Origin of the sequence: Salegentibacter agarivorans, from assembly GCF_900113135.1 — a bacterium.
In the GTDB taxonomy this organism is placed as follows: Bacteria; Bacteroidota; Bacteroidia; order Flavobacteriales; family Flavobacteriaceae; genus Salegentibacter; species Salegentibacter agarivorans.
Genome location: NZ_FOOH01000022.1, coordinates 1 through 57,671 on the forward strand (window position 1 = coordinate 1; position 57,671 = coordinate 57,671).

Annotated in this window: 49 protein-coding genes and 1 tRNA gene (1 of these 50 running past the window's edge); 24 read left to right on the plus strand and 26 right to left on the minus strand. The window is 36.3% G+C overall.

Features of this window, described 5'->3' with window-relative positions; translation table 11 throughout:
* Window positions 1–84 precede the first annotated feature (84 nt).
* The 6 genes from istB to BM084_RS14445 all read right to left on the minus strand — a co-directional run bounded on the left by istB (window position 85) and on the right by BM084_RS14445 (window position 8,460).
* On the minus strand, window positions 85–822 hold the full coding sequence (gene istB, locus BM084_RS14420; protein WP_075327970.1) for an IS21-like element helper ATPase IstB: 738 nt from the start codon (window positions 820–822) through the stop codon (window positions 85–87).
* Window positions 823–845: 23 nt separating this feature from the next.
* Window positions 846–2,399 carry an IS21 family transposase gene (gene istA / locus BM084_RS14425; RefSeq protein WP_093303511.1) on the minus strand — a complete coding sequence of 518 codons (1,554 nt, stop codon included), beginning with the start codon at window positions 2,397–2,399 and terminating at the stop codon, window positions 846–848.
* A 227-nt stretch (window positions 2,400–2,626) separates the two neighbouring features.
* Window positions 2,627–3,538 (minus strand): hypothetical protein, encoded by a 912-nt coding sequence (locus BM084_RS14430; protein ID WP_093305663.1) that lies wholly within the window; start codon window positions 3,536–3,538, stop codon window positions 2,627–2,629.
* A 175-nt stretch (window positions 3,539–3,713) separates the two neighbouring features.
* Window positions 3,714–4,433 carry a hypothetical protein gene (locus tag BM084_RS14435; RefSeq protein WP_093305665.1) on the minus strand — a complete coding sequence of 240 codons (720 nt, stop codon included), beginning with the start codon at window positions 4,431–4,433 and terminating at the stop codon, window positions 3,714–3,716.
* A 168-nt stretch (window positions 4,434–4,601) separates the two neighbouring features.
* The gene (locus BM084_RS14440; RefSeq protein WP_093305668.1) at window positions 4,602–6,686 is read right to left on the minus strand and encodes an AAA family ATPase; all 2,085 of its coding nucleotides are present in this window, start codon (window positions 6,684–6,686) and stop codon (window positions 4,602–4,604) included.
* Window positions 6,687–7,719: 1,033 nt separating this feature from the next.
* Complete coding sequence (locus BM084_RS14445; RefSeq protein ID WP_093305670.1) at window positions 7,720–8,460, minus strand: SOS response-associated peptidase; 741 nt, start codon at window positions 8,458–8,460, stop codon at window positions 7,720–7,722.
* 42 nt (window positions 8,461–8,502) lie between these two features.
* On the opposite strand from BM084_RS14445, the gene BM084_RS14450 reads away from it, so the two are divergent.
* Window positions 8,503–8,919 carry a LexA family protein gene (locus BM084_RS14450; RefSeq protein ID WP_093305760.1) on the plus strand — a complete coding sequence of 139 codons (417 nt, stop codon included), beginning with the start codon at window positions 8,503–8,505 and terminating at the stop codon, window positions 8,917–8,919.
* A 1-nt stretch (window position 8,920) separates the two neighbouring features.
* Entirely contained in the window at window positions 8,921–10,180 is a 1,260-nt protein-coding gene (locus BM084_RS14455) for a Y-family DNA polymerase (protein ID WP_093305672.1), read from the plus strand.
* Between the two features lie 203 nt (window positions 10,181–10,383).
* Here BM084_RS14455 and BM084_RS14460 read toward each other — a convergent pair whose 3' ends face one another.
* Together BM084_RS14460 and BM084_RS14465 are read right to left on the minus strand one after the other, a co-directional pair.
* Window positions 10,384–11,295 carry an AraC family transcriptional regulator gene (locus BM084_RS14460; protein ID WP_093305674.1) on the minus strand — a complete coding sequence of 304 codons (912 nt, stop codon included), beginning with the start codon at window positions 11,293–11,295 and terminating at the stop codon, window positions 10,384–10,386.
* Between the two features lie 20 nt (window positions 11,296–11,315).
* A complete protein-coding gene (locus BM084_RS14465) occupies window positions 11,316–11,690 on the minus strand; it encodes a DUF7793 family protein (protein ID WP_093305676.1) in 375 nt (124 codons plus the stop codon).
* 239 nt (window positions 11,691–11,929) lie between these two features.
* Here BM084_RS14465 and BM084_RS14470 point away from each other — a divergent pair, with 239 nt between their 5' ends.
* From BM084_RS14470 to BM084_RS14485, 4 genes are all read left to right on the plus strand, one after another.
* Entirely contained in the window at window positions 11,930–12,808 is an 879-nt protein-coding gene (locus tag BM084_RS14470; protein ID WP_245764388.1) for an RteC domain-containing protein, read from the plus strand.
* Between the two features lie 252 nt (window positions 12,809–13,060).
* Window positions 13,061–13,342 carry a helix-turn-helix domain-containing protein gene (locus tag BM084_RS14475; RefSeq protein WP_093305681.1) on the plus strand — a complete coding sequence of 94 codons (282 nt, stop codon included), beginning with the start codon at window positions 13,061–13,063 and terminating at the stop codon, window positions 13,340–13,342.
* A 3-nt stretch (window positions 13,343–13,345) separates the two neighbouring features.
* The gene (locus tag BM084_RS14480) at window positions 13,346–14,098 is read left to right on the plus strand and encodes a hypothetical protein (RefSeq protein WP_093305683.1); all 753 of its coding nucleotides are present in this window, start codon (window positions 13,346–13,348) and stop codon (window positions 14,096–14,098) included.
* The gene (locus BM084_RS14485) at window positions 14,082–14,744 is read left to right on the plus strand and encodes a P-loop NTPase family protein (protein ID WP_093305685.1); all 663 of its coding nucleotides are present in this window, start codon (window positions 14,082–14,084) and stop codon (window positions 14,742–14,744) included. The genes BM084_RS14480 and BM084_RS14485 overlap by 17 nt, the downstream gene beginning before the upstream one ends.
* 214 nt (window positions 14,745–14,958) lie before the next feature.
* On the opposite strand, the gene BM084_RS19555 is transcribed toward BM084_RS14485, so the two are convergent.
* From BM084_RS19555 to BM084_RS14495, 3 genes are all read right to left on the minus strand, one after another.
* A complete protein-coding gene (locus BM084_RS19555; protein WP_262506682.1) occupies window positions 14,959–15,084 on the minus strand; it encodes a hypothetical protein in 126 nt (41 codons plus the stop codon).
* The gene (locus BM084_RS14490) at window positions 15,081–15,599 is read right to left on the minus strand and encodes a hypothetical protein (protein WP_143083670.1); all 519 of its coding nucleotides are present in this window, start codon (window positions 15,597–15,599) and stop codon (window positions 15,081–15,083) included. The genes BM084_RS19555 and BM084_RS14490 overlap by 4 nt, the downstream gene beginning before the upstream one ends.
* 131 nt (window positions 15,600–15,730) lie before the next feature.
* On the minus strand, window positions 15,731–15,958 hold the full coding sequence (locus tag BM084_RS14495; protein ID WP_218152251.1) for a helix-turn-helix domain-containing protein: 228 nt from the start codon (window positions 15,956–15,958) through the stop codon (window positions 15,731–15,733).
* Window positions 15,959–16,154: 196 nt separating this feature from the next.
* On the opposite strand from BM084_RS14495, the gene BM084_RS14500 reads away from it, so the two are divergent.
* From BM084_RS14500 to BM084_RS14510, 3 genes are all read left to right on the plus strand, one after another.
* A complete protein-coding gene (locus BM084_RS14500; protein ID WP_093305690.1) occupies window positions 16,155–16,937 on the plus strand; it encodes an RNA polymerase sigma factor in 783 nt (260 codons plus the stop codon).
* 2 nt (window positions 16,938–16,939) lie between these two features.
* The gene (locus BM084_RS14505) at window positions 16,940–18,040 is read left to right on the plus strand and encodes a hypothetical protein (protein ID WP_093305693.1); all 1,101 of its coding nucleotides are present in this window, start codon (window positions 16,940–16,942) and stop codon (window positions 18,038–18,040) included.
* A gap of 1,105 nt (window positions 18,041–19,145) precedes the next feature.
* Window positions 19,146–20,243, plus strand: a complete 1,098-nt coding sequence (locus BM084_RS14510; RefSeq protein ID WP_093305695.1) for an AAA family ATPase — start codon at window positions 19,146–19,148, stop codon at window positions 20,241–20,243.
* 866 nt (window positions 20,244–21,109) lie between these two features.
* Here the strand turns inward: BM084_RS14510 and BM084_RS14515 are convergent.
* The 7 genes from BM084_RS14515 to BM084_RS14545 form a co-directional block, all read right to left on the minus strand.
* Window positions 21,110–21,970 (minus strand): phosphodiester glycosidase family protein, encoded by an 861-nt coding sequence (locus BM084_RS14515; protein ID WP_093305697.1) that lies wholly within the window; start codon window positions 21,968–21,970, stop codon window positions 21,110–21,112.
* A gap of 27 nt (window positions 21,971–21,997) precedes the next feature.
* Window positions 21,998–23,170: an Sb-PDE family phosphodiesterase gene (locus tag BM084_RS14520; protein ID WP_093305698.1), complete on the minus strand. Its 1,173-nt coding sequence runs from the start codon at window positions 23,168–23,170 to the stop codon at window positions 21,998–22,000.
* A 19-nt stretch (window positions 23,171–23,189) separates the two neighbouring features.
* Window positions 23,190–24,278 (minus strand): SGNH/GDSL hydrolase family protein, encoded by a 1,089-nt coding sequence (locus BM084_RS14525; protein ID WP_093305700.1) that lies wholly within the window; start codon window positions 24,276–24,278, stop codon window positions 23,190–23,192.
* A gap of 159 nt (window positions 24,279–24,437) precedes the next feature.
* Window positions 24,438–26,168 (minus strand): RagB/SusD family nutrient uptake outer membrane protein, encoded by a 1,731-nt coding sequence (locus tag BM084_RS14530; protein WP_093305702.1) that lies wholly within the window; start codon window positions 26,166–26,168, stop codon window positions 24,438–24,440.
* 22 nt (window positions 26,169–26,190) lie between these two features.
* Window positions 26,191–29,727: a SusC/RagA family TonB-linked outer membrane protein gene (locus BM084_RS14535; RefSeq protein WP_245764389.1), complete on the minus strand. Its 3,537-nt coding sequence runs from the start codon at window positions 29,725–29,727 to the stop codon at window positions 26,191–26,193.
* Window positions 29,728–29,833: 106 nt separating this feature from the next.
* Complete coding sequence (locus BM084_RS14540) at window positions 29,834–30,763, minus strand: FecR family protein (RefSeq protein WP_093305704.1); 930 nt, start codon at window positions 30,761–30,763, stop codon at window positions 29,834–29,836.
* Between the two features lie 106 nt (window positions 30,764–30,869).
* A complete protein-coding gene (locus tag BM084_RS14545; protein WP_093305706.1) occupies window positions 30,870–31,424 on the minus strand; it encodes an RNA polymerase sigma factor in 555 nt (184 codons plus the stop codon).
* 1,264 nt (window positions 31,425–32,688) lie between these two features.
* On the opposite strand from BM084_RS14545, the gene BM084_RS14550 reads away from it, so the two are divergent.
* From BM084_RS14550 to BM084_RS14615, 14 genes are all read left to right on the plus strand, one after another.
* Window positions 32,689–33,213, plus strand: a complete 525-nt coding sequence (locus tag BM084_RS14550; protein WP_093305708.1) for a BfmA/BtgA family mobilization protein — start codon at window positions 32,689–32,691, stop codon at window positions 33,211–33,213.
* Window positions 33,214–34,239, plus strand: a complete 1,026-nt coding sequence (gene mobB / locus BM084_RS14555; protein WP_093305710.1) for a MobB family relaxase — start codon at window positions 33,214–33,216, stop codon at window positions 34,237–34,239.
* A gap of 112 nt (window positions 34,240–34,351) precedes the next feature.
* Window positions 34,352–35,032, plus strand: coding sequence for a hypothetical protein (locus BM084_RS14560; RefSeq protein ID WP_093305712.1), 681 nt, complete (start codon window positions 34,352–34,354; stop codon window positions 35,030–35,032).
* Between the two features lie 203 nt (window positions 35,033–35,235).
* On the plus strand, window positions 35,236–36,282 hold the full coding sequence (locus BM084_RS14565; protein ID WP_093305714.1) for a helix-turn-helix domain-containing protein: 1,047 nt from the start codon (window positions 35,236–35,238) through the stop codon (window positions 36,280–36,282).
* Complete coding sequence (locus tag BM084_RS14570; protein WP_093305717.1) at window positions 36,279–36,788, plus strand: PIN domain-containing protein; 510 nt, start codon at window positions 36,279–36,281, stop codon at window positions 36,786–36,788. Before BM084_RS14565 ends, BM084_RS14570 begins: the two co-directional genes overlap by 4 nt.
* Before the next feature lie 149 nt (window positions 36,789–36,937).
* Entirely contained in the window at window positions 36,938–37,168 is a 231-nt protein-coding gene (locus tag BM084_RS14575) for a hypothetical protein (protein ID WP_093305719.1), read from the plus strand.
* A 39-nt stretch (window positions 37,169–37,207) separates the two neighbouring features.
* Window positions 37,208–38,755, plus strand: a complete 1,548-nt coding sequence (locus BM084_RS14580) for a type I restriction-modification system subunit M (protein WP_093305722.1) — start codon at window positions 37,208–37,210, stop codon at window positions 38,753–38,755.
* Window positions 38,752–40,017, plus strand: a complete 1,266-nt coding sequence (locus BM084_RS14585; protein ID WP_093305724.1) for a restriction endonuclease subunit S — start codon at window positions 38,752–38,754, stop codon at window positions 40,015–40,017. Before BM084_RS14580 ends, BM084_RS14585 begins: the two co-directional genes overlap by 4 nt.
* Before the next feature lies 1 nt (window position 40,018).
* Window positions 40,019–41,179 carry an AAA family ATPase gene (locus tag BM084_RS14590; RefSeq protein ID WP_093305726.1) on the plus strand — a complete coding sequence of 387 codons (1,161 nt, stop codon included), beginning with the start codon at window positions 40,019–40,021 and terminating at the stop codon, window positions 41,177–41,179.
* Window positions 41,166–44,273 (plus strand): type I restriction endonuclease subunit R, encoded by a 3,108-nt coding sequence (locus BM084_RS14595; protein WP_093305728.1) that lies wholly within the window; start codon window positions 41,166–41,168, stop codon window positions 44,271–44,273. Before BM084_RS14590 ends, BM084_RS14595 begins: the two co-directional genes overlap by 14 nt.
* 87 nt (window positions 44,274–44,360) lie before the next feature.
* Entirely contained in the window at window positions 44,361–45,506 is a 1,146-nt protein-coding gene (locus BM084_RS14600) for an AbiH family protein (RefSeq protein ID WP_093305730.1), read from the plus strand.
* Window positions 45,507–46,412, plus strand: coding sequence for a DUF5655 domain-containing protein (locus BM084_RS14605; RefSeq protein ID WP_093305732.1), 906 nt, complete (start codon window positions 45,507–45,509; stop codon window positions 46,410–46,412).
* A gap of 16 nt (window positions 46,413–46,428) precedes the next feature.
* A complete protein-coding gene (locus BM084_RS14610) occupies window positions 46,429–47,646 on the plus strand; it encodes a phospholipase D-like domain-containing protein (RefSeq protein ID WP_093305734.1) in 1,218 nt (405 codons plus the stop codon).
* 176 nt (window positions 47,647–47,822) lie between these two features.
* Complete coding sequence (locus BM084_RS14615) at window positions 47,823–48,224, plus strand: hypothetical protein (protein ID WP_093305736.1); 402 nt, start codon at window positions 47,823–47,825, stop codon at window positions 48,222–48,224.
* A gap of 337 nt (window positions 48,225–48,561) precedes the next feature.
* Here the strand turns inward: BM084_RS14615 and BM084_RS14620 are convergent.
* From BM084_RS14620 to BM084_RS14650, 7 genes are all read right to left on the minus strand, one after another.
* Window positions 48,562–48,634 (minus strand) — tRNA-Met (locus BM084_RS14620).
* A gap of 53 nt (window positions 48,635–48,687) precedes the next feature.
* Complete coding sequence (locus BM084_RS14625; protein WP_093305738.1) at window positions 48,688–49,041, minus strand: SpoIIAA family protein; 354 nt, start codon at window positions 49,039–49,041, stop codon at window positions 48,688–48,690.
* Between the two features lie 81 nt (window positions 49,042–49,122).
* Window positions 49,123–49,305 carry a CPXCG motif-containing cysteine-rich protein gene (locus BM084_RS14630; RefSeq protein ID WP_093305740.1) on the minus strand — a complete coding sequence of 61 codons (183 nt, stop codon included), beginning with the start codon at window positions 49,303–49,305 and terminating at the stop codon, window positions 49,123–49,125.
* Between the two features lie 3 nt (window positions 49,306–49,308).
* Window positions 49,309–50,643 (minus strand): TolC family protein, encoded by a 1,335-nt coding sequence (locus BM084_RS14635; RefSeq protein WP_093305742.1) that lies wholly within the window; start codon window positions 50,641–50,643, stop codon window positions 49,309–49,311.
* A complete protein-coding gene (locus BM084_RS14640) occupies window positions 50,627–53,833 on the minus strand; it encodes an efflux RND transporter permease subunit (protein ID WP_093305744.1) in 3,207 nt (1,068 codons plus the stop codon). The genes BM084_RS14635 and BM084_RS14640 overlap by 17 nt, the downstream gene beginning before the upstream one ends.
* A complete protein-coding gene (locus BM084_RS14645; protein ID WP_093305746.1) occupies window positions 53,830–54,972 on the minus strand; it encodes an efflux RND transporter periplasmic adaptor subunit in 1,143 nt (380 codons plus the stop codon). The genes BM084_RS14640 and BM084_RS14645 overlap by 4 nt, the downstream gene beginning before the upstream one ends.
* Window positions 54,973–55,032: 60 nt before the next feature.
* Window positions 55,033–56,949: an ABC-F family ATP-binding cassette domain-containing protein gene (locus BM084_RS14650; protein ID WP_093305748.1), complete on the minus strand. Its 1,917-nt coding sequence runs from the start codon at window positions 56,947–56,949 to the stop codon at window positions 55,033–55,035.
* Between the two features lie 107 nt (window positions 56,950–57,056).
* Here BM084_RS14650 and BM084_RS14655 point away from each other — a divergent pair, with 107 nt between their 5' ends.
* Complete coding sequence (locus BM084_RS14655) at window positions 57,057–57,443, plus strand: DUF983 domain-containing protein (protein WP_093305750.1); 387 nt, start codon at window positions 57,057–57,059, stop codon at window positions 57,441–57,443.
* Here the strand turns inward: BM084_RS14655 and BM084_RS14660 are convergent.
* Window positions 57,440–57,671, minus strand: the 3' end of a protein-coding gene (locus BM084_RS14660) for an NAD(P)/FAD-dependent oxidoreductase (protein ID WP_093305752.1). 824 nt of this gene lie beyond the right edge of the window; 232 of the gene's 1,056 nt are visible here — the last part of the coding sequence; its start codon lies off the right edge, out of view; it ends in the stop codon at window positions 57,440–57,442. The two genes, BM084_RS14655 and BM084_RS14660, sit on opposite strands and share 4 nt — an antisense overlap.

Sequence of the window (57,671 nt, forward strand, 5' to 3'; positions counted from 1 at the left end):
TGGCTATTTCGGAGTGATGGTGCCACCTGTTTCGGTCAAACAGTGCCACTTTGAAAGATACTGCAATTATATAAAAAATTAATGTTACTCGTTCTTTAAAGCTCCTTTTCTTAGTGATTCTCCTTTGAGGTCGATCCGATGCGAGGAGTTCACGATCCTGTCTAGGATAGCGTCTGCAATAGTTCCTTCCCCAATAATATCATACCAGGCGGATACAGGTATTTGTGAAGATATAATTGTGGAAGCTTTGTTGTACCGGTCATCGATGATATCCATCAGTGTTTCCCTGGCGTGGTTATCAAAACTCTGCAGGCCAAAGTCATCGAGGATCAGTACATCCGCTTTAATGAGTTTCCCAAGTTCCTTAAGATAAGTGCCATCCACTTTACTCAGTTTTAATTTCTTAAAAAGGCGGGCAGTATTGGTGTAAATGGTTTTGTATTCCATCATACACCCCTGATGACCTAAAGCCTGGGCCAGGTAACTTTTGCCAACCCCGGACGCCCCGGTAAGGATAATATTTTCCTTTCTGGTGATAAAATCCAGTGTCCCCAGGCGGGTAAACATGTTCTTGTCCAGGTTTCGTTGCTGGGTGTAATTTACATCGGCCAGGTTCGCCTCTTGTTTAAAGCCGGCCTGTTTTAAGAGCCGCTCTATCTTCCGGTTCTGCCGGTCTTCCCATTGGTGATCGATCAGCAGAGCGAGGTATTCATCAGCAGTGATATTCTCTATACGATTGTCCTTTATGTGCTGCTGGTGCAACTGGGCCATAGCCCCCAGGCGCATTTGTTTAAGTTTTTCAATAGTCTGATTGTTATTCATATTCATTGGATTTAAATGGTTTATTATTTATATGCAGAAGCACCCCGTAAGTTATCGTGTTCCGGGATGTGTGGTTTATCTTCTTCGAGATCCTGGTAAAACAGGGAGCTTTTGTCCAGGTTGTTTTTCAGGATATTTTTAATGCGCAGGTAAGTAACCGCGTCTGCCTGCAAAGCTCTTTTACAGGCATCATCCAATCGCTGGGAGCCATAGGATTTATGGAGCTGGATGACCCCCATAGCTCGTTTATATCCTATTTCAGGATAGTCTACCGCGGTGATTATTTTCTCAATACAGCCCAGCACGTGCTTGCCATGTATGGCCGCTTTCTTTTTAAAAAATTCAGGACTCCAATCGCTATAGTATTTATGGGTACTGCTTAAATGATCTTTGTTGGTATTATAACTGCCTTTTGATGGGTTGCGCTGGTGCAGGGCGATCCGCTGATGATAATAATATACTTCTACAACGGAACTGGTATAATGGATGGTGGTTTCCTTTCCTATGTAACGATAGGGTGCGCTGTAATAACTTTTATCCGGGGAGAAGTATACATAGCCTATTTTCTGAACCTTTGCCCTTCGGTAGCCTTTCAGTTCATAGACTGTCTCTGGCAGGGGCTTTAGGTATTCCCGTTCCACAGATTGGAAGAGTTCCCTGCGACTGGCTTCCTTGCGGGAGAACAACAGGTCATTGTACCGCTCCAACAAGCGTTTTATCTCCCGGTTCAGATCTTCCAAAGAGAAGAAGCTCATTTCCCGAAGGGGATAATAGATTCGCTGGTAGGCAAGGTTTACGGCATTCTCCACCAAGGCTTTATCTTGCGGGGCATAGCCCCGGGCAGGATTTATCACACAGTCGTAATGCCGTGCGAAGTCTTTAAAACTCCTGTTGATGTCAGCCTCATACCTGCTGGCCCGGGTTACCGCTGATTTTAGGTTGTCGGAGACAATGGCTTTGGGAACGCCTCCATAAAAGTGCAGGGCATTACAGCAACAGGTAATCAGGTCCTCTCGTTTCTGGCTCCTGCAGGCTTCCACGTAAGTGTACTGGCTGTTGGGAAGGATGGCTACAAATACTTCTACCGGGATTAGTTCACCGGTTTCCTTATCAATAATTTGGAGCTTTTTGCCGGCATAATCAATAAAGACTTCATTCCCAGGATCGTGTTCAAGTTTCATCGAACCTTTAACCTTGGCATATTTGCGCCGGTAGTGTTCCATAAACTGGGTATAACCATAAGGATCTTTAGCCTGCGCTACATATTCCTGATAATGGTATAAAAAAGTAAACCCTGGATGATTCCGGGCCTTGTTGACCCCCTCAAAATATAACATCAGTTCCTCATAACGAGGGTTGTCAATAGTAGTGTGTGAAGGAAAAAGCTTTTCTAAGCCAGCATTATCAAGGGCCAATAATTCCTTAAGGGAAGAGCCGCTGGCCTTGAACAGCCGCATATAAGTATTTACCGTATTGCGGGAGATCCCAAGGGTGGCACCTATTTTACGGTTGCTAAATCCATCGAGATGTAAGGAAATAATTTGTTTTAAGTCCATTGGATCAAGTGTATTGGCCATATCGCTTGTTTTTAAGCGACAAGGTATTATTTACTTGATCTTTCAAAGTGGCACAAAACGAACCGAAACAACTGGCACAAATCGAACCGATATAGGTTCACCTATAACCTAAAAGTGGCACAATTTGAACCGAAATGCCTGGCACTAACCGACCGAAATCACTGGCACAAATCGATCCGAGATATCCAATTGGCGATGAACCGTCTTTGTTGGGCGTAGTTCTCTGGTTAAATCAATTTGCCATCTTTTACAATATACTCTACGTTATTGTGATAGAATTTTCCATCTTTATAATTTTGTTGTTGAAATATCCTCTCTCTTTCTTCCTTAAGATTGGCTATTTCGTTTTCTGGTAATTTCTTAAATGTATATTTATGCTTATCAAAATTATATTTCTCTAACTTTAAATATAATTGTAAGAATTCATATAAATGGAGGTCACTATTGTGCAAAGTATAGGAGCCTAAATTTGCATACTTATTCATATTTTTTGATAATTTCAGGAACTGAGAATTATCTATACTTGATAATATTTCAACTAATTTATAATCTAGATTGTTGGAAATTGGAAGTCTAAATAGATCTTCAATTTGCTTTGATAATTTTTTATGAAATTCATCAAGACTATGATGGAAAGTAAAAACTCCCTTTGAAAGATCTTCTTGTTTAATGATCTCTTTTGAATTGAAAATAATTATGCGAGATTGATAATATGTTCTTTCAAACTCCGGTTTGTACTTTTCAATTTTCTTTAAATCTTCTATTTTAATTTCCTTATCATCTTTATTTAAATCAATTATCATTTTTAAAGGAGCTATAATTGAACTCATCGTCAAATAAATTCCTTTAATATTAGATTTACAGGCTAAAAAAGCTTTTCTGGAAGCAATTTTATTAGGAATGAAATCTATTATTAAATAAATAAGATAACCTGAAATAATTGCTAAACTGAAATTTTCAAGTAGACGAAATAATTCTCCGGTTTCAGTATTTACTTGTGGTTTTTGTAATAAGTCTGCTATGAAATTAGGAATAAAATTTGGAGTTGATAAGGTAGAGTTTTTAATAACTATTAGTAAGCAACCTAATGATATTAAACTGAGTAAATTAAAAACTTTTGTAGAGGTCTTTATAGTCATTTAAATTTTTCTCTTAAGAATTACGCCCAACTTCTCAAAAAAAACTGTGCGGCGATTGCCAGCGTTGATTTTCCTGCGGAAAATCCGCTAAGCAAACAAGCACGATGTTTCGATTTGAGACAGGTTTGAGCATCTTTGTTTTTATATTGTTGTGCGCTGGCTTTTATCCCATTTATCAATACTTTTGTTTTAAATATTTCATAAATCTGGTAGCAGTTTCTTTGTCCATTCTCAACGAATATAACTCAGCTATTTTATTCAATCGGTCATCGTTAAATTCATATAAATTTCGGTAAATTTCTGAAGAAAGAGCTTCTAAAAATTTATTAGGACAATCCTTTATTCTCTTAAAAAATGCCGAAAGTTCATAGTGTCTCATATATTTAAGATCCGAAAACTCCGAAATACTTTTAATCTTGTTGTCGATATGTTTAGTTGAATGCTTTATAGAATTATTGACTTTGCGTAAATCATTAATCTCTTGATATGCATTCAGTTCTGAATATCTAATTTTTTTAGACCTTAAAAAATCGGTAACGGAATCCCATTTGTAGAATTCTTTGATTTCAATACCGTAAGCGGCACTAATTAGTTTCTTAAGGTTTATTTCAAAATCTTTGTATGCGTAAACAATATTCATTTCGGAAAGAGCCAACAGTTTATCTTCTAAGAAATAGGTGTCAAGGTGGTAATTCTGATGAGCATTTTCCTCTTGTTCTTGAAACTCTAAAAATTCCGTTATTTCCTTATTTAGTTCCGTTTTTAAATTTGTTATTAATTCATTAACGGCATCATTGAAGCTGTTTTCTTTAAGATTATGAACAAATAGTTCCAAGCCTATTTTGTCCATTTCTCTTTGGTTTTCAAAACTGTTTGGATTAAACTCTTCGTTCATATATTACTTTTTTTAGCTTGCGCACAACGGTCTCGGTTATCGCCAGTTGGCGGAGTAGGGGGCGCGGATTTGTCGGCTTATAGTATTGGTTTGTTGGTCACGTTAATTATTTTCTTTCTAACGGTGCCGGCTATTGGAATTTACCTCAGTTCTTTGTTGTGGCCAGTACTATTCTATATTTAAAATTTGATCTATTACCTTTTTCATTCCTTCAGGTTTATACCCCTCATTCTTCATCTTGGAGATAATAAGATTTCTAAATTGCTCGTATCTAATAATGTTTATTTTATTGGTAAAGCATTTTAAAATATTTCTACCATTGAATATTAATTTCCAAGAATCATCCTTAAGTGAAGTTTGAAATTTATTTGAAATTATCTTTTCCTTTTTTAAAAGTTCACGTTTACTTAAGATATTATTCTTTTTCAATTCAATTTCTGAGATCGTTTTTTCTATGGCCTTAAAATATTCTTCATTCAATGGATTTGTATCGTTTATTTTAATTGTTACTGAATGTTGTAATTCAGATGTTACAAATTGGTTTAGTTCATGTTGGATATGAAAATTCAGATTATTTTTTGCGCAATTTTTCAATTCGTCTAATATCTTACTGTGGGAATCATATTGTTCTTTATTATAGCCTAGATCCAGTAATACTTTTAAAATATATTCTTCATTTAGTAGATAGTTTTCAATATGATAGGCGTCCCATGAGAATTCTAGAGTTTCAAGATCTTCAATAACTTTACTGGAATCTTTATCAACTATTGAAATAAATCTTTTGGAAATTATTCCTTCGTCAGCTGCAGTTTTTAAAACATTCTGAAGATTCGAAACATTTGTTTTACTTCCAGCAGAAATTGAATTTGTACTATTCTCAAATTCTGGGAATAATATACTAGTCATTGTTTTATCAAACTCAGAATCTTCTCCTTCAAAAATTACGATTTTATTATTTTGATCATATTCTGAGAATTCACCTATTAAATCTATTAATGCTGCTTCTGCTTCATTTTCTAATGAAATTTTTCTTGCTTGATTATGGCCATCATTCAACGATTCAGACATGTGAAAAATACTGTAATCTTTGTTGCCAGCAACTTCGCGTAAAATTGCATCAGAGTGAGTAACTAGCCATATTTGATTACCTAATTCTTTTCCTATGGTTTCGTAATAAAATTCAGGTAATTTTTTAGCTAGTTTAGGATTTAGATGTAATTCTGGTTCATCAATAAGAATAACAGAATTTTTTGGTGCTTGATTTCTAAGCCTTAGATATCCAAATAGAACTTCTTTTTCTCCAGAACTTAAATCGGCAATATCATGCTTTTCACCAGTTTTAATTTTAACGGGGAATTCTAACGAACCGTTCGCATTAGGAATCATTCCATCAAAACTTTTTCCCGGGAAAAAGTTTGAAAATAATGAACTCAAAGAATTATTGAGATCTGATAGTGCGTGATCAGTGGCGCCACTTTCTTTAGCTATCAAAGCTTTCACATAACTCGATGCCATTTCTGTCTTTACATTATTATACTTATTTGTATAATTATATAAAGCATGATTTTGGTAATTATCATTGGAATTATCAAATCTTAAATTAAGATTTTGCAAATTTTCTTTTTGGTAATTCCTATGAGCACCGTGATAATCTATTATGCCCAACTCGTCTGGACTGAATGTATTAAATAGAATTTCTAAAACGATATTTGAAAGAACTTTCTGTGTATTATCTGAAAATATTAGAACCTCGCCATAAAATTCATTTGACTTAATTAACCTATCAAATTCTACCATGTATTTCTTGGCTTCTTGGTCAACTTTGTTGCCATACATTCTTTGATTTGATGCAGCTGAATTAGCAATATCATCTATAGGATCATAATTAGGATTTTTGGTATACAACCTCCATAATAGCCTTTTAAGTAAATACTCTCCATTCTTTTTTAAGAAGTTAATTTCGTACTCACTAAGCTCAATTGTAGCTTTAATATTTATAGGTTTATCTCTGTTCCTAAATAATTTTTCTAGATTAAATTGATTTCCAACTTTTATCTGAAATTCATTATAAAAATTGTTTACTTCATTTTGATTATAACTTCCATAATTAGATTTAAATAATCTGATACAATCAAAAATGCAAGATTTGCCAACTCCATTCTGCCCCGCAATTAGTACTAAATCTCCTAAGGATTCTAATTCTAAAAATTCAATTGCTTTAAAGTTGGTGATTCGTAATTTTTTGAATTTCATTTATTGTTTGAATTTTCATTAGTATTGGCCACAACTCGTTATATCTCACATGATTTATCTATTTAACAATAGATAGAACGGGATAAACCCAGGTTTCGCTAAATATAAAACAATAAAAAAAAGAAAAAAACGGAAAACCGTAAAGGATAGAGATCGAATAGGAGGGAAAAAATTGGAAATATACGTTACTACAGTGGTTTATCCGGCCAAAAATCTTTAGGAGAGCATTCATTGTTTAAGTGGTTAAGGATGTATTTTTGCTCTTCTTTTTTTGATTCAACTTGAGAAACGAAACTATTACTTAATTAGATTTACATCAGTATCTATTAATAGAAGTGTACCCGTTCAGCCCATTCCCACTACATTCCGAAAAAGCTTTATTCCGGGAAAAGCGCTTCTCTTTAAAGGTCTTGGACACCATCGAAGAAATTGCGACTTCCATTACGCTAACCCGATGAAAAATCGGAAAGCTCCACTCCAGTTCGAAATTTTTCAATGAAGTCCGCTTGGTTGAACTTTCCATCATAGTACTTCTTTCTTAAAAAAATGGTGGTCTTTCCTAATTCATATGCAAACGTCATCCTTAAGCCCCCTCACCTTTTTAAGATGCAAAGAACAGAATCCTTTCCTGGACAGCGGCATAAAGCCGGTTTGGCTTCGCCTTCTCTTTTTATACGCTTTACCAGGCTAGGATGTTTTAAATAAATGCATCAAAAAAGGTAATGTGAAGGCGCTATAGGAAGTAAATCTACAAGGAAGCGGAAGCCTCAGTTCAAAACCTTAAAAAGCTTAGATCGAGTCTGGAGTTCAAATTCAAAAAAAGGAAAATGCTCCGGATATAATAAGTAAATCAGTTAAAAATTAATTCTATGATTGGATTGTTGCCTTACCCAATTAATAATATTTGTGTAAATAGGGTACTTTAAAAATAGAATCAAGGCCATAAAAAATTATTGAGTATAGAAAACCCATCATAATATGAAACTAATCGGTTGGTTTTACTAGTGTTTTGGTATTATTAAACCCAGTAAAATCACTCATTAAAAAGATTAGGGTTTTCCTCTACTTTTTCCAATATTTCAGGAGTATTAGTATGTATACCTCGTTTATATAGATCCCTGGTTACCGGATGCGCTTTAAAAGGCTCTCGCATAAAACTCGTAGCCAGCACTTCCTCAATTCCTTTGTCGTTTAAATCGGGATCAAGCCATTCTCCTTCAAAATTACGATCTACGGCCAATGGCATTCTTTTCTTCTTATTATGGATTTCAGCAAAGAAATCATTCGCCTCCCTAGTAATTAAACTCACTGTCCAATAGCCCTTATCATAAGTATTATAGATTCCTGCAAAGCTAAAGAGTTTACGGTCTTCCAGATAACAATAATATGGCGTAGCCGGACCACTCATTTTTTCATAGTGAGGTTCAAAAAAACCATCTGCAAGTATTAAACAGCGACGTTCTCTGGAAGCTTCTTTATACATATTACTGGTTAAAAGTGTTTCTGCTTTCGCATTCAGCGTATTATATTTTTTTCGAAATTTCAAAATGTCGTCTGCCCACGGCGCAAGTAGCCCCCATTCCATCGGCAAAATAATATCCGGTTCGTCCATAGGAATACAAAACATATTAGGATGAGTAAATCCCGACAAATGATACCAGGGTTCATAAACTTCTGGGTATCGCATAACCGCACCGGCATGTTTCTCAATTGATTTTAATTTTTTGGACAGGCTGGTTTCGTAACACATAATTTTAAATTGGATTATATCCATTTATATGGAATTTTACCTAATTTTGTTTTTCAATGTTTGCTTATGAAAATTTACAAAAAATATTCTTTACATAATCTTATAATGCCGGTTTCTATCAATGGAATCTCTGCGGGCTTTCCTTCCCCGGCGGATGATCATTTAGAGGATATTATAGATCTTAACCATCAACTGATCAAAAATAAAGAAGCTACTTTCTTTGGCAGAGCTGAAGGTGATAGTATGATAGGTGCCGGGATTGGTAACGGCGACCTGTTGGTCATCGATAAAAGTCTAAGACCAAAAAATGAAAATATCGCGGTGTGCTTTTTAGATGGAGAGTTTACTGTAAAGCGTATTAAAATTGAAAAGGATATGATCTGGCTTGTAGCTGAAAATGAAAAATATAAACCAATTAAAGTCACTAGCGAAAATGATTTTGTGATCTGGGGTATCGTTACTCACTGCATAAAAGACCTGTAATATGTTTGCCCTGGTAGATTGCAATAATTTCTATGCGAGTTGTGAACGGGTATTTGATCCTTCTCTTCGAAATAAACCGGTGGTAGTACTTAGCAATAACGATGGTTGTGTTATTGCGCGAAGTAATGAAGCTAAAGCAATGGGCATTCCCATGGGTGCCCCTGCTTTTCAATTTGAAAAGGATTTTGAAGCTAAAGGAATTTCGGTCTTCTCCAGTAATTATTCGCTTTACGGAGATATGAGCGGCCGCGTAATGAATATCCTTTCCCAATTCACCCCGGATATTGAAATCTACTCCATAGATGAATCTTTTCTTAAGTTTATCGGCTTTGAATTATACGACCTGGAGCGGATTGGAAAAGAGATGGTGGAAAGTGTGTTCAGGCAAACCGGTATTCCTATTAGTGTGGGCCTGGCTCCTACCAAAGCCCTGGCAAAAATTGCCAATAAGATCGCCAAAAAATTCGCTGATCGTACCGGGAGTGTTTACGCCATCGATTCTGAAGAAAAGAAAGAAAAGGCATTACGCTGGACCAAAATTGGCGATGTATGGGGGATTGGCAGACAGCACGAAAAACGATTACTTGGTATTAACGTAAAAAATGCCTGGGATTTTATTCAGTTACCCAATGAATTTACCCTGAAAAAAATGAGTGTAGTGGGTTTAAGATTAAAACGGGATCTCTCAGGAGAAAGTACGCTGGATTTTGAGGAAGTGAAGAATAAAAAGAACATCGCGGTTACCCGAAGCTTTGAGAAAATGTACAGTGAATTCGACGATCTTCGGGAACGGGTAGCTACTTATGCAGCAAAAGCCGCAACAAAACTCCGCAAACAGGATTCAAATTGCACGCTACTCTATGTATTTCTGATTACTAATCCTTTTAGAACCGACCTTAAGCAGTATCGCGCCAATATGGTGGTGAAACTTTCCACTCCAACCAATTCCACTATGGTATTAACAAAAGCTGCTTTATATGGGCTTAAAAAGATTTTCAAACCCGGTTATCAATATAAAAAAGCCGGAGTAATTATTATGGGAATTACGCCAGCTTCTGAGCGGCAGCTTTCCTTGTTTGCTGAGAAGGATCCCAGGCATCAGATGCTTATGAAAACCATAGACCGCCTAAACCAAACAGAAAACGGAAAAGTGAAATTTGCAGGTATGGATCTTGGTCGTACCTGGAAGATGAAACAGGAACGTCTTTCAAACCGTTACACCAGCAGAATTGATGAGATTATTCGGGTAAGGTGTAAATAAAATGGGAAATTTCCATTCTAAAAATTTATCTAGCATTTTTATATACCCCAAGCTTCTAAATAGTCAAATATCATAATCTTAGGAGATTAACAACTTTTTCCCTACAATTTAAATTGCACGTTTTTCCTTGTAGCGAAGTATAAGCACGCTTTTAAAAGTGGGATACAAAATTGCCTCTTATTTAAAAATCACAGCTTCATTACTTATGAATTTCGGATGATCTTCTGATAATGCTTGGGTGTAACCTTGGTTTTTTCTTTAAAGCTTTTTGAAAAATGCGGATATGATCCAAACCCCATCTTATCAGAAATTTTGGCTAGATCTAGATCTGTGGTTTCAATAAGAAATTTACACCGTTTAATTCTTTCCCTGGCGTGGTATTGAAACGGAGTGCAGCCAAAAATCTCTTTAAAAACGGTTTTAATCTTATGCTCATTAGTGTTAAATAGCTCCGCAAGTTGATCCAAAGGTTTTAAAGTTTCTTCTAGGTGATGCATAATATAAATATGGATTTCATGAAATAGTTTCTGGTCCCATTTCGAATAGGTCTTAATTCCAGAATCCTTAGGTAGCTCAGAAAAAAAATCCTTTGAAGTATCCAGGTGATAAGAGGTGACAGTAAACTTCCCCTTACCCCTTCCCTTTAACCTGGAGACCACTGATGGTAAACTGATTTTTAAATATTCATCAAATTGATATTCGAGGTTTAGATTAAAAGATTGAGCGTTATTATCTAAAAAATCCACTATTTTTTCCTGCCATTGCCCTTGGAATTTTCCTATCAATAATTCCTGAAATGCTTTACCTATTATTTTCGAGGATTCAACTTCCTCATTATCGGGATGCCTATAACTATAATCGAGAACTTCCAGGTTTTCATCCAATATAAACACCGCTGATCGCACCATTACGATCTCATTTCGAAGGTTAAGCCAAAGAAATTGGTCTCTTTTATTATTGAGTTCCTCCCCGGTCTGGTTAAAATAAGCTACCAGGCCTTCCAGATTATCCTGGTACCTGGTTCGTTTTATCTTGTAAGAAAAATTTCCTTTAGCCCATTCCGTGAGCATACGGTAGATCCCCCGTAAATTAGCTTGATTAAATTCACGTTCCATTTTAAAAATAAATTTAGTTATTACTTCATATCGATGTAGGGTTTTAAAAAATTTATAGCCTGGCTTTTTTTTGTGAAAAATTCTGTGGGAACCTTATGGGACAGGGTTTTTAGGTAGAATTCCGTGAGGCGGCCTGCGACCGGCGATGTTGTATAGAAGGCAAGCGCTTTTATTAAAAGGGTGCCTTCTTGTACCATATAATGACGGGCGTCTAAGCTGGAGTCGGTCACCCCGGAAAGATCACAGCACACAGGGTATTCAAGGTTTTGTTGAAACTCCAGGCGATCCCTTACCACCTGCTTTGCAACCTTCAGGCTTATTACCAGTTCGGGCTTATAAACTACAAAGAGTATATTATCGCGGCTCCAATATTGTCCATACCTTCCTTCAAACATGGGGGTTTACTTTAGTTAAGGAATGGTTTTTTAAGGAAGAAAGTGCCTGGTCCACCAGGCTAAACATATACCAAATATAAACTATAAATAAAAAAAACTTATATATTCTGAAGGTAAAATTGTGAATTTAATGAATTATCAGTAATTTTTAGGGTGTAACAAACATATTTAATCTCATTTGGATTAATTTAATACCAGATGAGGATTACCCAGTAAAACCATCCTTAAACAAACCAGACTTGATAGCCCAGCAACGTTTTTATTTACTTTCATTTACCAACAGTATGTTTGAAAAGGCCATGTCGACATTTAGCGAAAAAGTCGAAAGCTTAATTCAGTCCGAGAAACCGGACCTGAAGAAAGCTGAAGATGGGATAAGTTTATGTATTGAAACATTATCAAAACTGCAAAAGAAGGTGGAGCAGGAAGATTTCGAGGATGCTCAGGAGGAGATCGATTTTTTCAAGAACATCAAACCTTTCCCGATGAGTTATCTCATTTATTTCTCTGAAGTCCGCACCTGCGAACTGATGCTGCCTAAAGCCGGAAATTCCAATAAGGTGCGGTTTCTAAAAAAAGAGATGAAAAAGATCAATAAGTTCTTTACCGTCAATAGCAGTTTTGTAAGCTATATGGAACAAGGCCGTACTTACCTGGATCATCAGTTCTTCAGCCGAAATGCAAGGCCTGATTTCTCCTTTTCCCCATCCATTAATTATTACATAAACCCAGAATTCTCCACCAGTCACGATATGTTATGGGCTAAGGTGCAAGCCCTTTACCGTTATATACACTACATCCGTGAAAAATCAGAACGCATTGAACCCGGAAGCAGTGGAAGTTACCGGGAACGACAACCCAATGTTCTGGTTTGGTCAGGCGCTAAAATTTCATTGGTTGAAATGATTTACTCCCTTTACCATGCAGGAGACATCAACCATGGAACAGTCGATCTTAAAACCCTTTTTTCAGTTTTTGAGGATATCTTCAATATTAAATTTGATAATTATTACAAGAATTACGGCGAAATGAAAGCCCGGAAAGATCCCAGGGCAAAATATCTTTACAAGATCGCAAGCATCCTGGAAACCAAAATGCGAGAAGATGATGAAAAGTAATTTTTCGTAGTAAATCGTACTACGAAAATTCAATTCTTCATTAATTTTATCAAGAAATCCATCTCCCCTCCCACCCGTTAACCATCAAACTTCACCATTTCCCATCATAATTTATTAAGTGTTAAACTTTTTCGTACTACGAAAGATATAGGGAAAGAAAAAGCAGAAAGCAAGTCAAATTTGTAGAACAATTGTCAAACAAGGTCAGGGACTCTCAAATGAAATGTCTCTACCCCTAAAATTTGTTCTATTATGCCAACATCAATTATTACCACCGATGATCTTCGGGAATTCAAAATGGAATTGCTCGATGATATTAAACAACTTCTTACCAGCCAGGATTCCGGAACTCTTAAAAGGTACCTGAAATCTTCGGAAGTTATGGACTTGCTACAAATAAGTCCGGGAACACTCCAGAATCTACGGGTAAATGGCACTCTTCCCTATTCCAAGGTAGGTGGCATCATTTACTATGATGCGCAGGAAATTCAGAAGGTTATGGAAGAGAACCGGATACATCATTTAAACTTTTAAGAAATGAACTATATCAAGCAATTAAATGCGGCCTTTGAGAAGTTCTACTTTGATGACCGGTTAAATCCAACCCACATTAGCTTATACATGGCTTTATTTCAGGAATGGAATAGCAGCAGGTTTGCCGATGAATTTTTTGTGAACCGCAGGGATCTGATGAAGGTAGCTAAGATCGGTTCCAAATCTACCTACCACAGGTGTGTTACCGATCTTAATGCCTGGTCTTACCTTAGCTATTATCCCTCTAACAATCCTTACAAAGGCAGTAAGATCAAGATGTTCATTCTCGGGACAGGTGATGAATCGCAACCGAACCAGTATGATCCCAAATTGGAACAACTGGCAGATCAGTACCATCCCATACGGGAACCTGTCATGAACCGTCACCGATCGGTCAGTGAACAGGTAATGGACTCGCAGCGTCCCGTGAGTGGACAAGCATTGGTATCTACTATAAACAATACCAAACTAATAAAACATAATAAACAACCAAACAGCCTGGAGGTGGTTTTGAATTTTTTTAAGGATAAGGATCTTGATCCGGATTACGCAAAAACATTCTTCGAATATTATCAGGATCGGGATTGGCTTACCAGCGATGGCCTGGAGGTCAGGGATTGGCGATCCCTTGCTTTGTACTGGGCTGAAAAAAAATCGCTGGCGAGACAAAAAAAGAAATTAAATCAAAAGGAGGGGTCCCAGTTTCGGGACAACTTGCGAACCACTAAAAATAAGGATTATGGACAACCCCTCTAAAATAACCGAAGGTGGTGTGGAATATTCTCTGGGTAAGTTCGATGGGAAATGTGTACAATATGATTTTCCTAAGATTTTAGTGTATCTCAACGCCAAAGGAAAACTCCTTTTTGGAAATAAATTTAAAATTTACAAGGAAGATAAAGCGGTCCTGCTAAAACTGTGTTCCTACTTTATCCGTGATAAGGAAAATTGTAAAAAGCACGGAATTGATATCGATAAGGGGATTTTACTATCAGGCCCTGTAGGATGCGGAAAAACTAGCTTAATGAAATTACTGCGGCATTTAGTACCTAACCAGCGACACTATGAAATGATACCCAGCCGGAACGTGACTTTTAGTTTTAATCATCTTGGATATAAAACCATCGAAGACTATGGTAGCACTAAATTCTTTTGTTTTGATGACCTGGGCGTTGAACCACCCGGCAGGTTTTATGGCAAGGATTTAAATGTTATGGGCGAGGTACTGCTATCGAGGTATGAACTTTATCTGGAAACCAATAAAAAGCTCAAAACACATGCCACCACAAATTTAAACGCTGAAGAACTGGAAGTACGTTACGGAAACCGGGTGCGGAGCAGGATGCGGGAATTGTTTAATTTAATCGCGTTCAGTGAACGATCAATGGATAAAAGGAAGTGATAACCCCGGGGGCCCATAATACTAGCAGTCAAAAAACCCAATTGTTTCTTATTTTCATTATCGTGGTTTTCTAAAATTTTTATTTGATCAAAATACCTTTTGTTATATCGATTCCAGAAAAATTCAATAACAGGTTTCCATTCGTCCTCATTAAAAATTTTTGTTGAAAGTGTAGAAACCTGTTCTGATTTTAATTTATCCATTAAAATTCCCTTTATTTTTTTCCATTTTTGGTTTTTGGATCTGTGGGAACTTCTCCTTTTTCAATTCTATCGGTTGGAAATTTGGGAAGTACTGGTTTCTCTGGCTTTTTTGGTTCGTGCTTGTCTTTGTCGCTCATAATTGAAGAGTTTTTATTGTTAGTATAATTATATTCAAGCCTGAAGCTATTAATGTAAGAATTATGAATGTTCTACTTCTATATAAATCTATGCTTCTCTGATCATTAATTAAAATATGATTATCAGAAACTTTATTTAGTCTTTTAATGATTATGCTTTCAAAAGTCACCTTCTCATCTACTTGATTATTATAATTATCCAATTCATTTTGGAAATTAGATATTTCTGATGGTTTTGCTAAGTTTCTATAGCTAAATCCTCTGAATAGATTATTGTATGATTTAATTAAAAAGAAGAGACTAATCAGAAATAATAGAGAGACTACAGGAAATCCAGAATAATCCAAAATTAGAATTTCGTTTATATCTCTTATTCCAACATTTTTTAAATAATAATAATTTAGACCAACTATTAAAGTTAAAATTGTAACGGGTAAGTTTATTGAATTATCTAATTGTATCCTTCTATTTAGTTCTCTGTCATAAAGACTTTTATAAAATGAATAGCTATCCATATGTTTTTTGCTTGCTACCAACATGTTATATTCCCCACAATATACTTTTTAAATAAGAAATGCCATGGGATTAATCCACTTTCGCTAAATATAAAATAGCAGGAATATGTGGAAAACCGTAACCTGATAAATTAAAGTGGTTTTTCTGGCCAAAAGTCCTTAGGAGAGCAATTGAAGATTTGTGCAATTTCGTTCAAGTGGTTTAGGTTATATTTTGCCCTTCTATTTTTTGATTCTACATGCGAAATGAAACTATCACTCAAGTTTAATTTTTGGGAAAGGGCTATTTGAGATAGGCCTTTCTCTTTGCGCATCTCTTTTACTTTTTCAATTATATAGATTTCAATTTTGCTTACCACGGATTATGTTCCAAGGCTACAATTAGGAACATAATAAAACTTTTAACAAAGGTACCTGTACCATTGGTTGAAAAATTTTATTATATTTGAGTGTTATTAGAAGACTTGTAAGCATTTTATTCCATCATGTTGTAAAAGTTCTTTTTAATGACCTGAAAAAACCCTACGTAATATGAATTTATAAATCTAGCTTATTATGTTGCAGCGTATTTTTGAATTATTACAACAAGGACATCCAGAGGCTTTGGAATTGATCTATGCCAGGTATAACCGAAGCCTCTTCTGGCTTGGCAAAAGAACAATTAAGGATGAATTTGTCATAGAAAACATCCTTCAGAATACTTTCTTAAAACTATGGGAGAAAAAAGACCGGATAGAAGACCCGGAACATATTTACTTTTTCCTTCGTTATGTAATGAAAAGAGATTGTACCTATTATTATTGCCGACCTCGGAAAAAGTTTCAACGGAACATAGAAAGGTTAGAATTTTATGAAGACTACCAGGAATATATGCATGGTTATGACCCGGAGGAAGAGGATAAGCATCTGTTGGAGCAGGAAGCGGACCAGAAAGCTTTCGACCAGATTCGAAATGTTCTCCCTTTGCTTAGCGGTAAAAGAAAGCTCCTGATTGAACTCTGTTTAAAATACGGTTTTCAGTATAAAGCCATCGCCGAAGCGATGGGAACCAGCATCACCAAAACCAGTATCGAAGTAAAATGCGCCATTGAAGATATTAAGAATATCATTAATAAAGGGAGGCCCCTTGAAGCTAAACCACAACCGATGATAGCGGTAAATATCCAGGGTACCATGACCCGGGAACAGGAAAAGGTGTTACAGCTGCGTACAGAAAAGCAATATTCATTTGCTGCCATCGCTAAGGAACTGAACCTTTCTCAAAAGGAAGTACATCAGGAATTTATGGCTGCCTATAAATTATTACAGCTCAAACACGAACAACAACAATCAGCTTAGTCATGGGAAAAGATACGATAAAACTCACCCGGAAGATCCAGCTACAAGTGGATGCCCCTACCAAGGAAGAAAAAAAGGAGGTTTATGACACGCTGTACCGCTGGCAGAACCGTAGCTTTAAAGCAGCCAATCTCATTGTTTCACATCTGTACGTGCAGGAAATGATCAAAGAATTCCTTTATTTATCGGAAGGAGTAAGATATAAGCTGGCAGATGATAAAAAAGCTGAAGACGGCATCTTGGATCGGCACCGGCTCAGTACTACCTACCGGGTGGTATCCGATCGGTTTAAAGGGGAAATTCCCACCAACATTTTAAACAACCTGAACAATAATATCATCAATAACTTTCGTAACAATTGGCCAGAATATATTAGAGGAGAACGCTCCCTGGCAAATTTCAAAAGGAATATCGCTTTTCCTTTTGGACCGGTAGGTATTCATGGTTTATCTTATAAAGAAGAAAAAAAAGCATTTTGTTTTCGTTTGTTTTCCATTCCACTTAAAACATATTTAGGGAAGGATTATACTGATAAACGAAGCTTGCTGGAACAGGTAATAGCCGGAAAAATCAAGCTATGTACTTCTAAAATTCAACTGAAAAAACAAAAAATTTATTTGTTAGCGACCTTTGAATTTGAGAAAGAAAAGCATAGCCTGAAACCGGAAGTAATTGCAGAAGCTTCTTTATCTCTTGAATACCCTATAACAGTGAAATCCGGAAAAGCAACACTTAGTATCGGCAATAGGGAGGAATTCCTATATAGAAGGCTAGCCATACAGGCTGCTCAAAAAAGGGCACAAAGCGGGGCCACCTATTGCAGACCCGGAAAAGGCCGTAAACGCAAAACAAAAGCAGTGGATAAATTCTACGAACTGGAAAAAAACTATGTAAGTAACCGCTTGCATGTATACAGCCGGAAGCTAATTGATTTTTGCATTAAACAACAGGCAGGGACACTCATTTTGTTAAACCAGGAGGATAAAAAAGGAATCGCCAAAGAAGAAGACGGATTTCTTTTAAGGAATTGGAATTACTATGAACTGACGACCAAAATAAAATACAAGGCCAAGAAGGCCGGTATTGAACTTATAGTAGGTTAAATCGAATTAGGAGGGTGCTTGTACACCCATAAGGTGAGGTATTTAATGACACTCACTAAATGCACACAGCATATACAACCTTCCCTGAAAGATTAAAAGGAACTGGAATTATTATGAACTGGTGACCAAAAAATAAAATACAAGGCCGGTAAAGCCGGTATTGAATTTATAGTAGATTAAATTCAATGATGAGGGTGCTTGTACACCCACAAGGTGAGGTCCCTAATAGCACTTACTAAATGCACGCAGCATATACAACCCTCCCCTAAAGATTAAAGGAACTGCAATTATTATGAACTGATGACCAAAATCGAAGACAAGGCCGGTAAAGATAGTATTGAACTTATACTGGATTAATTTAATTATGAGGGTGCTTGTACACCCGCAAGGTGAGGTCCCTAATAGCACTCACTAAATGCACGCAGCATATACAACCTCCCCCTAAAGATTAAAGGAACTGCAATTATTATGAACTGATGACCAAAATAAAATATAAGTCCGAGAAAGCCGGTATTGAACTTATGGTAGATTAAATTCAATGATGAGGGTGCTTGTATACCCATAAGGTGAGGTATTTAATAACACTCACTAAATGCGTTTAGCATATACAACTTAATTCGATTAGCCTAGCTTGAAAGCCGAAAAGAACTGGAATTATCGTGAGAAGATGACTAAAATAAAATACAAGGCCGGTAAAGCCGGTATTGGACTTATAGTGGATTAAATTTTGAGGGTTCCTGTATACCGCTAAGATGGAGTTGAAATCATACTCATTATATGCTCTTGGCATACACAATATTGAAGGAGCAGGCACTGATTCTAATTTCCATTACATTTTTTAGATTTTTTTAGGCGTGCAGAAAAAAAATTATTGAAAACAATGGCCAAAAGCCTATCACTAGAAATTCTTGCGGATGACTTAATATTAAACTTGATATGCGGGAAAGTTCTTATAATCTAATTGAATTCCCTCATTTATAAAATTTTATTTACCTTTTATTCATCTCATTTTCAGTCTAAAAATCGGGATTAATTGATAAAATCAGGATAGTTTAGGCTAAAACTATTTTTAGTAATGTCCGCATGTCGCTAAAACTAAATTAATATGAAGAATTCTACATCCCATAAAAACGTTCCGGAAAAAGTGAGTAGTAAAAAATTAGAAGCCCAAATTCCTGATATTTTTCATCCCGGTGCTAAAGGTATTAGACCAGACAAAACATTTTTCTATTATTTCCAGGACATTCCTAAAAGTCTGAAGTTTGAAGACGTAAATCCAGATATTTTTCTTGAACTTTTCAAAAAGCAATATTCAGATAAAATTCTCAAGGATTTTTTTGAAAAGTCTATTTCAAGAAATGGAAAGGAAACGCTAAAATCCCAATATCTTATTCTTCGGGATAATGTAATAATTTATTTGGAATATGGAGATATTAACTTATTATACTCTGGGTCCGAAGAAGAACTAGTTATTGAATTAAAAAAAATAATTTTAAGTTGTTATAAGGAGAAAAAAAAGAAACCAGAAATTGCCGTTATTGTTTCAGAAGGTAGCGGATATCTTAGTACGAAAAATATAAAATTTAAAAAACCCATAATTAATTTTCAGGAAAATTATTGTGATGATTTTTTGGCTGTTCATCAGGAAGTGAAAAATCAACTTAAGAGGAAAAATGAAAGTGGACTTTTTCTATTCTACGGAAAACCAGGTACAGGAAAAAGTACGTATTTACGTTACCTGATAAAAACAATTAAGAAAAAGACAATATTTATATCACCAAAAATGGCTGGGAATCTTGATAATGTTGAAATAACAAGACTTTTACTGGATAATAAAAATTGTATAATAGTGATAGAGGACGCAGAGGGGTTGGTAGTCTCCAGAAATCATGAAAAGAATTCTAACCTTTCGATGATTTTAAATTTAACAGATGGAATCTTGGGTGAAAGCCTGGGGATCCAGATTATCGCAACATTCAATACAGAATTGAAAAATATAGATTCTGCATTAATCCGAAAAGGTCGGCTTAAACTTTCCTATGAATTTAAAGAGTTGCCGGAAGAAAAGACTTTCCGCCTTCTTCTTAACCAAGGTATAGAAGTAAATAATCCAGGTCCTATGACTTTGGCCGAAATCTTTAACTACACCCCGACTAACAATTCTTCAGAATCTCAGAAATCTATGGGTTTTATGAGAAATTAAGAGTTGATCTTTTTAAAAATTTCACGCACTGTAAAGTGCATAAACAATTTGCGGTAATAATGGTAACACCCGTTCAGACCATTCCCACTATATTTCGCAAAAGCTTCATTTCGGGAAAAGCGCTTCTCTTAAAGGTCTTGGACACCACCGAAGAAATTGCGACTTCCATTACTCTAACCCGATGAAAAATCGGATCGCTCCACTCCAGTTCGAAATTTTTCGATGAAGTCCGCTGGGCTTACCGGGAAGTCATTGTTCATCTTCCAAAGATTATAGTAGCCGTTACTGATAGCTACGTATACTCCATTCCCGAAACCCTCCATTTTTAACATCAAAAAACATTATATCGTGGACAGTGGCATATAGCGGTTCCGTCTTGGCCGGCTTTTTTTTCGCTTTACCAGGCCAAGATGTTGTAAAATAGAAAGCATTCAAAAGCCAATAAACTGCTAGAGAAAGTAAATTCGAAAGAAAAAGCTATCATCATTTCAAAACCTTAAAAATTTAGATCAAACTTGTGATTAAAAATAAAAGGGAATGTACTAGATATAATAAGCAAACTACCTAAGAGTAAGCTATGAACTATTTAAGAAATGGCAGTAAGAATCAGTGGATAACCTAAAAACTGGGTAGCTGAGAATTTTGAATTTTTTGGTTTAATGGTTTTATAAATTATATACAATTAACCGAATAAATAGGGGTTACTTGTATACCCATGAGAATTTTAATTAGCCTCATTGAATGTACTAGCATATAGAACTTATAGGCAACGCTTGTTTGGTTTTTTTTATTAAGGCAGAAGTTTATTCTGCCTTAATAACCTGAAAATTAGTAATAGGTGTAAAATGGGTCTTTTTAATCTAATTTTACTCATTAATAAATAGAATTGCATTTGCCACTTCCCGTTCTCCCTGGTGATCGAACAACTTATTATCACTGGGATAATTAACTATTCCGAATTCTTTTATCCAGAGGCTTGAAGACCCACCTCCATCAAGGTTCATTGCTTTGCTGCACCCCAGGGATTGCATAAGCTGGGCTAATTCCGTTATGGTCATACCCTGAGCCTGGGCATTCCTTCCGTCCACTACAACTGCTATTAGCTTATTGTCTTGAGTAAGGCCGATTGCAGTACGTGGGTGCCGATTGGTATTAAAGGGTTCAGCGACCTGGTTAAGCAATCGATCATTTGCTATTAACATGGGCCCCGAAACAAGTACGGAATGATAGTTTTTTAGTGGCTCCCATCCGTCTCCTGGCTTTTCTATCAAATCGACTTTGTTATCATTAAAAACAAATCCAGCATTTTCACGGTAGGTCTGAAATCCTTCTCTTGTGGAGTGGATAAGCTCATCATTCACTTTAAGAAAGACAGTTCCACCACCTTTTTCAGTATCAAAAAATGATCCATTGATAGCTGCCACAGCTTCCGACTCCTCAGCAGAATCGCTTGTTTTAAAGAAACCTTTTTTAACATAAGGAACTTGTATCCTTACATTTTTCAGGTCGACCTCAAGGATCGTGATACTCTGTGTAGAGTTGAAGAGAGAATCGAACTGTCCGTACTTCCACAGGATACCATCTGACACTTCCCTCACCTTTAATTCTTCCTTATCGATCATTTTAATCAGATCACTGCCATTAGTCTGTGCAGTAGATATGGAAGCATTAAGAAACAGTAGTATCAAAACTGGTATTCCGGAAAAGAATCTAATATAGGATTTCATATAATCTGTGATTTTAATGATTTTTAATTATAAGTCCACATTAATCTGGGTCTCTAAAGGCTTTTCCGGAGACACTAAGATATTCTCTACTACAAGGTCCATTGTGAGAGTATCTGGATATTCCCAGACAGGATGAAGCATTACAGAAGTGGTTTCATTTGCTTTAAGTTTCAACCTACCTAATGGAAGGTTCTCAACAATATAATCTGTTTCCAGTTTAATATCAAATGGCACATCCGAATTGTTAGTGAAATTTACTTTTAGCATTGGTGCTTTTCCGGAAGTTATTTTTTTTGTGGTTATCTCAAGTGAAGACCTGAAAAAAGGTTCTGCCTCACGCATCCTTCCCACCAGATAGTCTCCGAAATAAAGCATTGTGCGTTTATCCCGGATAGCCTCTTCAATAGCCGATTTTGATTTTTCAGTAGCAAAAATCAGGGTCATAGGCCGATGGTCACTATATGATCCTTCTATTTCATAATGTTCATCAGAATTAGCAAACATCGTGAGGTCATATTTCTCTGCCATACGATGCGCGATAATATTGTACTTTCCGGAGTTTACCACTTCCACCCCACCAAGAATTTTCCTGGCCAATAGTTCCTGATGAATATCCGTAAAGAGTTCTTTTTCTTTTTTATCCCACCATTTATAAGAGGGATGATTATAAAAAACGAAACCTCCCTGTTTCTCTACCTCCTCAAAAGGAGCCATGACATCTTTCCTTTTTATTTCATCATTCATAACAAAGGTGTGATGCGTATCTTTCATGTAAGGATAAGGAAGCTTATCCACATTTTCCAGAAAGAGAGCATTGTTGTGATACGGAGGTACTCGAGGAGAAATCTCCACTCCCTTGATTAAAATAACATCCGTTTTCTTTGCTCTTTCCTCAGCGATTCTGAACGCCTCTTCTCGGTGATACTTAAGTTCATTCGGAAACCCTTCGTAATCAATATGTTCCGTTATGGAAATTACATCAAGACCATCCCGCTGTGCCTCCCTGACTCTAAAAGTAGGCCAGACGTGACCATCAGAGAAAACAGTATGCATGTGAAAATCTCCTTTAAGTGTTATAAAACCGGGGATATCCGGTAGATTTACTAAAGTATTTCTTTCCTTATTTTCCTGTCCATATGAGGCAATGGAAACCCAGGTAAACAGTACCAAAAGGATGAAACATTTGGTTATTTTTTTCATTTTACTTCTAATGATTTTATTATTTATTTTCTAGCTTTAATATTTGTTGTAATTTTTTTTCTAAAATAATTGCCATTCTATGATTTCCCAGATCGGACAAATGAACCCCGTCGGTTGTAGCTTCATGATCTTCTCCGATTAGGTTATCTCCCTCCAGGTAAAACAATTTTTGCTCACCTCTATTTTTTAATTTCAAGAAGGCTTCTGAAAAAGCTTGAATTTGGGCGTGTACCCTCTTTCCTATCTTTTTATCCCAGTGTCCGGTTTCCCGAAAGATGCTTTCTATCATCAGGATGGGCACATCAGGTCTATATTCACGGAGTATGGTCACAAAGGGAATAGCACGTCGTTCAATTTGTTGTGGTGATATGTTTGGCACACAATCCAGAATAAAAACATCAGCAGCTATCTGTCCCAGGATATGAGCCATTTCAGCTTCCATTTTACCTGAGCCACTGAACCCTAAATTAAAGATCTCTACATCAAGTTTCCTCGAGATGATGGAAGTGAAAGTCATACCCGGTCTGGAAGCCGAAGCTCCCTGTGTAATACTGGAACCGTAAATAACCACCCTAGGTTGCTTTGTTCTTGGTACAGGTTTTATCGATGCTATGTTTTCTACCCCTATCTCTAATTCCTGAACCCCTGAATACAATGGAAAATAAAGTTTGTAAATTCTGTTTTTTCCATCCATATTTCTAATTAACTCCAGCTCATTCTCACTGGAAGAGGCGACCGCTGATGCCATATATTGCCAATTTCCAGCAGTTTGGCAATACAGATCAAATCCATTAACAGCCAGGGGAGTCATATTACCCAATACCCGGTATTTATCCAGTTTCCATTTTAAATAAATCTTCCTGGAGTTGGTTTGAAATTCCAAATTTAAACCTGAGGTGTTGCCAGCAAGCTCCTGCACTTTTACAGGAAGACGTTTAACGAATGTAGCATCTATACGGGCATAGGGCTCTGAGTTAATTTCTTTGGCCTTCCCCTTTAGCGTGAAATCCAATGCGCAGTAATAGCTGATATCTTTTTGTTGAGCTTCAATAGGCCAACAAAAAAAGTACAGCATCCATAGAATTAAAATCTTATTGTTTAATTTCATTAAACCATTCAAATTTAAAAAGGGAATATTCCTTGCGCCTTATGTTTTTGCCGACTAGTAAAAAGGTTGGTTTATTCAGCTGATTAATATTTACTCTCCCTACCAAATGCAGGGAGAATAAATAATGGCTGAGAATTCATAAGTTTTCGGCGCTAATTATTACCAGCCTGGATTTTGTTCTAGATTTTCATTCAATTGTAAATCTTCAATTGGTATGGGGTAGAAATAGTCTTTGGGCTCAACAAACTCTCCTCCATCACTGAAAGGATCGAGGTTTCCTGAGGTTCCATTGGTCAGTGGTTTTTGCATTACATTAATTAAAGAAGTCACACCACTTGGGGCACCTGAAGCATCTCCCTGGTGAAGGTAAACATCTGGTGTACCATCATTATTGAAATCATGAGCTCCCAGGCTTGAAAAATATATCCCCACCATTGGTTGTTCTACTTTTTTGCCTTCTTTCCATCGTAGAAGATCCTGCCATCTAAGGCCTTCGTTAAAAAGTTCTATTCTTCTTTCCCTCCTAATCTCCAGAATGACCCCTTTGTTTTCTCCTTGTTCGATATTAGAATAAAGGTTTTCTTGATATGGGTCTGGATTAGTGTTGGCTTCACTGAGCATTAGGTGTGGCATCGCTACACGATCTCTTAATAAATTAATACTAATATCAAGATCGCCCTGGGTTAAGGTTCCTAGTTCAGCTTTTGCCTCCGCAAAGATTAATAGGGCCTCCGCATATCGAAAAATAATCACATCAAAATAAGCAGCATTCCACTGGCTTCTAGGGGGTAGCGCTTTGATTATCCTATACCCGGTAGTCGAGGCATCCAAAGACACCGGTTCAGGTGAACTCTCTCCTATTACCGTAAAACCTGGGCCTGCAGTGGTCTGTGTCAGTCTGGGGTCACGGTCCTGCATTTCCTCATAATATTCCATAGTTTGGAAATCTTCTTTTGAGGTAAACCTACTGCCATCGGTCATAAGGTAACTATTCACTGCATCTTTGGTCATTCCCCAACCTCCCATTGTAGGTGCAGTCATGAGATATCCGAGATTATGCTGTTCGAGTTCCTGGTCAAAATCACGAGCGAGTATGGTCTCTGTCACATCCTGGTCATCTCGAGCAAACAAGCCTCGATACGCCTCTTCTGGGCCGCCTGCAGAATATATACCATAGGCTCCGGAATTAATAAGCTCTTGAGATGCCGAAACCGCCTCATTTAAAAACTTGTCCGAACCGTCAATATTATGGTATTTCCTGAAGGTGCCTTCAAAAAGAGCTATCCTCGCTTTTAAAATGAGAGCAGTATACCTGGTAATTCGATTTAACTGCACCTGTTCTGGAATATTTTCAATGGCATAATCAATATCAGCCAAAACTGAATCCATAACTATTTGCCTGGATTCCCTTGGTTTATAAAGTTCAGGGTCTCCTGCTTCCATTACCTGCCCATACCAGGGAACATCTCCAAAGTTTACCACTTTATCAAAATAAAAATATGCCCTGAAGAATTTAGCTACACCACTATAATGCTGCTTGGCCATGTCATCTTCCACCTTGTTGTAATTCTCAAGAAAAAAATTAATGTCGCGCAAACGTGTCCAATTCCATCCACCGCTGCCTCTTTCGGTTGGGACAATTCTCCCACCACGTATCCTAGCCGCAGGGGTTAACTGCATCATATTATCTGACGATCCATCATCTGTATATGTTCCTGTAGTAGGCAGCATAGTGTAGAAATCGTTAGTCGCCACCTCTAGGTCCTTGCCTGTGTTGAAAAAATATTCAGCTGCCACCTGATCTTCTGGAGGATTTACTAAAAAATCATCATCACAGCTTTGCATCAAAAGGCAAATAACAAGGAAACTCATTAAAAGTATTCTTTTCATTTTTTGTCGTTTTATTTAAATTTTACAATGAAATATTGATACCTAGTGAATAGGTTTTACCCATAGGATAGGATCTTAAATCTGCTCTTCCTACGGCACTACCAGGGTTGGAATAATTAATCGCTGACCCAGCCATCTCCGGATCAATGTATTTAGATAGGTCTCCAAAACGCCAGGTAAATAAGTTCTCTCCACTGAAATAGATCCTAAATTGTTTTACCTCAAACTTTTCAGTAAAATCTTTTGGAAGTCTGTAACCAAGGGTTAGGTTCTTAATCCTTAGGAAGCCTACATTTTTCAAGTAGTGATCATTCATCTCGTATAGGGACCTGCCTGATCCCAGTGAGGCATATCCTCGTTCTATCTGCGGATACTCTCCTCCATTTTCTGGGGTCCAGGCGTTTGAAACCAGATCTTTCCTTAACAAAGTAAGGTAAGGTCGCTGGTAAGTTCCCCAGTAGATGTCGCCTGTAGGATACCAGTTTTGCTTTCCTACACCCGCTCCTGCTACCGAGAGGTCAAAATTTTTCCAGTTTGCATTGATATTAAAACCAAAAGGAAATTTAGGCATGGCATTCCCGATTGGCTGAAGATCACCATGATCTTCAAGGGTGTAGTTTCCTCTATCTATCCTCCCATCACCGTCTACATCCAGATATTTGATATCTCCTGCTCTAAGATGACTCCACTCGTTATTTTGGGCAATGTTGAGTATAAAATTATAGACATTTCCCAGGCTATTTGATGGGTTTTCGAAACTATCCTGATAAGCCAGGGCTTCTTCATCGCTCTGAAATTGACCATCAGTGGGATACCCCCAGATTTGACCTAATTCCTGTCCTTCCCAGTAAGTACTCATAAGTCCTTCTGGATTACTATACTTAGTGATGATCCCCTTAAAATTACTTATACTGGCTGATGTACTGATTTGAAAGGGAGAACCTCCAACTTCAAAAGAATCCTGGTAGCCAATTCCCAGCTCAAAACCTCTGGTCCTAAGGGAGGCAAGGTTTTCTCTCGGTTCCGCGGCACCAAATACTGCTGGAAGTGGCATTCCAGGAAGGTACATATCCTCCGTATTTTTTTCATACCAGTCAAAAGTTGTTGTCAGTTTGTTTTCAAGAATACCAAGGTCAAACCCAAAATCAAGTGTGGAAGTAGTCTCCCAGCTAACCACTCTTGGAAGTGATCCCGGAGCACTGGCATAATTCAGACGTTCTCCGTTGTCCAGCCAGGAAGATACTCCAACATTCATCAATTGCAGGAAGGTGTTTACTCCTACATTTTGATTTCCAAGTTGACCATAGGAGGCACGCAGTTTTAAGGAGCTAATAGAATTTTCCAATGGTCTCCAAAAATCCTCACGATCGACTTGCCAGCCAGCTGACACAGAAGGGAAAAAACCGTATTGACTATCCTGCGGAAAACGTGAAGATCCGTCATATCGTGCATTTACTTCTAGGTGGTATTTGCCCCTATAATCATAATTGAATCGTCCAAAATAACCTCTAATGGACCAGTTAAGGGCCGATCCATCTGCGGCCATTATTTCGGTACCCAATGCCAGGTTGTCTAATTCCCTAACCAGAAGGCCTCCCTGCTGGGCTGCTATACGATCCCGGTCGAATTCTTCTTGATTAAACCCGACCATTAACTTGAAATTATGCTTGTTCAGCAGATTATAATCATAGGAACCATAAAGGTTTAATACATTGTAGCGATCTTTCCAACGGTACTCGGTAAGCCTGTTTAGTCCTGCCGTGGTCATTTCTAACCTATCACTACTTAGATATTCGAATTCGTTATATCTATAGCTATTGGATGTATTGGTAAAACGATTGCTATAATTGAGATTTACCTCCAAGCCTTTAAGGGGGGTTAATTTTGCCCGAAATATATTGGTAAACTCCTCCGTATCAAATCGCTGCCAGTTGTTTCCGGCTTCCATCGCCGGGCCTCCTCCCTGGCCTCCGTTTCCGCTCCTTCCTACATCCGTAGGCACGCCATCGACAAAATTCGGATAAAAAGCCATCAAGTCATACCAGGTAGTCGTACTGAATATTCCGCCGTAGCCATTACGATATCCTCCAAACTCTTTATTTTGTTCATGGCTAAATAAAATATTATTTGAGAGCTCCAACCAGGATGTGGGATTATAAGTGACACTGGATTTGAGATTATACCTTTCCATCTCAGAATCCTGGATGTTATTAATGGTCTCTCTTTCATAGACCCTTCCGGATAGAAACCCCTGGATTTTTTCGCTCCCACCTGAAATAGATATATTATGCATAGTGGAAGGCTGCCATTCCTTAAATATATAGTCGTACCAATCAGTCTTGTAAAAGAATTTATTGGAGCCGTCTTCCTGAAGTTCAAGAAATGGTGCTAGCTCACCACTTGCAACACTTTGAATGGTCTGCCAGTCCTCTTCGTCATAACCGGTAAAGTTCGTCCCGTTATACCCGAAAATTGCTGCATCTACTGTTTTTCCGTAAACATATGGATCTGAGATATAATCGGTACGGACGGTCGGGGTAGTATAGTTAAAATTATTGGTATAATTAACTGTCAAGTCACCAACGGTCCCGGACTTTGTGGTCACTATGATCACTCCAAAAGCACCTCTGGCACCATATATGGCTGCCGAAGCCGCATCTTTCAATACGGATATGCTCTCGATATCCTGGGGATTGATCCTTGTTAGATTTCCCTCAATACCATCGATAAGAACCAGAGGTCCACCCCCATTTATGGAATTAAAGCCCCTCACGTTTATATCCGGTGCTGCAGTAGGATCCCCTGAGTTCATTTGAACATTGAGCCCGGGTAATAAACCTTGCAACGAGGATGTTATATCAGCCGCCGGACGCAGGGCGATATCCGCTGCATCAATATGGCCAACGGCCCCCATCAAATTCCCTTTTCTTTTATTACCGTATCCAACCACTACAACTTCATTTAATTGAGAGGCATCTGTCTCCAACTGAATTTCAAGCTCATAATCGTTGGTTACAACTATTTCATAAGGACGAAAACCTACATAAGAAACCTTTAATGTATCTCCCTGTTCGGCTCGAATAGAGAATTCTCCATCAAAATCTGTGATAACCCCCACGTTTGTACCCAATATATTGACCGAGGCCCCGGGCAGGGGAATTCCTTTTTCATCGATTACCTCACCGGTAATAGGTTGTTGATACATTGCTTTTGACAAGTCAGGCTTTGTAATTTTTACTGATATAACTTTATTTACAAGCTGATAATCAATGGGATTTATTTTTGATATTTTTTCCAGAACATCCTTTACACTGATATTGTTTTGATTTATGTTATACTTTATTGTTTGCTGAGAAATTTCTTCCGGAAAACTAAAAGTATAATTAGTCTGGTTCTCAATTTTCTGGAAAACTGCGGTAATAGATTCATTATTGATTTGAATATTTACATAAGTCTGATCTAAATCCTGGACCTCACTTCCCATCATGGTTTTAGTACCAAAAAGTATAGTAAAGAACACGAAAAGATTTAAACCCTTTTTAAACATCTTATTATTCATTAGATTTGATTATTAATTTTGTTATTTTTTAATAAGCCCTGAATCGGTAGCCGCCGAAGAGGGGTTTTTTTGGTTTTGGAGTTGTCGATTTACATAGGCATGGCATTTATTTATTTTTGAATAATTCGATGGTATCTCTATTTATCTTTCGATTTTCAATACCGAAAATGAATTCTAAACTTTCAAGTACATCCCAAATGCTTTCTCCTGAAAAATTTCCTGATAAGGGTGGTAGCCCCGCCCGGGATTCATCGATTAGCACTTTTATATCATATCTTCGGTTTAGTATTCTAGCCAACTCTGCAGGAGTAGACTCCTCAAAGTGTACCTTTTTTTGAAGCCATGAAGTGACCATTTCGGAATTCACCTGGTCCAATAGTATTTTATTATTAACTAGACGTATGCGCTGATTTTTGGTAATTATCTGGGACTGATTAATTTTATCGGATACACGAACTTTTCCGGACAATACCACTACTTCTGAAGTTTCCTCAGGATAGTTTCGTACCGTAAATCGAGTACCAAGCACCTGAGTAACAAAATTTCCGGATGAAATAACAAATGGTCTATTTTTTTCGTGTGTTACTGAAAAGTAGGCTTCACCTTCCAACTTAATTGCCCTTTCTTCCTGACTGAATTTTTTTGGAAAAATAATTCTGCTGTCGGCATTCAAAATAACTTGTGAAGAATCGCTTAGAATTATGCTTTTTTGCTCTCCCTTTCGTGTAATTATCTCTGAATATTCCGTAAGTTCTGGCGAGGGGAAATTTGAAATATATGCATAGCTTCCTAGCATTAACAATAAAGCGGCTGCGACGGCTATAGCCTGATAAATTTGCCTGGTCCTTTGAGTTCCCTTTTTCTTTATATTTTTTAGAATACGATACTTTAATTGATGCTCGTACTCCCTTTCGGAAGGTGATCCCCCAGTCTCTTGTAGCGAGGTTAGGAATAATTCGACAGCACGTTTTTCCCGGCTGGTTGCATTTCCTTTTTCATATTTCTCTAAAAGCTTTTTGAACAGCCTTTCCTTCATAATAGTAGTGGATTTAAGGTCCTTCTACTATATAAGTACCGCCAAATGAAATATCCACTACTACAAATTGGAGAGATGATGTTTTGTTAACAGGAGCTACATTTAATTAACATTCAATAAGAGAGGCCATTCCAGAGACTATTAGACTAATAGTAACAATGTCATCATAAATGGAGGCTTGCTTAAGTAAGCTGAGAGCTTTGCTGATATGGTTTTCTACAGTGTTTACCGAAATTCCAAGGCGCGAGGAAATGTCTATATATGAAAGGTTCTCCTTATATCTGAGCCAAAACACCGCATAGCATTTGGGTGGAAGTAGCTTTTGGGCATTCGATTCTACCTGGGCTAATAAAACAGATCTGACTTCATCCTCGCAAATACTTTCTTCCATACTGCTCAATGCATATTCTACCTTCTCTAATTGGACATGGTCAAAAGTAACTTTCTTGAGTCTTTTTATACATTGGAACTTGCAGGCCCGAAGTAAATAATGTTTATAATTCTCAATTTCCAAAGTTGCAAAGCGTTTCCAAAGATCCAGGAAAATTTCCTGGGTAACATCCTCAGCTGCTTCTTTATCTCTTAGAAGGTTATTGGAGTATGTGTAAATCTCAAACCAATGTTCATTATAAATTTGGTCAAATTTCTTTTCATTTACCATATTAAAAACAAGAGCTTATTTAATTACTTTTGGAAAGAACATATTTAAGGCTTATCCTTTAATATTGCGTAAGGCCTGTGTTAACAAAAAATAAACTTTAGAGAAGGAACGGGGTTAGTGCTCCGTAAAAGATCTCGCTAGATTTTTTAACTTTCTTTCATATCCGGAATCAAGCAAATACCAGCTATACAAAAACCCATTCAGCCCATTCCCTCTGCATTTCGCAAAAGCTCCATTTCGGGAAAAGCGCTTCTCTTAAGGGGCTTGGACACCATCGAAGAAATTGCGACTTCCATTACACTAAGCCGATGAAAAATCGGGTCGCTCCACTCCAGTTCGAAATTTTTCGATGAAGTCCGCTGACCGGAAAGTCATTGTTCATCTTCCAAAGATTATAGTGGCCGTTACTGATACTTCCATAAACTTCATTCCCACAACCCTCCCTTTTTAAAACTTTAAAAAACATTCTTATCATAACTGTGGTATAAAGCCGTTCCGAATTTCCCTACTCTTCTTATACACTTTCATAAGACAAAAATATTGTAAGCAAAAGCATCAAGAAAGGCTAATGTGACTGCTCTAAGGGAGTAAATCCACAAGAAAGAGGTAGACTCAGCTCAAAACCTTAAATAGGTTAGATCGAGCTTGGAGTTAATATTTAAAAAAAGGAAAATGTTCTGGATATAATAAGTAGATCATTTAAAAATTAATTCAATGAGTGGGGTAAGTTTTCTAAAATTGGATATGATTTTTTTAAAATTAAAAGTGGAAATTTTAAATGGCTTTTAGCCTCCGTAATTAAAAATCTGCCGTCTCAAAAATCCTGATTTGAAATATTTGGAGGTTTTTATATCAATTTAGACCAACCGGCACCAAATCAAATGAAAATTTCATTTTTAATGAAGCTGTAGAAATAGTATTTTAAAGTGTTGATTTTCTGATAAATATCATTAAAGGAATTCTACGGTTTTGAGGTTCGCTGAATTTTTAAATGTGCACAAAAAGGAAGTGGATTATATAATTCCAGCAGTTGGTGTAAATCAAATTGTATGAAAATTTTGTCCCGCCTGCGGGACGAAATCGAATAGCAAGAGGGTAACACGTTGCACGGTGTTATTCGATTTCTTTTTTTGTAAACCCTGTGTTTATAGGGCTTTCTAAAATTGAAGCTTTAAAAAATATCCACCCTACTGGATATACCCCGCTGGAAAGGCCCGTAAAATAAAGATGGCGGTAGCCAGTAAATAGTAAAATAGTATCCATTATGGCGAAATCAAGACTACAATTAAAAGCAAGTACTGCAAAGCGGTTCCGGGAGTTTTCTAAGAAAAACAATAGCAACCAGTCTGAAACTTTAGACCTGATCCTGGACTTTTTTGAGCATAATAATCTCTCTCCTTTTGAAACTTTAGTGCCTTCAAAAGTGAGCCTGGAACAACTGATTAAAAAAAGGATCGATGCCGTTATCGCCATCCTTAAAAATATTGAGAAGACCCAGACCAAACCAAGTTTATTAATGCTAGAGTTACTTATGGAAGGGCGCTCAGTCCCAAAGCTTGAAGTTGCCAAAAAAGAAAAGATATCCGCTTCTAATGAAAAAAGCCCGGCACAATTGAAATTAGAAATCTCCAGGCTCCAGGAGGTATTGAAAACTAACAAAAGGGATCTGCTGTACTTAATACAGCACGTAGAGATTAAAAGCAATGCCTTTGGTCCGGATTATTTAAAACTCAATATCCCCCGTTCAGAATTTGAACATTATAAAATAGCTATTAAACAAAAGAACTAAATGTATATCAGCATCTCTCCTCAGAAAACTGGTGCCGCTTTTTCAAAAAGTGCAGGAGATTTTGTGAGCTACCTGGAAAAAGAAAACGCGGGAAAAAGCCTGTTGAAAAAGGAATATTTCTTTAATCAGTATGAAGATAATATACAGCCGTACGAAGTAATTAAAGGGATCGATGGGAATACCGCGAAATTAAAAAACAAAGAACCCAAATATTATTCCATCACCATGAGCCCCAGCCAGTACGAATTAAAACATATTCGTAATAATCCTGAAAAGCTAAAAGCTTTTGTCCGTGACGCAATGAAGGAATATGCCGGATCCTTCAACCGGGAGATCAATGGAAAACCGATTAATGTTGATGATATTAAATATTACGCCAAAATCGAATATGAGCGATCTTATAAAAGTAACGATGTAGCTATTCGGGAAAATAAAGCCTACAGCAAGCAGATCGCCCATCTTAAAAATGAACTTCGCAAAGTGGAACGTGGAGAAATTTCGGGAAACCCACGGAAACTTGAAAGTGAAATTCAAAAACTGGCTAGGGATGCTCCTTATAAAATCCGGGGAAAGGTGATAGAACCGGGAATGAAAAAAGAAGGGCTGCAAAGCCATATCCATATTATTGTAAGCCGAAAAGATGCTTCAAATACCTACAGCCTTTCCCCAGGCAGTAAATACAAAGCTTCTGAAGTGGAGATGCATGGTAAAATGGTCAAGCGGGGTTTTGAGCGGGATCGCTTTTTTCAGAATTCCGAAAAAGCTTTTGATAAGATGTTCCAGTACAACCGGAATTATGTGGAAAGCTATGCAGCCAAAAAGATGCTGAGTAAGGATCCTAAACAATATTTTTTAGGCTTAAGGAACCTGGGGTTCAATGAGAAAAAGATCGCTTTTAAAATGATCCGACAAGCAGGGTTACAATTACCCGTATTAAACCTGCCTACTAGTAAAGTTGGGTTCGCCTATAAACAACTAAAAAGGATCATCGAAACCGGAATTAAATCAAGTTCTATCGGTTATTAAATTCATCTGTTATGCTATCAAATATCTTTTTTTCCGAGCAAGATCTGGAATTGAATTTTCCCAAAGGATATGAAGAAACGAAAGCAATATACAAACCTGAAAACCTACTGATATGAGCGAAGTCAATTACATTAGCCACTTAAACGGAGTATTACGGAAATTCGCTGATGACGACAAGATCTCGTCCTCACACCGCAGTTTATACTTGGCATTTTTTGAATTATGGAACCAAAAGCGTTTTCCGAAAACAATTATACTTAACAGTAAACAGGTGATGGCACTAGCCAAAATACGTTCCAGAACGACCGACCACAAATTACTTCGGGAGCTAACAAACTGGGGATATCTTAAATACCATCCCTCCAGTAGTCCCCTAATGGGATCACTCATGGAGATGTCCAGATTTGATACACACCCTGATCAAAAAATGAACAGGACTTGTCCAGTTTCTGAACAGGTACCTGTCCAAAAATTGGTATCTTATAATAAACATAAGAGTAAACATATAATAAACTCTTTTAAAACCACTTGTCCAGAAAATGAACAAGAGGTTATTGAGTTTTTCAGAGAAGAAAAAAGAAGTATTCTGGAGGCTAAAAAATTCTATAATTTTTATGAATCCATAGGCTGGAAATTAAATGGTAAAAATCCAATTACAAAGTGGCAAGCCTGTGCCCAAAGTTGGATGCTAAAGGCTGACGAAATAAAAAAAGATCTAAAGTCTAATTCACCGTCCCATAACCGGGGCTACTTGCATACTAGTAGGAATAAAAACTATGGGGAGCCGTTATAGATTAGATGATCAAATTCAAAATTTCATTTAATTTGAAAGCTGTATGCTGTAATGTTTACCCTCTTTTTTATTTCACTAAACGGAAATCTATTGGAGCATACAGAATCGAATAGTAAAAAGAAAACCAATAAATTTTAAGATTTTTTATACACACTTTTAGTTGACAAATAGATACATTTGCAAATATTTGTAAACCCAACCTTATGCAAGCTATTTTTTCTAAACGTCTTAAAAGTGCCAGAATTCTTGCCGGAATGTCTCAAGACGATCTCGTGAAAAAAATAGATAAACTGGTTTCTAAAAATGCTATTTCCAAATATGAAAAAGGGCAAATGCTACCAGATTCCAATGTGTTGATCCAACTGGCAAAAGCTCTCAATGTAAAGCCCGATTATTTTTTTAGAAGTTATAATGTGGAAATCGAAAAAATTGAATTTCGGAAAAAGAAAAAATTGGGCACCAAAAAATTAAATGCCATTCAGGAGCAAGTGAAAGATATGGTAGAACGCTATCTGGAACTGGAACAATTCCTTGAGATTAAATCTGAATTTAAAAATCCTGTCAGCGATAAAATTATCAATGATGGCGATGATGTCGAAAATGCGGTAAACACTCTGTTAACTGAATGGAAATTGGGCTTTAATGCCTTGCCAAACGTGGTGGAGTTTTTAGAAGAAAAAGAAATAAAAGTAGTAGAGATAGAGGCGCCCCCCGCTTTTGACGGGTTCTCCGGCTGGGCCGATAAAGTATACCCGGTGGTAGTGTTGAATAAAAACTATTCCATAGAACGTAAACGCCTCACTGCTTTACACGAATTAGGGCACTTACTTTTAAACTTCAATACCAATTTGGAGCATAAGGATATTGAAAAACTATGTTTCAGGTTTGCTGGTGCAATGCTAATTCCGAAAGAAACCTTTTTTAAAGAACTTGGAGGAAAACGAACTTCCATTAGTCTTAACGAGCTTATAAATACCAAAGAAGAATACGGTATGTCTGTACAGGCAATTATGCGAAGGGCTAAGGATTTAGAGGTTATTACCGATTATTATTACCGGGGCTTTTGTATAAAAATGGTGAAAAATAAAGAAGAGGAAGGCCTGGGAAAATATGTGGGAATTGAAAAATCCAATCGATTTAATCAACTTTTATATCGTGCAGCTTCCGAAGATATTATTTCCTTAAGTAAAGCTGCGAATTTGGCTAATTTAAAATTGGCAGCATTTAGAAAAGAGTTTATCGCTTTATGAGAATTATTGTCAATGATGCTAATATTCTCATAGACCTGGTTGAACTTGACCTGCTCCCCCATTTTTTCGACCTTGAGTTTGAATTTCATACCACGGCTCTGGTATTAGACGAATTATTTGAGGAGCAACAGGAAGCTTTAAGGCCTTATATAGACCAAAACCTGTTAATTGTATCTCTTATTTCTGGAGAAGAATTAATCGAAATTGCTAAGCTACAATTATCCAAACCCAAACTTTCTGAACAAGACTGCTCAGCTTTTTTCCAGGCCAAAACCAAAGGAGGTACTTTAATTACAAGCGATAAAAATCTACGGAAATACGCTACAGAGGAAACGGTAGAAGTACACGGGCACCTATGGATTTTTGATGAAATGGTAGAAGCCGCTACTATCTCACCTCATAGAGCTTCTGAAAAGCTTAACGAACTATGCAAAAAGGTCAATCCTAGACTTAACTTACCCTCAAATGAATGTAAAAAGCGACATTCTTCCTGGAGCAAGCTTTAAGCTTTCTATTTCTTCACTTTCCTTTACCTATTACCCAAATTTTTCTAAATTGTACCACTATTAACAAGCCCTACCTTGTTGGCATTGCATTACCCAATTTTTAGTGAAGATTGTAATGCTTTTTAATTTTAAAAGACTCCAATATTATAATGTACAAAAAAGAACTGCCGGATAAAGTTGCCAGTCTACTCTGCCTTTCGGCTATCAGAAAAAACGCAATACTAAAATTAGGGCTTTCAATTAATAACATACCTTACGGAATACCTCTCAATAATAGCTTTTTAAGCTTTCCTTCTGGAGTGGAAATTTTAATTCCAATGCTTTGCTATGTGTTATTTAAAACTGATACATTAAACTATAAAGCCATTATTGACTCATAAGCTTATTCAAAAAATAATAAATAAACAATTAAAAAATAAATGACAAGTACAGCACAAAGAGCCGAATTACAGAGCCAAATTTGGAGAATTGCCAATGATGTTCGGGGTTCGGTAGATGGATGGGATTTTAAACATTTTGTTTTAGGAACCCTTTTCTATCGATTCATCAGTGAAAACTTCATTATTTACATTGAAGGTGGCGATGAGAGCATAGATTATGCAAACCTATCTGATGAAGTAATTACAGCAGAAATAAAAGAAGATGCGGTAAAAACAAAAGGCTATTTTATTTACCCAAGCCAGCTTTTTGTAAATGTGGTTAAAGATGCTAATAGCAATGAAAACTTAAATACAGATTTAGCCGCTATTTTCTCTGCTATTGAAAGTTCTGCCAACGGTTATCCTTCCGAAGAAGATATCAAAGGCCTGTTTGCAGATTTTGACACTACAAGTAGCCGACTTGGTAGTACGGTTGAAAGTAAAAACAGCCGACTAGCTAAAGTCTTAAAAGGAGTGGCCGGTTTAAAATTTGGAAGTTTTGAAGATAATAAAATTGACCTGTTTGGTGATGCTTATGAGTTTCTAATTTCCAACTATGCAGCCAATGCGGGTAAATCTGGAGGTGAGTTTTTCACTCCCCAAAATGTATCTAATCTGATTGCGCAATTGGCATTGCACAAACAAGAAACGGTTAATAAAATTTACGATCCAGCGGTGGGTTCCGGTTCTTTGCTTCTACAGGCCAGGCCACATTTTAAAAAGCACATTATTCAAGAAGGTTTTTATGGCCAGGAAATCAATTACACCACCTACAACCTGGCACGTATGAATATGTTTTTACACAACATCAACTACGATAAATTTCATTTAGTACACGGTGATACCTTAATACATCCGGAGTTGGGAGATGAAAAACCTTTTGACGCCATTGTATCAAATCCCCCATACTCAGTTAAATGGGTTGGAGACAACGACCCTACTTTAATTAATGACGATCGTTTTGCCCCTGCAGGTGTACTTGCTCCTAAATCTAAGGCAGATTTTGCTTTCGTAATGCACGCCTTAAGTTATTTGTCGAGTAAAGGTAGAGCGGCTTTAGTTTGCTTTCCAGGTATTTTTTACCGTGGCGGTGCGGAGCAAAAAATAAGAAAGTACCTGGTGGATAACAACTTTGTAGAAACGGTGATCTCTTTAGCACCTAACTTGTTTTTTGGGACTTCTATAGCGGTAAACATTTTAGTGCTTTCAAAGAGCAAAACTGATACTAAAACGCAATTTATAGATGTAAGCGGGGAAGATTTTTTTAAAAAGGAAACCAATAACAATGTGTTGCTAGATTCGCATATCGACGAGATTATCAAAATGTTCGATAATAAAGAAGAAGTTCTCCACGTAGCCACGACTATCGATAATAATAGAATTTCAGAAAATGACTATAACCTATCGGTAAGTTCTTATGTAGAACCTAAAGACACACGAGAGGAAATAGATATAAAGGTTCTGAATAAAGAAGTTGCTCAAACCGTAAAAAAAATAGATAACCTTCGTACTGAGATTGATACCATTGTAAAAGAGATTGAAGGATGAATTATTTAGAAAAATTATTAGAAGGGGTTGAAGTTGAGTGGAAAGAAATTAATAATATTTCTGAAATATACGGAGGTCTGAAAGGAAAAAGTAAAGAAGATTTCACAGATGGCAATGCTAAATATGTGTCATATAAGAATATTTTCTATAACATCGAAGTTGATTTTGAAAGACTTGAAACTGTAAAGGTTGCGTCAGATGAAAACCAATATGAAGTAAAATATGGAGATGTAATTTTTACTGGTTCATCAGAAACAGCTAATGAAGCAGGAATGTCTTCTGCTGTTACTAATAAATCGGACATTAAGGTATATCTAAATAGTTTTTCTTTTGGACTAAGGTTTAATTCAGATATTGAACTTTTACCTGAATTTTCAAAATATTTATTTAGAAGTCATTTTATGCGTAAGGCAATAGCGAAAACAGCAAATGGCGTTACTCGTTTTAATATTTCAAAAAAAAGATTTAAAAAACTTCAAATTCCAATCCCTACCCTAGAAATTCAACAAAAATTAGTTGATATTCTCGATTCGTTTACAAAACATACGACAGAGCTTAGAACAGAGCTTAGAACAGAGCTTACCGGACGTAAACAGCAGTTCACCTATTATCGAGAACAGTTATTAAGTTTTGATAAAGAAGAAGTCCTACATTTACCATTGGGTGATGAAAATATTGGTGAATTTATTCGCGGTAAACGATTTGTAAAAACTGATATTCTTGAAGAAGGAGTTCCTGCAATTCATTACGGTGAGATGTATACCCACTATGGTACTTGGGCAAATCAAACAAAATCTTATGTCAGTAGAGAATTAGTAGATCGGAAAAAGTTAAGGCTTGCTGAAAAAGGAAATGTTATTATAGTCGCAGCTGGTGAAACTATTGAAGATATAGGTCAAGGAACAGCTTGGTTAGGTGATGAAGGAGTAGTCATCCACGATGCTTGCTTTTATTACAAAAGTGATTTAAATCCTAAATATGTAGCTTATTTCACGCGTACAAGACAATTTCACGATCAAATTAAGAAACATATCCGAACAGGTAAAATTTCTGCAATCAATGCAAAAGGGTTGGGCCAAGCAATAATACCTATACCTTCACCCGAAGAACAAGAACGCATAGTTTCCATCCTAGATAAATTTGATAAGCTTACTATTTCGATTAGTGATGGTTTACCAAAAGAAATAGAATTAAGGCATAAACAGTACGAGTATTACCGCACCTTGTTATTAGACTTTCCTAAAGCAAATGTAGATATATAATATGAGCCAATCCTTAGAGCAAATAGCCCAAAAACTTAAAGACAGTCCAAAGAAGGTCCAGTTAATTTATGCCTTTAATGGAATAGGTAAAACAAGGTTGTCCCGTAAATTTAGATTATTAGTAGACCCAAAGGAAACAGCAGAGGAGGAAGAAGAACAAGAAGATACCCGTATTAAAGTAATGTATTATAATGCATTTACAGAAGATCTTTTCTATTGGGATAATGATTTAGATGCAGACACAAATAGAAGGCTAATTATACGGCCTAATAATTTTACAAATTTAGTTTTGCAGTTCCTCAAGGATCAAGATTTAGATGGTAATATAGCGTCTAATCTCCAGCATTATACAAATAAATACCTTACACCATATTTCAACGATAATTATTCAGAAGTTTCTTTCTCAATTGAACGAGGGGGTGATGATACCTTGAATAACATTAAAATATCTAAAGGGGAGGAAAGTAACTTTATATGGTGTGTTTTCTTTAGTCTTTTAGAACAAATTGTTGATATATTAAATATTGCAGAAATTGAAGATCGCTCCACAAGCCAGTTCAACAATTTAGAATATATTTTTATAGATGACCCAATTAGTTCATTAGATGAAAATCATTTAATTGAGCTTGCTGTAAACTTAGCTGAATTAATTAAAAAATCTAACGGATTAAAATTTATAGTTTCAACACATAATCCTCTTTTCTATAATGTATTGTATAATGAGCTTGGTTTAAAGAAGAAGAAAGGAGCTTTTATGTTAAGTAAAAACGAAGATGGCACTATTAATTTAGATGATAAATATGGAGATTCCAACAAAAGCTTTTCCTACCATCTTTATTTAAAGGAGACAATTGAAGAAGCAATTCAATCAAACACTATTGAGAAGTATCATTTTATGTTGCTTCGTAATTTATATGAAAAAACAGCTAATTTTTTAGGTTATCCGGAATGGAAAAGGTTGTTACCAGAGGACAGACAATTATATTATAATAGAATAATTCAGTTTACAAGTCACTCTACCTTATCTAATGAAACTGTACCTGAGCCAACTAATCCTGAGAAAAACACTGTAAAGTTATTACTTGAACATTTGGTTGATAGTAAATATTGGAAAGAAGAAGTAGAACCGTCAGCAATGGAAACAGAAAATGTCACAGTATAAACCCATAGCAGAATCAAAAAACTTTATTGTTTTAGATAAGTATAAAAAGTTTTCAGAACTTAATGAACCGCAGGTTAGCTATCAAACAGAGGCAGATTTAGAAAAAGAACTTATCGAGGACCTAAAAAATCAAGGTTACGAGGTACTTCCGCAGCTTAATCAGGAACGTATGCTGGCAAATGTTCGGGTTCAATTGCAAAACCTGAACAATATGCAATTTACGAATAATGAATGGCAGCGTTTTTTAGTAGAATACTTAGATAAACCCAGCGATAATAGTATTGATAAAACAAGAAAGGTACACGACGACTATATCTTCGATTTTGTATTTGACGATGGGCATATTCAAAATATTTACCTGGTAGATAAACAGAATATGACGCGTAATAAGGTTCAAGTGGTTTCTCAATTTGAGCAAAAAGGAACACACGCCAATCGTTATGATGTCACGATTTTAGTCAATGGTTTACCCTTTGTACAAATTGAACTTAAAAAAAGGGGTATTGCCATTCGTGAAGCCTTTAACCAGGTACACCGTTATACCAAAGAAAGTTTTAATACTACAAATTCACTGTTTAAATACTTACAGCTTTTTGTAATTTCAAACGGTACAGATACCCGATACTTTGCAAATACCGTAGAGCGAAATAAAAACAGTTTCGACTTTACAATGAATTGGGCAAAATCTGACAATTCACTCATCAAGGATTTAAAAGATTTTACAGCTACTTTTTTTGAGAAAAATACCTTACTCAATATTTTGCTTAATTATTCGGTGTTCGATATAAGTAATACTTTACTTATAATGCGTCCTTATCAAATTGCTGCAACTGAAAGAATTTTATGGAAAATCAAAAGTAGTTATGAAACTAAAAAATGGGCAACTACAGAAAGTGGCGGTTATGTTTGGCATACCACAGGCTCAGGTAAAACCCTTACCAGTTTTAAAGCTGCAAGGCTTGCAACAGAATTAGATTTTATAGATAAAGTATTGTTTGTTGTAGATCGTAAAGATTTAGACTTTCAAACAATGAAGGAGTATCAACGCTTTTCTCCAGATAGTGTAAACGGTTCAGAAAATACTGCCGGGTTAAAAAGAAATATTGAGAAAGAGGATAATAAGATTATAGTTACTACTATTCAAAAATTGAATAACCTCATTAAAAGCGAAAATAATTTAGCCTTATACCAGAAGCAAGTCGTTTTTATTTTTGATGAAGCACATAGATCACAATTTGGAGAAGCTCAAAAAAACTTACAGAAGAAGTTTAAAAAGTACTATCAATTTGGGTTTACCGGCACCCCAATTTTTCCTGAAAATGCTCTAGGTGCAGAAACGACGGCAAGTGTATTCGGGAGGGAGTTGCATTCCTACGTAATTACCGATGCAATTCGTGATGAAAAAGTATTAAAATTCAAGGTAGATTATAATGATGTTCGTCCTCAATTTAAAGGGATAGAATCAGAACAGGATTTAGAAAAGTTAAGTGCAGCAGAAAACAAAAAGGCATTATTACATCCTACAAGAATCAAAGAAATATCACAGTATATTTTAAACAATTTCAGGCAAAAAACCCATAGAACTAAAGGGGGCAGCAATAGCGGTTTTAATGCAATGTTTGCGGTAAGCAGTATCGATGCAGCAAAGTCCTATTACGAAATGATAAATGAGTTGCAAAAAGACAGTGATAAACCTTTAAAAATAGCAACTATTTTTTCTTTTGCAGCCAATGAAGAACAAAATGCAATAGGTGAAATTCAGGACGAAACCTTCGAGCCTGCTGCAATGGATATGAGTGGAAAGGAATTCTTAACCAAAGCTATTGGTGATTATAACCAAATGTTTAAAACCAGTTTTGGAGTAGATAGCAAAGAATTTCAAAACTATTATCGTGATTTAGCCAAAAGGGTGAAGAATCAGGATATCGACTTCTTAATCGTAGTAGGGATGTTTTTAACCGGTTTTGATGCTCCTACGCTTAATACCTTATTCGTTGATAAGAACCTGCGTTACCACGGCTTAATGCAAGCCTTTTCACGTACCAATCGTATTTACGATGCAACAAAAACTTTTGGAAATATTGTAACCTTTAGAGATTTAGAAAAAGCTACGGTAGATGCAATTACGCTATTTGGAGATAGCAAAACAAAAAATGTGGTTTTAGAGAAAAGCTATAAAGAATATTTAGAAGGGTTTGAAGACATAGCCACAGGGAAAGCGCGACGCGGTTACATAGAAATTGTAAACGAGTTGAATGAAAAGTTTCCGAATCCTGATCAATTAGAAACGGAAAAGCAGAAAAAAGAATTTTCTAAACTTTTTGGAGAATATTTACGTGTAGAAAACATTTTACAGAATTATGATGAATTTACACATCTTAAAGAACTTCAAAAAATAGATAAAAATGACACAGAGGCTATCGAAGAGTTTAAGGAGGAGAATTTCTTAAGTGATGCAGATATTAAAAAAATGCAAGGCCTTGAAGTGCTGGAAGAACGAACCGTACAAGACTATCGCTCTACCTATAACGATATTCGCGATTGGCTAAGAAGAGAAAAACAAGGTAAGGAAGCTGAAGAATCTAATATCGATTGGGATGATGTAGTTTTTGAAATAGACTTACTAAAATCACAGGAAATCAACTTAGACTATATTCTTGAATTGATTTTTGAGAATAATAAGAAAACAAAAAGTAAAGCAGACTTAGTTGAGGAAATAAGACGTGTGATTCGTGCTAGTATTGGGAATAGAGCAAAAGAAAGCTTAGTCGTAGATTTCATAAATTCAACCGACCTGGATGCAATAGAAGACAAGTCTAGTATTATAGATGCTTTTTTTGCATTTGCTCAAAAGAAACAAAAGAAAGAAGCAGAAGAATTAATAGAGGACGATAACTTAAATGAAGAAGCAGCTAAGCGCTATATGCTATCTTCACTAAAACGCGAATACGCCAGTGAAAACGGTACAGAATTAAATTCGATTTTACCAAAGATGAGTCCCTTGAACCCTCAGTATCTAACCAAAAAACAAACTGTATTTCAAAAAATATCGGCTTTCGTAGAAAAGTTTAAAGGTGTTGGGGGCAAAATATAACTCCATCAATAAACTACTTTGCTAAAAATGGTTATGAACTTTAGGGTAAATAAAGGAGGGAATAAGAATAGTTGAAAATTCTTAATTATGAAAAAAGAAGCTACAAAATTTAATAGGCTTGTACTAGTTGGGAATGGTTTTGACCTTGCACTTGGATTAAATACAGGGTACAATGATTTTGTACTTTGGTTATTGAAAAAGTATTTTTTTCTAACTTTAAATAATAGTGAAGTTGTAACCCGTGACAGAAGAAGCTTCAATGGTGGTTACCTTAACAATGATACTTTTGAGATAGGAATTCGGCAAAATTATTCTAATGTTTCTTATGAAGTTGAAATATCTAAAATTGAATCAATTAAAGATATAAAGCACTTATGGGAAAGATATGATATCGAATATAAAATTAAATCGAAATTCCTTAATCTAATCATTAAACATAGCGATGATTTAGGTTGGGTTGATATCGAGTCATTATTTTATCTGGAGCTTAAAAACTGCATTAACAATAAACAAGAAGATATAAACCGTCTTAATCATGAGTTAGATTTTTTATCTAAGGAACTTGAATTACACCTATATGAAGTTGATGATTTACCAGATGGATGGCAGAAATTTGGCGCTACTGTTTGCAGTCAACTATCCCGAGAAATTGGGAAGGATGAATTAGAGGATGAAAGTTTGTTAAGTGAAGATAAATTACCAGATATTCTCTATTTTCTTAATTTTAATTATACTAAGTCTTTGTTTAATTTAACCCGCGACATTAGAACTTGGAATCATCTAAAAGAAATCAATCCAGAATGGAATCCCATTCACGGACAAATTAGAAATAAAAATGCACCTATTGTATTTGGTTTTGGAGATGAGAGTGATAAAGATTACCAAAGAATAGAAAATCTAAATAAAAATACTTTTTTTGAACATATCAAATCGTTTAAATATTCTCAAACTAAAAATTACCAGCATTTAATTAAATTCCTTGATTCTGCTAATTTTCAGGTTTTTATTTACGGCCATTCTTGCGGTCTTTCAGACAGAACAATGCTAAAGGAAATTTTCGAACATAAAAACTGCAAATCTATTAAGATATTTTATTACAAAAGACCTGATGGATCTGACGATTTTTTAGAAAAAACAATGGAGATTTCAAGACATTTTTCAGATAAAGCCTTAATGCGCCGGAAGGTTGTAAATAAAGAGTTATGCCACCCAATCCCTCAAAACTATTTCTAAATGCAGTTATTTTTAAATTCCGCCTCTCAAGTATTGACTAGTATAAAAGAAAAGCCTTTTAAACTGGAGCGTGAAATTCAGATTCTATTTGAGTCAAATCTGAAGGAGTTAATGGAGTTAGTTTTGGTGAAATCTGAGTTCTCTATAAAAAATAAACGTATAGACACTTTAGCCTTTGACCCTGAGACAAAAGCCTTCATTATTATTGAATACAAACGAAGTAAGAATATTAGTGTCGTAGATCAGGGCTTTACTTATCTCAGTCTTATGCTAGAGAACAAAGCTGATTTCATAGTTGAATATAATGAAGCCCTACAAGCGAATCTTAAAAGAAAAGAGGTAGACTGGTCTCAGACTAGAGTTGCTTTTGTTTCTACCGGTTTTACCGAAAACCAAACTACAGCTACTAATTTTAAAGATATAGCAATAGAACTTTGGGAAATAAAACGCTATGAAAACAATTTGATAAGTATCAATCAAATTAAGAAAAGTAAATCGGCAGAAAGCATCAAACCACTAACAGAAAAAAGCCAAACGCTTAAATCCGTTTCAGAGGAAATAAAGGTTTACACTGAGGAAGATCACTTAGGAAATAAGCCTCAGGAAATAGTTGAACTATACGAAAGTTATAGACAATCTATTTTAAACCTTGCTGATGATATAGAAATTGAACCCAAAAAGCTTTATATAGCATTTAAGAAAGGAAAAAATATCAGCGATATAGTTGTGCTTCACAAAAGCTTAAAAATCTTTATAAACTTACCCAAGGGAAAATTAGACGATCCAAAAAAATTAATGAGGGATATTTCAGAAAAAGGACATTGGGGCAACGGTGATTATGAGGTAAATGTAAAAGACGATAAACATTTAGAGTATATAATGAGTTTGATCAAGCAAACTTTGTAGAATAAAACAAAATAGAATGGCAAAATATCTAGATACTTCCCAAATTTCTAGTGAATTAATGCAGTTGCTCAAAGAGGCAAGGGAAAAAATTATTTTAGTAACATTTTCACTACAAGTAAACGAGCAAATCCAAGAAAGGTTAAGAACAAAAAGTAAACTTGGAACATTATCGGAAATAACCATAATTTATGGAAACACGCAGCTAAAAGAAAAGGAATTAAAATGGATGGAAGATATAGATGATCTGAAAGTTTTTCAGAAAAAAAACCTTCATGCTAAGTGCTATATTAATGAAAACAAAGCGATTATATCCTCAATGAATCTTTATGACTATAGTCAGGCTAAAAATATAGAAATGGGCTTTCTTATTGAGCGAGATGAGGATAACGAAGCTTACGAAAAAATGATGGAGGATATAAATGACTTGAAAATCAATGGAGATAGAAAAAAATTAGATGAACTGGAGGAAATAGGTAAGGGAGATTTGGAAAATAATAAAGCAACCAAAAATGAAAAGTCTCACGCTAAACAACCAATTAGATTAAGTTATTTACAGCAAATCCAGAAGTTTTTGTTAGAGGATTTTCGAAAACAATTTTCACATGAAATCAAGCAAAAATCTGAATCAATACTTTCAGATGAAGATATCGTTAATATAGTTACAAGTCAGAATATTTCGGTATCAGGTCTTGTAAACATATTACGGAATAGAAAAAAAGCCGATCAATTATCTCACCATATAATAGATATAATGAATTGGTCTCAAAGCTATACAGTTGGAGAAATAATAGATACAAGATATCAAAATGACCAATTCAGTTACGATCAAATAAAAATGAAGACTTTAGGGGAGAATCTTACCCGGTGGTATGATACTAAACAAGAACTTCCCCAAAGGGGTGAAACTGTAGCCGTGACTTTGAATAAAAATTGGTTTAACGACTATTTTATATTAGAAGAATCAAAAGAGGAAGATTCCAAAGGAGAAACAAAAATAATTGATTTTTCCAATTCAGTGTACCGTTCGACTAAAGAACTATCGGAAATCACCTCCCTAAGTAGTAGGGAGATTAATTCAATTTTAGTGGATAACAAACTGATGGAGAAGGAAGGTAATGATTGGTACGCTACCAAAAAAGGAAATAGCTATGGTGCTTTACAGAAAGAAGGGAGGTATGGGAAGTTTATACTATGGCCAGAAGAAATTGTGGATTTAATGAGTTTGCTTAATTAGATAAAAAAGCTAAAAGAACAATAGTACTTATTTTACGTTTTAAAGTTGTAATAAGATTTCCTAAAAGCTTTGAAAAATAATTTATTGGATAGGAATTTAAAAGGAAGTTGTATGAAATAAATTAATTAGAATCACCAGAGAATCAAAATTTATAAATATTTTAAAATTTTATTTAAATGGGTTGGATAGGAGAGCTTCGTGATTTGATTTCCTGGATTGGAAGCCGGAAAAAAAAAGAGCAAAAGATCGCAAATAGAAAAGTATCTTCTATTTCAGCTCCAAAAGTTTATAACGATTTTCAATTATATCCGAATAAACATAAATATCGAGATTATAAGGTGAAATGGCATTGTGATTTTATGAAATTGGATAGCTCTTTAGTTTTTAACCAAGTTCATTTAAACAGTAGTGGTGTCAATATTCATTCAAAAGTTTCATTAGATAATTATCCCGAGCTTAAAAATGAAAAAGAAGGAAAAAAGTACATAATAACTGGTATTATAGAAAAAACAGAAAAGGACGGTATTTATTTAAGTAAATTAATAGAACTCAAAGAAGATACATTTTTTATTATTTAAGGAAGAGATTATATCAAATCAACTGAGAAACTAAGACTAGTAATAACAAAAAATGTCCTTAAAAAGGCTTTAATGCCTGACCGTGAACGGTCATTAAACCATATCTGTCCATAAGATTTAAGAAGAACACCACCACATTCATAAACCAGTTTTTCAATATATGTAAAACCTTAGACCAAAATTGGTCAAAGGCATAGAAAAATATTTAACAATGCTAGATGAAAGCATTTGAGGTCAATTAAGAATTTGCTTTTGAATATGGGGTAATTCTGTACCTATTCTGTACCCAGTAAAAAAAGAAAGGCTTCACATTTCTGTGAAGCCTTGTCTTTGCTAGTAGCGGGAACTGGACTCGAACCAGTGACCTTCGGGTTATGAGCCCGACGAGCTACCTACTGCTCTATCCCGCGATATCGACTGCAAATATACAGTCATTTTTTGTTTCTCCAAAGCTTTTTTTCAATTAAATCATTACCCAATTCATAGCTTTCATTCGCTCCTTTTTTTTAAAGGCTTCTACATCTGCCGGAACAATAAAATCTTTTATTTTCATAGATTTCTTAAACATCTTATCATCAGTAACAATAGCTATTTTTTTTAGATCTTCAGGATGTGAAAAATGAAATTTTACTGCCTTAAAAAAACCTCCCAGTGAGATTCCTTCATCAGATTCGTCCTCTAAATAAAGACATATTGGCCTTATTTTTTCTAAACGATTTTCTATTTTTGAAAGGATCTCTTTCATTTTTTTGTGATCAATTTCTTCCTTAATCATAAAACCGACAACATGATCGGCAAACTCAAAAGTTTTTTCCATTGGGTTATAGAATGGTTAGTATATTCCGTAAGTTAAAAAAAGAAAATGAATTTGGAAGTAGATAGAAAGTAATTTAGAAGCTTACTGTTCAATATTCACGGCCTCATAAGATGTTAATTCTCCATTCTCAAAAGAGACACGTATTTCTATAGGGTTACAGCAATTCTCGCAGTCTTCAATATAGGTTTGACTTCTAACCGATGGATCTAGAAGTACAGAGATTTCTTCCCAGCAATAGGGACATTGAAAAAAGTGTTCAAACATAAATTACAATTCAATATTCAACAATTGGCCGGTGAGCTGTAGCAACTCCAATTCAGCAATCTTTGCATCATATTTTGCGAGATTAAGACTCGTTCTTGCATCCAGTAAATTCACCTGGGCCTGTCTAAATTCAATAGAAGTAATTCTTCCAAGATTAAATTGTTCCTGGGAACGCTCAAAATTATCCTGGTTTGTAGCCACGTTTTCTTCCTGAACCCTTAAAATATATAACCGGTTTTCATAATTTCCCAGAGCATTAGCAATATCCCTTCTAATTCCCAGGGCTACCTGTTTCTTTTGCAACTCCTGGTTCTCGTGGGTTATTTTAGCATTCTGAATTTGCACAGAAGTAGTACCACCATCAAAAAGATTCCAGGTTAAACTTACACCTCCCGAAATACCATCGGTAGTTTGGCGGCTCCCGGGAAAGAACGCTGTTGCTGCACTTCTATTAAAATTCCACCCATAAGAGCCGTTAAGATCTATAGTAGGCAAATAACCCGATTTGCTAATTTTAATATCGTATTCTGTAATAGCCAAATTTCTATCCAGCTGAAGCAAGGAAACGTTATTAGCTTCGGCTTCATCAATATAGGCTTCCATTTGTAATTTTGGAATAAAAGTAACCGTGGTATCTACCTCAAAATCCTTGTTCATTATTTGTCTATCTACCAAAACATTTAAATCTCGTTTGGTATTATCCAGTTGTTGACGGGTTTGCAGCAGGTTCACACTATCGTTATTTACATCTACCCTGGCATTAAGCACCGCCAGGTTATTACTCTGCCCGTAATCGAACTGGTATTGTGCCCTGGTTACACGCTCTTTTGAAGTTTCCAGAACATCTTTTAATACTTCAACATTCTCGCTTAGGCGTGCAATTTCATAGTAAACGGTTAATAACTGAAGCATAGTATTTTCTATGGTTTCCCGGGCCTGAAGTTTAGATAAATCGTATTGTTCTTTTAAACTTTTGTAGTTGTAAAACCTACCCAAACCATCAAACAAAGTGTAATCTAAATTTATAGATGCATTATAAGAATTGCTTTCTATGCCTTGTTGATCTAGGGGTTCACCTTCTTCGGGTTCAGTAAGCCTGTTGTTAAGATCGTAACCGGCACCTGCTCGCCCAGTTACCGATGGTAAATAGCCAGAATTAAGGATTCCCTGATTGTTTTCGGAGATTTCCACATCGTTATTAGCCATTTTAATACCGTAATTACGCTCCAACGCGAGTGCTATAGCTTCTTCCTTGGTTAAGACATTTTCTTCCTGGGCAACCATACTACCCATACAAAAAATAGCGACCACAAGTATTAAATTAACCAATCTCCCCATGTGCTTTTTCTTCTTTTTGTTCTTTAATAGCTCTTTCTACTTCTTCATGCGTCACTCTGTTTCCGCTGGCGAGCCATTTTCCACTCACTTTAATATTATTACTGATAGATAGAAGTAATGGTAAAAGCAGTAAGGTTAGTACCGTAGCGATAGCGATTCCATAAGAAATAGAAATTGCCATTGGTTTTAAGAATTGCGCCTGCCTGCTTTTTTCAAGGAGTAATGGCGCCATTCCCGCAATAGTGGTAAGCGAGGTTAGAAAAATAGCCCTAAATCTTGCCCGGCCGGCTTCGTAAAGTGCATCGTTAAACTTCATCCCGTCTCGCAGGTTTCCGTTAAATTTACTTATAAGCACCAGCCCATCATTCACCATAATTCCTACTAAAGCAATAATTCCTAAAGCGGAAAGTACATTTACCGGGAAATCGTGAATCCAGTGTCCCCAGGCAACCCCAATAATACTAAAAGGAATCATTATCATTAATAATAATGGCTGGCTGTAACTTCTAAAAGTAAAAGCGATTACCGCATAAATAAGGAATAACACCACCGGTAATACTCCCTTAGCGGAATCGGTTAGCTTGTTGGCTTCCCTGTTTTGCCCTTCATAAGAAACCGATAAACTGGGATATTTTGCAAGCAAATCGGGCATTACGTTACTTCTGATGTCTGCTAGAATTTCGGTAGAACTTCCGTTGGGATCTTCCATATCTGCACTCACCCTAATTTCCCGAAGTCCGTCCAAATGGCTTATAGATTCGGTACCGCGCACAATATCATAATTTGCAATTTCATTAAACGGTACACGCGCGCCATCTGGTGTTGTTAATCGCATATCGTCTAGATCGTTAATAGAAGACCGATTCTCAAGATCGTAACGAACCCAAACCCTAATCTCATCCTGGCCCCGCTGAAAACGCTGTACCGGAGTTCCAAAAAAACCGTTTCTCACCTGGCGCATCACTTCACTAAGATCCAGGCCAAGAGCATAGGCGCTTTCTTTCAGTTTAATATTAATCTCTTTGATACCTTGCGGATCGTTATCCTTAACATCTTTTAAAAGCGCATTATTTTCAAAATTATCCTTTAGTTCTTCTTTTGCAGCCTCCAGTTCCTGGAGGTTATTCCCCAGTAAAGACACCGAAACCGGATCTCCTCCAAAATTACCACCAGAGCCAAAAGTAAGATTCTCTACACCAAAAACAGGTCCTACTTCATCCCTTATAGCATTTGTAATTTCTGGCGATCCAATATCTCTTTCTTCTCCGGGCAGTAAATTTACCTGCAGAGAAGCTTTATTATTTCCGGGGCCAACTCTTTTTATAGTATTTTCTACAACTTGTTTATTTCCGCTTTGGCGACTGCTAAAATCTTCATTTACGCGCCAGGCAGCTGCTTCAACCATAGAAATAATAGAGTCTGTTTTTTCGGGATTCACTCCTTCAGCCATTAAAAGATCTATACTCACCCTGTCACTGGCAATACTTGGGAATAGGGTTATCCTAATCCAGTTGCCACCAATTGCGCCAATGGTTAGAATTAAAACAGCAACCAAAATTCCTAAAGAAAGCATTTGTTGTTTAAGTACAAATTTTAATACGGGGCTATAAGATTTATCTCTTAAATAGCTCATAACCTTATCCCCGGTGCGGTTTACTACCCGCATCTTAACAAAGAACTTAGCCAGGCCGGTTTTCTTGTTATCTTCTTCAACATTTCTGGCTTGTAATGCTTTTGAATGAGCAATGTGGGCCGGTAAGATAATAAGTGCTTCTACCAATGAAACCACTAAAGTAAGAATGACCACTGTGGAAACTTCGCCAAAAAATTCACCAATTCTACTGTCTAAAAATAAGAATGTTGAAAAAGCTAAAACCGTAGTTAAAATAGCTGAAATTATGGGAGGAATAACTTCCATTGTACCATCTAAAGCAGCCTGAACGGGAGTTTTCCCCATTTCATAATGCTGATAAATGTTTTCACCAATTACAATCCCATCATCTACCAGGATCCCAATTACGATAATCATCCCGAATAAAGAAAGGACGTTTATAGTTACTCCAAACTGACCAGCAAATATAAACATCCCCAAAAACGCAATGGGAAGCCCAAAAGCCACCCAAAATGCCAGCCTTGTATTTAGAAAAATCGACAAGAACAATAACACGAGAAATATTCCCATTGCCCCATTTTCTAGCAGGAGCTGGGTTCTTTGCCCTAATGTAATAGAAGAATCTGATACTACATCCAGGCGAATATTACTGCTTTTCGTATTATAATCTTTTACGTATTCTTTTACCTTTTTTGCAGCCGATAAAAGGTCTTCATTATTGGTATTGCTTATCGCTACATTTACAGCAATATTGCCGTTGAAATATGAAGAGTTAGAAGTTTCACCAAATTGATCCCTAACTTCGGCCACATCGCTTAAGCGGGTAGTTTGACCGGTAGCTGAAGATCTTATAACCAAATCGTTTAAAGCATCGGCATAATAACTACGGCTGTTTGCTCTTATTAAATAATCTTCTGCTTCGGTTTTAATAGTTCCGCCGGTACTTAAGATATTTGCTGCGCCAACGGTTCTGGCAACTTCTTCAAAAGTTAGGTTATAAGCTAAAAGATCGTCCTGGCTCACTGCAATTTCAATTTCTTCTTCAGGAAATCCAGAAATTTCTATTTGCGAAATTCCGTCAAGCTGCCTTAGATCGTTCTCTACTTGCTCGCTAATACGTTTCAGCGTTACCAGCGGCACGCCATCGCCGCTAATAGCAAAACTAATAGATGGGCGCACTCTTTCTTCTTTAGAAACCACTAAAGGCTCCATTCCGCCAGGAAAAGTAGGAACGCGGTCTACCGCGTTTTTTACTTCGGTGAGCATAACATCTATATCTTCGTCCTGCTCTATTTCTACTGTAATTGAACCGCCACTCTCCCGTGCTGTAGAAGTCACTCGTTCTATACCCACCAGGCCTTTAAGGTTATCTTCAATTTTGAGAATAATCCCTTCTTCAATCTCCTCTGGAGCTGAACCCGGATAATTTACACTAATATTGATGATGCGTGATTCTTCTAAAGGAAAAAAGGAAGAATTTAAGCTGAATACACCTACGAGGCCAAAAATTACAAAAGCGAGGATTACCACATTAACGGCTACCTCATATTTTATAAAATAACTAATTAATTTTCTCAAAATTCCTCGGCTTTAGCAGTGTCTTTCTCTTCCTGTATTTGCACTTTCATTCCAGGATGGGCGCCGGGAACAGGGGCCGAAACAAGCTTATCGCCATCTTCAAGGCCTTTTATCACCACTTTATTGCTGGAAAAATAAACAGGATTAATTTCTTCTAAAACCATCACGCTATCTTTTACCACGTAAACTTTTGACCGGTCTACCAACAATTCCCTGGCAATCTCAATGGCATTATCCTCATCACGAGCATCTAATTTTGCTTCCAGGTACATTCCTTCCCGAATATCGGGATCTTCAATTCTTATAAAAACCTGGATGGTTTGTGAAGCTCGGTCTACCCTGGCATTTATCCTGCTTACGGTACCTGTGTATGTCTGATTCCCGTCAAGATCCTGGAGCGCTACATTTTCTCCGATTTTTAATAAATCTGAAAACTTTTTCCCAACAGCAACTTCAAGTTCGTAAACCGAAGGATCTATAAATTCGCCAAGTTTCTGGCCGGGTCTTACCAAAGTTCCCGGGTTTACGGAAGCTTCAGTTAAAACTCCATTAAATGGGGCAACTATATTGAATTTTCTAAGGCGTTCTTCCAGGTTCTTTATCTCGTAATAAGCCGATTGGATTCCGCGGCCGGTAATAAAATATTTTTCTTTATCTGAATCTGCCTCAGGCAAAGGTTTGGTTGTACTGTTTACATCAAAATTATTCAGGTAATCCTGCCATTTCTGAAAAGAATCTGGATAATCCATTCTAAGATCGGGCATAATGGAAGTGATATTATTGAATAATTCACTTTTAGCCGAACGCACACTTGCAGCATATTCTTCTGAATTAATACTTAATAGCACCTGGCCTTTATTATAACGTTGCCCGGGTCTAAAATCTTTACTGCTGTACTGGAAAATTCCTTCTACTTCAGAAAAAAGCTCCATTTTTTTAAGCGCGGTAACATTACCATTGGCGGGAACTATTATGGGAACCCTTCGGTTTTCAACAGTTTCTACAAATACATTTTTTACCACTTTGGTAGTCTCGGGAACTTCTTTCACATTACTATCAATAATTGCTTTTGCACCAAAAACTGCTAAAACAATAAGTAATACTCCAAGTATAGAAAGTATAATTTTGCGTTTATCCATGTGTGTAAGACACCTATTTGCCCAATTGGTTTAATTTAAACTTGAAATTATAAGAATTGTTTATGCTAAACTATCCAGGCTTTCCTGAATTTCTTCCCATTCTTTCATAAGAGAGTTTAGCTCTTTTTTCTTTGTTTTATACTTCTCCAAATATCCTGGCTTCGCTGCAACTTCATCGTAATTTGTAGCTAATTCCATATCACGCGTTTCGAGTTCTTTTTCTAACTTAGTGATTTTAGATTCGGTATTGCTCAACCTGTTTTTTAAAGATTTTACTTTTTTCTGATCTTTGTAGGCTTTTTTGTTGTTAGAACCGGCATCTTTTTGAACTTTCGCCGCCTTATCTCTTTTTTCAACACTACGCATATCTTCCAGTTTACGCTGCTCTAAAAAGTAATTAATATCACCCAGATATTCCTTTATTTTGGTATGCTTAAACTCATAAACTTTATTAGAAAGTCCTTGAAGAAAATCCCTGTCGTGAGAAACAATTATTAAAGTTCCCTCAAACCTGTTCAACGCTTCCTTTAATACGTTCTTGGATTTAATATCAAGGTGGTTGGTAGGCTCATCCATTATAAGAACGTTGAAGGGCTGTAGCATAAGCTTACAAAGCGCCAAACGGTTTCTTTCCCCTCCTGAAAGCACTTTCACCTTCTTAGATACTTCATCTCCTCTAAAGAGAAATGAACCCAACATATCACGAACCTTACTTCTATTCTTTTCATTGGCAGAATCAATCATAATATCCAATACGGTTTTCTCACCGTCCAGGTAATCGGCTTGATTTTGCGCAAAATATCCTAACTGAACATTGTGACCCAGTTTTAAATTTCCTTCGTAAGAAATTTCATCAATAATAATTTTAGCAAGCGTGGTTTTCCCCTGCCCGTTTTGTCCCACAAAAGCAATTTTACTTCCACGTTCTATTAAAAGGTCAATATTCTTTAAAACCTGATTATTACCATAAGCTTTGCCAATCCCCTCTGCTTCTATAACCACTTTCCCAGGTTGAATAGAAATAGGGAAACTCACATTCATCACCGCATTATCATCCTCATCTACCTCAATCCGATCTATTTTATCAAGTTTTTTGATAAGCGACTGTGCCATAGAAGCTTTTGAAGCTTTTGCCCGAAATTTATCGATAAGCTTTTCGGTTTGCTCAATTTCACGTTGCTGATTCTTTTGTGCGGCCAGTTGTTGCTCTCTTAATTCCTCTCTAAGCACCAGGTATTTTGAATACGGCTTATTGAAATCGTAAATCTGGCCAAGCGAAATTTCTATGGTTCTATTGGTAACATTATCCAGGAACATTTTATCGTGAGAAACAATAATCACACAACCTGAATAGTTATTAAGGAAATTCTCCAACCAGATAATACTTTCAATATCCAGGTGGTTGGTAGGCTCATCCAGCAACAGAATATCGTTATTTTGAAGTAAAAGTTTTGCGAGTTCAATTCGCATTCTCCAACCTCCCGAAAAAGTTTCGGTAAGTTTACCAAATTGTTCCCGCTGAAAACCGAGTCCAAGTAACACCTTTTCGGTATCACCTTCGTAATTATACCCGCCAATTATTTCGTAGGTATGTGTAATCTCACTTAAATCCTGAATAAGTTGGGTGTAAGATTCACTTTCGTAATCGGTTCTGGTTGCTAATTGATGGTTAATTTCATCAATTTGCTTTTCAAGTTTCTTTATTTCAACAAAAGCTTGTTGCGCTTCTTCTAAAACACTGCGACCCTGTTCAAAATCTATATCCTGCTTTAAAAAACCAATATTCAGTTCTTTATCACGCGCAATCTGCCCACCATCATATTCCTGCTCGCCGGCAAGAATTTTAAGCATTGTAGATTTTCCGGCACCATTCTTTCCTATTAAACCAACGCGATCTCCCGCGCCCAGTCTAAAGGTTATTTCTTCAAAAAGATATTCTCCGCCAAAGGAAACAGAGAGATTATGAATATTTAGCATTTGTTGATTTTATTTTTGCAAATATGCCTAAATTTACAACGTGAAAAAAATATGTTTACTCCCAATCTAAAGCCACAACGAAACTTATAACCCCTTGATTATCAATTATGGAATTTTTAAAAGGAACCAAGCTTTACAGTATACTTACAGGAACCTGCCCTGTTTGCCACGAAGAGAGTATGTATGTTGAAAGCAATCCTTATAAATTAGGACGTATTTTTGAAATGCACGAGCACTGTTCTAACTGCGGAACAAAATATAAAATAGAGCCTTCTTTCTTCTTTGGAGCTATGTATGTAAGCTATGCGGTAGGCATCGCATTTTCTGTAGCAGCATTTGTAATTGCGTATTTCTTTTTTGGAGGTGGATTAATGACCTCTTTTTGGGCCATAATAGGAACGCTTGTAGTATTTATGCCAATAATTATAAGGCTTTCCAGAAATATCTGGATTAATTTCTTTCTTAACTACAAACCCAATGCGGGAAAACGCTAAGCCTTATAATGTTTCTTATTGAATCTTTGTAAATCTATTTCCTGCGGAAGCTGAACATTTTCTTCAATAAACCTGATTAATTGTTCTGAAACCATGGGGGAAATAAGCACGCCTCTGCTTCCAAATCCGTTGCAGCAATACAGGTTTTTATATTTGGGATGCCTTCCTAACATTGGTTTGCGGTCTTTGCTGGCAGGTCTAATTCCCGCCGACTGGTCTACAACTTCA

Excerpts from the sequence above, each read along its gene's own strand:
- istB (WP_075327970.1), bottom strand. The coding sequence starts at position 822 with ATGAATAACAATCAGACTATTGAAAAACTTAAACAAATGCGCCTGGGG.
- istA (WP_093303511.1), bottom strand. The coding sequence starts at position 2,399 with ATGGCCAATACACTTGATCCAATGGACTTAAAACAAATTATTTCCTTA.
- BM084_RS14430 (WP_093305663.1), bottom strand. The coding sequence starts at position 3,538 with ATGACTATAAAGACCTCTACAAAAGTTTTTAATTTACTCAGTTTAATA.
- BM084_RS14435 (WP_093305665.1), bottom strand. The coding sequence starts at position 4,433 with ATGAACGAAGAGTTTAATCCAAACAGTTTTGAAAACCAAAGAGAAATG.
- BM084_RS14440 (WP_093305668.1), bottom strand. The coding sequence starts at position 6,686 with ATGAAATTCAAAAAATTACGAATCACCAACTTTAAAGCAATTGAATTT.
- BM084_RS14445 (WP_093305670.1), bottom strand. The coding sequence starts at position 8,460 with ATGGATATAATCCAATTTAAAATTATGTGTTACGAAACCAGCCTGTCC.
- BM084_RS14450 (WP_093305760.1), top strand. The coding sequence starts at position 8,503 with ATGAAAATTTACAAAAAATATTCTTTACATAATCTTATAATGCCGGTT.
- BM084_RS14455 (WP_093305672.1), top strand. The coding sequence starts at position 8,921 with ATGTTTGCCCTGGTAGATTGCAATAATTTCTATGCGAGTTGTGAACGG.
- BM084_RS14460 (WP_093305674.1), bottom strand. The coding sequence starts at position 11,295 with ATGGAACGTGAATTTAATCAAGCTAATTTACGGGGGATCTACCGTATG.
- BM084_RS14465 (WP_093305676.1), bottom strand. The coding sequence starts at position 11,690 with ATGTTTGAAGGAAGGTATGGACAATATTGGAGCCGCGATAATATACTC.
- BM084_RS14475 (WP_093305681.1), top strand. The coding sequence starts at position 13,061 with ATGCCAACATCAATTATTACCACCGATGATCTTCGGGAATTCAAAATG.
- BM084_RS14480 (WP_093305683.1), top strand. The coding sequence starts at position 13,346 with ATGAACTATATCAAGCAATTAAATGCGGCCTTTGAGAAGTTCTACTTT.
- BM084_RS14485 (WP_093305685.1), top strand. The coding sequence starts at position 14,082 with ATGGACAACCCCTCTAAAATAACCGAAGGTGGTGTGGAATATTCTCTG.
- BM084_RS19555 (WP_262506682.1), bottom strand. The coding sequence starts at position 15,084 with ATGAGCGACAAAGACAAGCACGAACCAAAAAAGCCAGAGAAACCAGTA.
- BM084_RS14490 (WP_143083670.1), bottom strand. The coding sequence starts at position 15,599 with ATGGATAGCTATTCATTTTATAAAAGTCTTTATGACAGAGAACTAAAT.
- BM084_RS14500 (WP_093305690.1), top strand. The coding sequence starts at position 16,155 with ATGTTGCAGCGTATTTTTGAATTATTACAACAAGGACATCCAGAGGCT.
- BM084_RS14505 (WP_093305693.1), top strand. The coding sequence starts at position 16,940 with ATGGGAAAAGATACGATAAAACTCACCCGGAAGATCCAGCTACAAGTG.
- BM084_RS14510 (WP_093305695.1), top strand. The coding sequence starts at position 19,146 with ATGAAGAATTCTACATCCCATAAAAACGTTCCGGAAAAAGTGAGTAGT.
- BM084_RS14515 (WP_093305697.1), bottom strand. The coding sequence starts at position 21,970 with ATGAAATCCTATATTAGATTCTTTTCCGGAATACCAGTTTTGATACTA.
- BM084_RS14520 (WP_093305698.1), bottom strand. The coding sequence starts at position 23,170 with ATGAAAAAAATAACCAAATGTTTCATCCTTTTGGTACTGTTTACCTGG.
- BM084_RS14525 (WP_093305700.1), bottom strand. The coding sequence starts at position 24,278 with ATGAAATTAAACAATAAGATTTTAATTCTATGGATGCTGTACTTTTTT.
- BM084_RS14530 (WP_093305702.1), bottom strand. The coding sequence starts at position 26,168 with ATGAAAAGAATACTTTTAATGAGTTTCCTTGTTATTTGCCTTTTGATG.
- BM084_RS14535 (WP_245764389.1), bottom strand. The coding sequence starts at position 29,727 with ATGAATAATAAGATGTTTAAAAAGGGTTTAAATCTTTTCGTGTTCTTT.
- BM084_RS14540 (WP_093305704.1), bottom strand. The coding sequence starts at position 30,763 with ATGAAGGAAAGGCTGTTCAAAAAGCTTTTAGAGAAATATGAAAAAGGA.
- BM084_RS14545 (WP_093305706.1), bottom strand. The coding sequence starts at position 31,424 with ATGGTAAATGAAAAGAAATTTGACCAAATTTATAATGAACATTGGTTT.
- BM084_RS14550 (WP_093305708.1), top strand. The coding sequence starts at position 32,689 with ATGGCGAAATCAAGACTACAATTAAAAGCAAGTACTGCAAAGCGGTTC.
- mobB (WP_093305710.1), top strand. The coding sequence starts at position 33,214 with ATGTATATCAGCATCTCTCCTCAGAAAACTGGTGCCGCTTTTTCAAAA.
- BM084_RS14560 (WP_093305712.1), top strand. The coding sequence starts at position 34,352 with ATGAGCGAAGTCAATTACATTAGCCACTTAAACGGAGTATTACGGAAA.
- BM084_RS14565 (WP_093305714.1), top strand. The coding sequence starts at position 35,236 with ATGCAAGCTATTTTTTCTAAACGTCTTAAAAGTGCCAGAATTCTTGCC.
- BM084_RS14570 (WP_093305717.1), top strand. The coding sequence starts at position 36,279 with ATGAGAATTATTGTCAATGATGCTAATATTCTCATAGACCTGGTTGAA.
- BM084_RS14575 (WP_093305719.1), top strand. The coding sequence starts at position 36,938 with ATGTACAAAAAAGAACTGCCGGATAAAGTTGCCAGTCTACTCTGCCTT.
- BM084_RS14580 (WP_093305722.1), top strand. The coding sequence starts at position 37,208 with ATGACAAGTACAGCACAAAGAGCCGAATTACAGAGCCAAATTTGGAGA.
- BM084_RS14585 (WP_093305724.1), top strand. The coding sequence starts at position 38,752 with ATGAATTATTTAGAAAAATTATTAGAAGGGGTTGAAGTTGAGTGGAAA.
- BM084_RS14590 (WP_093305726.1), top strand. The coding sequence starts at position 40,019 with ATGAGCCAATCCTTAGAGCAAATAGCCCAAAAACTTAAAGACAGTCCA.
- BM084_RS14595 (WP_093305728.1), top strand. The coding sequence starts at position 41,166 with ATGTCACAGTATAAACCCATAGCAGAATCAAAAAACTTTATTGTTTTA.
- BM084_RS14600 (WP_093305730.1), top strand. The coding sequence starts at position 44,361 with ATGAAAAAAGAAGCTACAAAATTTAATAGGCTTGTACTAGTTGGGAAT.
- BM084_RS14605 (WP_093305732.1), top strand. The coding sequence starts at position 45,507 with ATGCAGTTATTTTTAAATTCCGCCTCTCAAGTATTGACTAGTATAAAA.
- BM084_RS14610 (WP_093305734.1), top strand. The coding sequence starts at position 46,429 with ATGGCAAAATATCTAGATACTTCCCAAATTTCTAGTGAATTAATGCAG.
- BM084_RS14615 (WP_093305736.1), top strand. The coding sequence starts at position 47,823 with ATGGGTTGGATAGGAGAGCTTCGTGATTTGATTTCCTGGATTGGAAGC.
- BM084_RS14625 (WP_093305738.1), bottom strand. The coding sequence starts at position 49,041 with ATGGAAAAAACTTTTGAGTTTGCCGATCATGTTGTCGGTTTTATGATT.
- BM084_RS14630 (WP_093305740.1), bottom strand. The coding sequence starts at position 49,305 with ATGTTTGAACACTTTTTTCAATGTCCCTATTGCTGGGAAGAAATCTCT.
- BM084_RS14635 (WP_093305742.1), bottom strand. The coding sequence starts at position 50,643 with ATGGGGAGATTGGTTAATTTAATACTTGTGGTCGCTATTTTTTGTATG.
- BM084_RS14645 (WP_093305746.1), bottom strand. The coding sequence starts at position 54,972 with ATGGATAAACGCAAAATTATACTTTCTATACTTGGAGTATTACTTATT.
- BM084_RS14650 (WP_093305748.1), bottom strand. The coding sequence starts at position 56,949 with ATGCTAAATATTCATAATCTCTCTGTTTCCTTTGGCGGAGAATATCTT.
- BM084_RS14655 (WP_093305750.1), top strand. The coding sequence starts at position 57,057 with ATGGAATTTTTAAAAGGAACCAAGCTTTACAGTATACTTACAGGAACC.